This window comes from Alysiella sp., from assembly GCF_030525755.1.
Classification (GTDB): Bacteria; Pseudomonadota; Gammaproteobacteria; order Burkholderiales; family Neisseriaceae; genus Simonsiella.
The window spans coordinates 1-43,580 of sequence record NZ_JAUNEC010000008.1 but is presented as its reverse complement, the minus strand read 5'-3'; the positions used below and the strand labels follow the sequence as shown (position 1 = coordinate 43,580).

At 45.0% G+C, this 43,580-nt stretch carries 39 protein-coding genes, 6 tRNA genes, 1 other RNA gene and 1 pseudogene; 25 read left to right on the top strand and 22 right to left on the bottom strand.

What is annotated here, in order from left to right; all coding sequences use genetic code 11:
- Positions 1-410, top strand: a pseudogene (locus tag Q4B82_RS03160) (excinuclease ABC subunit UvrA); the annotation flags it as partial.
- A 424-nt stretch (positions 411-834) separates the two neighbouring features.
- On the opposite strand, the gene tadA reads toward Q4B82_RS03160, so the two are convergent.
- The 7 genes from tadA to Q4B82_RS03125 form a co-directional block, all read right to left on the bottom strand.
- Positions 835-1,548, bottom strand: a complete 714-nt coding sequence (gene tadA, locus Q4B82_RS03155) for a tRNA adenosine(34) deaminase TadA (RefSeq protein ID WP_303064981.1) — start codon at positions 1,546-1,548, stop codon at positions 835-837.
- A gap of 588 nt (positions 1,549-2,136) precedes the next feature.
- A tRNA-His gene (locus Q4B82_RS03150) sits at positions 2,137-2,213 on the bottom strand.
- Between the two features lie 17 nt (positions 2,214-2,230).
- Positions 2,231-2,307, bottom strand: a tRNA-Arg gene (locus tag Q4B82_RS03145).
- A 31-nt stretch (positions 2,308-2,338) separates the two neighbouring features.
- Positions 2,339-2,416, bottom strand: a tRNA-Pro gene (locus Q4B82_RS03140).
- 98 nt (positions 2,417-2,514) lie between these two features.
- On the bottom strand, positions 2,515-3,702 hold the full coding sequence (gene ispC / locus Q4B82_RS03135; RefSeq protein WP_303064980.1) for a 1-deoxy-D-xylulose-5-phosphate reductoisomerase: 1,188 nt from the start codon (positions 3,700-3,702) through the stop codon (positions 2,515-2,517).
- 270 nt (positions 3,703-3,972) lie between these two features.
- A complete protein-coding gene (gene pcnB / locus Q4B82_RS03130) occupies positions 3,973-5,289 on the bottom strand; it encodes a polynucleotide adenylyltransferase PcnB (protein WP_303064979.1) in 1,317 nt (438 codons plus the stop codon).
- A gap of 529 nt (positions 5,290-5,818) precedes the next feature.
- Positions 5,819-6,130 carry a hypothetical protein gene (locus Q4B82_RS03125; RefSeq protein ID WP_303064978.1) on the bottom strand — a complete coding sequence of 104 codons (312 nt, stop codon included), beginning with the start codon at positions 6,128-6,130 and terminating at the stop codon, positions 5,819-5,821.
- 376 nt (positions 6,131-6,506) lie between these two features.
- On the opposite strand from Q4B82_RS03125, the gene Q4B82_RS03120 reads away from it, so the two are divergent.
- A complete protein-coding gene (locus Q4B82_RS03120) occupies positions 6,507-6,986 on the top strand; it encodes a peptidylprolyl isomerase (protein ID WP_303064977.1) in 480 nt (159 codons plus the stop codon).
- A 657-nt stretch (positions 6,987-7,643) separates the two neighbouring features.
- Positions 7,644-8,981: an NADP-specific glutamate dehydrogenase gene (gene gdhA, locus Q4B82_RS03115; protein ID WP_303064976.1), complete on the top strand. Its 1,338-nt coding sequence runs from the start codon at positions 7,644-7,646 to the stop codon at positions 8,979-8,981.
- A 240-nt stretch (positions 8,982-9,221) separates the two neighbouring features.
- On the opposite strand, the gene ftsX is transcribed toward gdhA, so the two are convergent.
- On the bottom strand, positions 9,222-10,133 hold the full coding sequence (ftsX, locus tag Q4B82_RS03110; protein WP_303064975.1) for a permease-like cell division protein FtsX: 912 nt from the start codon (positions 10,131-10,133) through the stop codon (positions 9,222-9,224).
- Positions 10,130-10,783 (bottom strand): cell division ATP-binding protein FtsE, encoded by a 654-nt coding sequence (locus Q4B82_RS03105; RefSeq protein ID WP_303064982.1) that lies wholly within the window; start codon positions 10,781-10,783, stop codon positions 10,130-10,132. The genes ftsX and Q4B82_RS03105 overlap by 4 nt, the downstream gene beginning before the upstream one ends.
- A gap of 153 nt (positions 10,784-10,936) precedes the next feature.
- Between Q4B82_RS03105 and Q4B82_RS03100 the strand changes: the two genes are divergently transcribed.
- Positions 10,937-11,027, top strand: a tRNA-Ser gene (locus Q4B82_RS03100).
- Positions 11,028-11,692: 665 nt separating this feature from the next.
- A complete protein-coding gene (locus tag Q4B82_RS03095; protein ID WP_303064974.1) occupies positions 11,693-15,166 on the top strand; it encodes a PilC/PilY family type IV pilus protein in 3,474 nt (1,157 codons plus the stop codon).
- Between the two features lie 177 nt (positions 15,167-15,343).
- Here the strand turns inward: Q4B82_RS03095 and xerD are convergent, their stop codons facing one another.
- From xerD to Q4B82_RS03070, 5 genes are all read right to left on the bottom strand, one after another.
- Positions 15,344-16,219 (bottom strand): site-specific tyrosine recombinase XerD, encoded by an 876-nt coding sequence (gene xerD, locus Q4B82_RS03090; protein ID WP_303064973.1) that lies wholly within the window; start codon positions 16,217-16,219, stop codon positions 15,344-15,346.
- 266 nt (positions 16,220-16,485) lie between these two features.
- Positions 16,486-17,343 (bottom strand): RnfABCDGE type electron transport complex subunit B, encoded by an 858-nt coding sequence (locus Q4B82_RS03085; RefSeq protein ID WP_303064972.1) that lies wholly within the window; start codon positions 17,341-17,343, stop codon positions 16,486-16,488.
- Positions 17,340-18,371 carry a 4-hydroxythreonine-4-phosphate dehydrogenase PdxA gene (gene pdxA, locus Q4B82_RS03080; RefSeq protein WP_303064971.1) on the bottom strand — a complete coding sequence of 344 codons (1,032 nt, stop codon included), beginning with the start codon at positions 18,369-18,371 and terminating at the stop codon, positions 17,340-17,342. Before pdxA ends, Q4B82_RS03085 begins: the two co-directional genes overlap by 4 nt.
- Entirely contained in the window at positions 18,368-19,567 is a 1,200-nt protein-coding gene (locus Q4B82_RS03075; protein ID WP_303064970.1) for a YihY family inner membrane protein, read from the bottom strand. Before Q4B82_RS03075 ends, pdxA begins: the two co-directional genes overlap by 4 nt.
- A 12-nt stretch (positions 19,568-19,579) precedes the next feature.
- Complete coding sequence (locus Q4B82_RS03070; protein ID WP_303064969.1) at positions 19,580-20,533, bottom strand: LysR substrate-binding domain-containing protein; 954 nt, start codon at positions 20,531-20,533, stop codon at positions 19,580-19,582.
- Positions 20,534-20,876: 343 nt separating this feature from the next.
- Here Q4B82_RS03070 and Q4B82_RS03065 point away from each other — a divergent pair, with 343 nt between their 5' ends.
- The 8 genes from Q4B82_RS03065 to rnpB all read left to right on the top strand — a co-directional run bounded on the left by Q4B82_RS03065 (position 20,877) and on the right by rnpB (position 24,648).
- A complete protein-coding gene (locus tag Q4B82_RS03065) occupies positions 20,877-21,539 on the top strand; it encodes an OmpA family protein (protein ID WP_303064968.1) in 663 nt (220 codons plus the stop codon).
- 276 nt (positions 21,540-21,815) lie between these two features.
- Positions 21,816-22,082: a glutaredoxin 3 gene (gene grxC, locus Q4B82_RS03060; RefSeq protein WP_303064967.1), complete on the top strand. Its 267-nt coding sequence runs from the start codon at positions 21,816-21,818 to the stop codon at positions 22,080-22,082.
- 70 nt (positions 22,083-22,152) lie between these two features.
- Positions 22,153-22,605, top strand: a complete 453-nt coding sequence (secB, locus tag Q4B82_RS03055) for a protein-export chaperone SecB (protein WP_303064966.1) — start codon at positions 22,153-22,155, stop codon at positions 22,603-22,605.
- A gap of 110 nt (positions 22,606-22,715) precedes the next feature.
- Positions 22,716-23,366 (top strand): trimeric intracellular cation channel family protein, encoded by a 651-nt coding sequence (locus Q4B82_RS03050; protein WP_303064965.1) that lies wholly within the window; start codon positions 22,716-22,718, stop codon positions 23,364-23,366.
- Between the two features lie 134 nt (positions 23,367-23,500).
- The gene (locus tag Q4B82_RS03045; RefSeq protein ID WP_303064964.1) at positions 23,501-23,803 is read left to right on the top strand and encodes an integration host factor subunit alpha; all 303 of its coding nucleotides are present in this window, start codon (positions 23,501-23,503) and stop codon (positions 23,801-23,803) included.
- A complete protein-coding gene (locus tag Q4B82_RS03040; protein WP_303064963.1) occupies positions 23,787-24,110 on the top strand; it encodes a hypothetical protein in 324 nt (107 codons plus the stop codon). Before Q4B82_RS03045 ends, Q4B82_RS03040 begins: the two co-directional genes overlap by 17 nt.
- Positions 24,111-24,133: 23 nt before the next feature.
- Positions 24,134-24,210, top strand: a tRNA-Pro gene (locus Q4B82_RS03035).
- 82 nt (positions 24,211-24,292) lie between these two features.
- An RNA gene (gene rnpB, locus Q4B82_RS03030) (RNase P RNA component class A) lies at positions 24,293-24,648 on the top strand.
- Between the two features lie 30 nt (positions 24,649-24,678).
- On the opposite strand, the gene Q4B82_RS03025 is transcribed toward rnpB, so the two are convergent.
- Positions 24,679-24,813, bottom strand: a complete 135-nt coding sequence (locus tag Q4B82_RS03025; RefSeq protein WP_303064962.1) for a hypothetical protein — start codon at positions 24,811-24,813, stop codon at positions 24,679-24,681.
- A gap of 111 nt (positions 24,814-24,924) precedes the next feature.
- On the opposite strand from Q4B82_RS03025, the gene Q4B82_RS03020 reads away from it, so the two are divergent.
- From Q4B82_RS03020 to Q4B82_RS03010, 3 genes are all read left to right on the top strand, one after another.
- Complete coding sequence (locus Q4B82_RS03020; protein WP_303064961.1) at positions 24,925-25,137, top strand: hypothetical protein; 213 nt, start codon at positions 24,925-24,927, stop codon at positions 25,135-25,137.
- 129 nt (positions 25,138-25,266) lie between these two features.
- Entirely contained in the window at positions 25,267-26,673 is a 1,407-nt protein-coding gene (locus Q4B82_RS03015; RefSeq protein ID WP_303064960.1) for a leucyl aminopeptidase, read from the top strand.
- A gap of 141 nt (positions 26,674-26,814) precedes the next feature.
- Positions 26,815-26,890 (top strand) — tRNA-Thr (locus Q4B82_RS03010).
- A gap of 42 nt (positions 26,891-26,932) precedes the next feature.
- On the opposite strand, the gene Q4B82_RS03005 is transcribed toward Q4B82_RS03010, so the two are convergent.
- Together Q4B82_RS03005 and Q4B82_RS03000 are read right to left on the bottom strand one after the other, a co-directional pair.
- Positions 26,933-27,142: an endonuclease/exonuclease/phosphatase family protein gene (locus tag Q4B82_RS03005; RefSeq protein ID WP_303064959.1), complete on the bottom strand. Its 210-nt coding sequence runs from the start codon at positions 27,140-27,142 to the stop codon at positions 26,933-26,935.
- A gap of 49 nt (positions 27,143-27,191) precedes the next feature.
- Positions 27,192-27,518, bottom strand: a complete 327-nt coding sequence (locus Q4B82_RS03000; RefSeq protein WP_303064958.1) for an FKBP-type peptidyl-prolyl cis-trans isomerase — start codon at positions 27,516-27,518, stop codon at positions 27,192-27,194.
- A 116-nt stretch (positions 27,519-27,634) separates the two neighbouring features.
- Between Q4B82_RS03000 and Q4B82_RS02995 the strand changes: the two genes are divergently transcribed.
- On the top strand, positions 27,635-28,573 hold the full coding sequence (locus Q4B82_RS02995) for a D-2-hydroxyacid dehydrogenase (protein WP_303064957.1): 939 nt from the start codon (positions 27,635-27,637) through the stop codon (positions 28,571-28,573).
- A 212-nt stretch (positions 28,574-28,785) separates the two neighbouring features.
- Here the strand turns inward: Q4B82_RS02995 and Q4B82_RS02990 are convergent, their stop codons facing one another.
- The 3 genes from Q4B82_RS02990 to Q4B82_RS02980 form a co-directional block, all read right to left on the bottom strand.
- A complete protein-coding gene (locus Q4B82_RS02990) occupies positions 28,786-29,241 on the bottom strand; it encodes an ATP-binding protein (protein WP_303064956.1) in 456 nt (151 codons plus the stop codon).
- A 41-nt stretch (positions 29,242-29,282) separates the two neighbouring features.
- Complete coding sequence (gene nth / locus Q4B82_RS02985; RefSeq protein ID WP_303064955.1) at positions 29,283-29,918, bottom strand: endonuclease III; 636 nt, start codon at positions 29,916-29,918, stop codon at positions 29,283-29,285.
- 133 nt (positions 29,919-30,051) lie between these two features.
- Positions 30,052-30,807, bottom strand: coding sequence for a helix-turn-helix domain-containing protein (locus Q4B82_RS02980; RefSeq protein ID WP_303064954.1), 756 nt, complete (start codon positions 30,805-30,807; stop codon positions 30,052-30,054).
- Between the two features lie 185 nt (positions 30,808-30,992).
- Here Q4B82_RS02980 and Q4B82_RS02975 point away from each other — a divergent pair, with 185 nt between their 5' ends.
- The 5 genes from Q4B82_RS02975 to Q4B82_RS02955 all read left to right on the top strand — a co-directional run bounded on the left by Q4B82_RS02975 (position 30,993) and on the right by Q4B82_RS02955 (position 37,283).
- On the top strand, positions 30,993-31,943 hold the full coding sequence (locus Q4B82_RS02975; protein WP_303064953.1) for a proline racemase family protein: 951 nt from the start codon (positions 30,993-30,995) through the stop codon (positions 31,941-31,943).
- Positions 31,944-31,971: 28 nt separating this feature from the next.
- Positions 31,972-33,231, top strand: coding sequence for an FAD-binding oxidoreductase (locus Q4B82_RS02970; RefSeq protein ID WP_303064952.1), 1,260 nt, complete (start codon positions 31,972-31,974; stop codon positions 33,229-33,231).
- Positions 33,232-33,299: 68 nt separating this feature from the next.
- Positions 33,300-34,169 carry a 4-hydroxy-tetrahydrodipicolinate synthase gene (gene dapA, locus Q4B82_RS02965; protein ID WP_303064951.1) on the top strand — a complete coding sequence of 290 codons (870 nt, stop codon included), beginning with the start codon at positions 33,300-33,302 and terminating at the stop codon, positions 34,167-34,169.
- Positions 34,170-34,195: 26 nt separating this feature from the next.
- Complete coding sequence (locus Q4B82_RS02960) at positions 34,196-35,677, top strand: aldehyde dehydrogenase (protein ID WP_303064950.1); 1,482 nt, start codon at positions 34,196-34,198, stop codon at positions 35,675-35,677.
- Positions 35,678-35,852: 175 nt separating this feature from the next.
- Positions 35,853-37,283: an alanine/glycine:cation symporter family protein gene (locus tag Q4B82_RS02955; protein WP_368501326.1), complete on the top strand. Its 1,431-nt coding sequence runs from the start codon at positions 35,853-35,855 to the stop codon at positions 37,281-37,283.
- A 67-nt stretch (positions 37,284-37,350) separates the two neighbouring features.
- Here Q4B82_RS02955 and Q4B82_RS02950 read toward each other — a convergent pair whose 3' ends face one another.
- Both Q4B82_RS02950 and ffh read right to left on the bottom strand, forming a co-directional pair.
- Positions 37,351-38,529 carry a phosphoglycerate kinase gene (locus Q4B82_RS02950; RefSeq protein WP_303064948.1) on the bottom strand — a complete coding sequence of 393 codons (1,179 nt, stop codon included), beginning with the start codon at positions 38,527-38,529 and terminating at the stop codon, positions 37,351-37,353.
- Between the two features lie 57 nt (positions 38,530-38,586).
- A complete protein-coding gene (gene ffh / locus Q4B82_RS02945) occupies positions 38,587-39,954 on the bottom strand; it encodes a signal recognition particle protein (RefSeq protein ID WP_303064947.1) in 1,368 nt (455 codons plus the stop codon).
- Positions 39,955-40,298: 344 nt separating this feature from the next.
- Between ffh and tnaC the strand changes: the two genes are divergently transcribed.
- The 3 genes from tnaC to Q4B82_RS02935 all read left to right on the top strand — a co-directional run bounded on the left by tnaC (position 40,299) and on the right by Q4B82_RS02935 (position 43,442).
- Entirely contained in the window at positions 40,299-40,376 is a 78-nt protein-coding gene (tnaC, locus tag Q4B82_RS09495; RefSeq protein WP_368501325.1) for a tryptophanase leader peptide, read from the top strand.
- A 142-nt stretch (positions 40,377-40,518) separates the two neighbouring features.
- The gene (tnaA, locus tag Q4B82_RS02940) at positions 40,519-41,934 is read left to right on the top strand and encodes a tryptophanase (protein WP_303064946.1); all 1,416 of its coding nucleotides are present in this window, start codon (positions 40,519-40,521) and stop codon (positions 41,932-41,934) included.
- A gap of 287 nt (positions 41,935-42,221) precedes the next feature.
- Complete coding sequence (locus Q4B82_RS02935) at positions 42,222-43,442, top strand: aromatic amino acid transporter (protein ID WP_303064945.1); 1,221 nt, start codon at positions 42,222-42,224, stop codon at positions 43,440-43,442.
- Positions 43,443-43,580: the final 138 nt, after the last annotated feature.

The following is a 43,580-nucleotide window of genomic DNA, read 5'->3' as shown; positions in this document are numbered from 1 at the left end:
TATCGCGCAAATTGCAAACGCTGATGGACGTGGGTTTGGGCTACATTCGTTTGGGGCAATCCGCCACGACTTTGTCGGGTGGCGAGGCACAGCGCGTGAAATTGGCGTTGGAATTGTCCAAACGCGACACAGGGCGCACTTTGTATATTTTGGATGAACCGACCACAGGTTTGCATTTTGCCGACATCGCTTTATTGTTGGAAGTGATTCAACGATTGAAAGGCAAAGGCAATTCCATTGTGATTATTGAGCATAATTTAGATGTGATTAAAACGGCAGATTGGATTGTGGATTTGGGGCTGGAAGGTGGCGCTGGGGGCGGCACGATTTTGGTTTCAGGCAGCCCTGAACAGGTGGCGAAACACAAAACGAGTCATACGGCTAAATATTTGAAAATGGTTTTGAAATAAAAGACTTCAGCTGCCTGAAAGCAAGAGGCTTGGCTTGTAAAACCAACAAATCCCTTCTCTAAATCAAGGGTGGGTGTTTAAACTATCTACTTTCTCTTTATTAATCAATATGATTGGTGTAAAAAATCGTGGCAGTTGTACTGTGTTTTACACCAATCATTGATTTTCATCATCTTTATGATTAAACCCATGACCGACCTTGAATACGACTGGGATGAAGTGGAGACTGTTTTTTGGTAGTGCTTGACGCTGTTTCTTCTGGATAATGGGTGTTTTGGGAAGGAGTAGGATTTCAGTGTGATGGAAAGCTTGCACAAAAGAGTTACATCACCGAGACTTGATATCGAGCCAACGCCGAAGGTATAGAAAAGCCTGAAAATATATGGTTGTCTCATTGTCTGATTTTAATTTAAAACCCAATGCATCAACGTCTTGATTGGAAAAAGTCCTGCAAAATCTGCCTTGCTTCGTCCGCCAACACACCACCCAAAATTGCGGTGTGGGCGTTCATATTTTTCATCGTAAACACATTTAACACACTGCCTGCCGCGCCCATTTTCGGTTCATTTGCGGCAAAAATCACGCGCTGTACACGCGCTTGTAAGATTGCGCTGGCACACATCGCACACGGTTCCAGTGTGATGTACACATCGCAATCGTTCAGGCGGTAGTTTTGTAATACCTGACCCGCCTGCGCCAAAGCCAAAATTTCCGCGTGGTGGCTCACATTGTGCTGCGACACACACAAATTGTGGGCTTGTGCGATGATTGCTCCACCACGTACCACTACCGCACCAACAGGAATTTCCCCCAATCTAGCGGCTTGATGTGCTTGTTGCAAAGCGTGGCGCATGAAAAACGCCATTTCATCAGGTGGCGGAAACACCGCAACGGGGGGATAATTGCGTAATTTCGCCAACCAAAATGCGCGTTGTTCGGGCGACAAAGTATGTGGCGCAATGTTTTCTGCTATGCCTACCAGTTGCCAAAACGCACTTTGTGTAACACCATGAAGTGATTGTTTCAGTAACAAAAACGCGTGGCATGGATTGATTTGGCGCACATCATCGGCGTTGGCAATGCCTAAACTGGCCAAAGTTTGCGCAATTTTGGGGGCAAAAGGTGGTGTACTTAACATGATTTTCCTTGTTTTTCTCAAAACAGAGATTTATTAAACCCAGTTACATTATTATTTTGATAATTTTGAAAATATTGATGGTCGTTTTAACATGAATCAGACAAAGCAATGGTAATTGTTATGCAACGTGAATTTGGGATAATAAGTTTGAAAATGCCCTGAAAATAAATGGGTTTCATAGGCAAGGGGCTTGTACACACTATTTCTAGGCTGCCTGAAAATCAATCATTGGTACAGTAAGTGGTAGGCGGAAGCATTCATTATAAGATAAATTTATTTAAAACAAATGGTTATTTTGTTGTTCAGAGTTTGTGTATGACCTGCATATCACATGAAAATGCCGTATGATTTTATCGCTGTTCCAGCTTCTTATATGGGCTGTTGTTATGGTCGTTTCAAATACAAATCGTTACAGCAGTATCCCCTTATGTTCTGGGCGTATACGACACTTGTTGTTGATTTGTGTCCTATTTTAATTTGAAACAACCATATTGTCTTGTTTGATTTTAAATGATTGTATTTTAAATTGTATTGGAGATAAATGAAAAAACTGCATCGTTAAATGATAACGATGCAGTATTAAATGTGTGGGGTGGCAGATGGGGCTCGAACCCACGACCCTCGGAATCACAATCCGATGCTCTAACCAACTGAGCTACAGCCACCACAACAAGGAGAAAATTGGCACGCCCGACAGGAATCGAACCCGTAACCCCCGACTTAGAAGGTCGGTGCTCTATCCAGTTGAGCTACGGGCGCGTCTAAAAAAATCTGGCATGGAAAATTCAATTGGTCGGGGCGGTGGGATTCGAACTCACGACCCTCTGCTCCCAAAGCAGATGCGCTAACCGGGCTGCGCTACGCCCCGACTGAAAGATATAAACTATATGCGTTGTTGGTGTTTTTGTCAATCCGTTTTTGTCAATTATGGAGACAGTTTTATTTTTAATATTGATTTTATTGTGTTTATTTGTTTCTTAGGCTGCCTGAAAATACGTTGGCGGTTTGGCGTGTGGCATTATCCAAAGCCAACAGTTCATCAATAGTATGGCATGGACTACTTGAAATGTGTTGCGCCAAGCTGTGTTCCACCACGTGGGCGATGTCGGTAAAACGGATTGCGCCATCTAAAAATTGGGCAACGGCGATTTCATTGGCGGCATTTAAAATACAGGCTGCATTACCACCTACGCGTAGGACATCATAGGCGAGCTTTAAACAGGGAAAACGGGCAAAATCGGGTTGGGTAAATGTGAGTGCGGATAATTGTGTGAAGTCTAATGGGTTTACGCCTGATTGAATGCGTTCAGGCAGCCCCAAGCAGTAGGCAATGGGTGTTCGCATATCGGCTTGTCCCATTTGTGCCAGTACCGAGCCATCGTTGTAGCGCACCATGCTGTGTATCACGGATTGAGGGTGTATGATGACTTCCAGTTTTTCTGGCGGACAGTTAAATAGCCAATGTGCTTCAATGAGTTCCAAACCTTTGTTCATCATGGTTGCGGAATCTACCGAGATTTTGCGTCCCATATTCCAGTTGGGGTGTTTGATGGCTTGTGCAGGTGTGATGTGGGGCAGTTCGTGTAAATTGGTGTGTAAAAAAGGACCGCCTGATGCGGTTAAAATCAGGGATTGTATGCCGTGTGTGTTGAGGCTGCCTGAAAAATCGTGGGGCAAAACTTGGAAAATGGCGTTGTGTTCGCTGTCTATGGGCAAGATTTTTGCGCCATTTTTTTGTGCGGTTTGCATGAATAGGCTGCCTGAAACCACCAGTGTTTCTTTGTTGGCGAGGTAGATGGTTTTACCTGATTGCGCGGCGGCAAAAGCGGAGGGCAAACCTGCTGCACCGACAATCGCACACATTACGCCTGTTACTTCGCTGGCACAGGCTACGTCAATCAGGGCTTGTTTGCCATATAGAACTTGGGTTGGGCTACCTGAAAATTGTAACAGTTGTTGCAATTGGCGAGCGTGTTGTTCATCGGCAACAACGGCGTATTGAGGGCTGAAAGTGGCACATTGTTCGGCTAATTTTTGGACTTGGGTGTGTCCTGCTAATGCGAAAATACGGAAGTGGTCGGGGTGGCGAGCGACAACGTCCAGCGTGGAAATACCGATGCTGCCTGTACTGCCGAGTAGGGTTAGGGTTTGCATGATTGAGTGGGATTAAAAAGTAAAGCGAGGATTATAGCGCAAAGGTTTCAGGCAGCCTTATGGTGTGTGATGATTTTTAGAAACATATTTTGTGGATATTTATGGTCGCAGAATTGAAAAAATACTGTGGCATTGCCAACGCCTTTATGTACGAGATGTACATGGCTCTTGTTGTCGCCTTGTATTGCATTTTCACTTCTACGGCTGTGCACACTAAATGGGTGTGTACCTTGCAAAAATATTTTAGGCTGCCTGAAAATGTAAAGGGATTTATTCGCTGTGTGTTTTTTTCTTGCGTGGTTTGTGGCGGCGTTTTTTGTTGTTGGGTTTGGCGATAGCAGGGGCTTGTTCTGTCATGCTTTGACGTACGCTGTCGTTGGCGTATTGAAATTGTGTCCACCATTGGGCGCATTCTTGCACACTTTCATCGTGTTGAGCACGCAATAACAGGAAATCGTAGGCAGCACGAAATCGGGGATGGGTGAGTAAACGAAAGGGTCTGGCACCTCTGCGGTAAATGAATTGTGCTTGTAATGCCCAAATTTCGCGCATGGTGGCAGAAAAACGCTGTGGTACGCCCCAACCTTTTTCCAAGTCATTGCGTAAATGGGCTATGGCGGTGTTGATGGCGGCAGCAGGCGATTGTCCTTGTGTTTGTGCGTCTTGCCAACGGGTTTGCAATGGTGTCCATAAAAGTGCTGCCAAGATGAAGCCAACTGAAACGGATTTGTTTTCGCGCAAACGTTGGTCGGTTTGATGCAAGGCTTGTGCGCTGATATGTTGGTGTGGTGCATGTGCGGCGGTAAGCATGGCATTGAGCAGAGGGTGAATGTTGGCACTGATACCCAATGTGTGCAATTGTTTCAGGCAGCTTGTGGCATGACCAGAGAGTAGAATTTTCAATAATTCGTCAAATAAACGTGCCACAGGTTCTTGTTGCAACAGTTTGGCACAACAGGCTATCGGTGCAGCGGTCTGTGGCGCAATCGTGAAGCCGAGTTTGCCTGATAAACGTACAGCACGCAAAATGCGAACGGGGTCTTCTTGATAGCGTTCGGTTGGATTGCCAATTATGACCAACTGACGTGCTTGAATATCGGTAATACCATTGTGATAGTCAATGATTTCGCTGTTTTTTATGTCATAATACAATGTGTTACAAGTAAAATCACGGCGTAAGGCATCTTGGTCTATGTTGCCATAGGCATTGTCTTGCATGATGCGTCCATGCTGATTTTGGCGCACTTTGCCGCCACTGCGAAAGGTGCTGACTTCCACTGTTTCGCCACCCATCATCACATGCACAATTTGGAAACGGCGACCGATAATTCGACTGCGGCGGAAAAGTTGATGCACTTGTTCAGGTGTGGCATTGCTTGCGACATCAAAATCTTTTGGTTCAATGCCCAACAACATATCACGCACTGCACCGCCAACCAAATAGGCTTGAAAGCCTGCGCGATGCAGTTGGTTTAAAACTTCTTGTGCAGCGCGACTGGGAATGTGCAGTTGAATTGGGTGGCGCACGCATTCACCAGTTTGGGCAGGTTTGTGGGGCAGGATTTTTTCCAACCATTTTTTCAGCATGTTTTTCCTTTAAGTTAGGCTGCCTGAAAACCCGACTTTGCCCAATTTTCTGTTATCAAAAAACTCGGCAAAGGCGTTCAAGCAGAAAGTACAGTTATGTAAGAACCTGTATTCGTCAGATTGGTAGATGGGTTTTTATCGCAAAATAACGAAAATACAAAGAAATGGCTGCTATTGTGTTGTATCTGAATAATACACACTTTATTATAAGTCGTTTGAAATTAAAATACAGTACAGTATTACCCATTTCCTGATGTACGACTCGCCGACACCTTGTCCTAAATGTCGCAGAAGTGAAAATGCAATACCAATACAAGGCGGCAATGCCTACAGTGTACGAGAATGGCACATAAGAGTGTTGGCATATTGCAGTGCTTTTTCAATTTTGCGACTATAATTTATTTCAATTTGAAACGACCGTATTCTTATTTGCAATGATGAGGATACATCAATTAAAAATAATAGGGCTGAATACCTTGTATTCAGCCCCAAAGCTCATTCAGCCAACAGGCTGCCTGAAAGATGCCTCTTATTTAGACAAAGCAGATGCTGCGCTGGCAGCTACGTCTGATACTTTTTCAGCAGCAGAAGCCATGCCTGATTTCATGTCGGCAGCCACTTCTGATGCTGCTTCTTTGATTTCAGTAACCGTAGAAGCACCGTTTGCTTGTGCAGCAGAAGCCACAGATGCAGCCGCAGCGTCAATTTGTGCAGAAGCAGAAGCTGCAGAAGCTTGAACAGCAGAAGCCGCAGAAGCAACGGCTTGTTGGGTTTTGGTTTCGCCGCCGCAAGCTGCGACAAACAAAGATAACAGAGCGGCAACAGCCAATGATTTTTTCATGATTACAGTACCTTGTAATAAAACTAAATGATAGTTGTGATGTATGAATAAAATGATGTTATGGTATTCATTGAAGCATGGAAATGATGATTACTTCAATAAACATAGCCCCAATTTAGGGACAGCCAACTATTATGACTGAAATATAATTCCCTTGCAATGAGTGCATTTATTGTTAATCGTACTTTTATTTCAAAATAAAACAACATCATGATTCTTATTTGAAAAAAGTTCAATTATTTTGGATTTTGAACGGAATGGTGATGTTGTAAGTAAGGCTGTTCATGGTTCAAATAAGGACTTTTCGCGTTTCAGGCAGCCTGTGTTATACTGCATAATCCGAAATAAACCACAACTTAACATGAAAGGCAAAGCCATGAGCATTCAAAAAAATTCCGTTGTTACCTTGCATTATGAAATGTACGATGCCGACAACAATCTCATTGATAAAACCGTTGAACCAATTGCCTATTTGCATGGTGGTTACGATGGCATTTTCCCTTTGGTAGAAGAAGCATTGCATGGCAAGAATGTGGGCGATGTGGTGGACATAACCATGCAACCCGATGATGCGTTTGGTGAACAAGACCCTGAACTGGTGCGCGTTGAAGATGTGAAAGTGTTTCCTGTTGAAGTTGAACCAGGCATGATGTTTGAAGCAGATGACCCTGAACACGGTGGTGTAATCATTTATCGCGTAACTGAAGTGGCTGACGGTAAAGCGGTGGTTGATGGCAATCATCCTTTGGCAGGTATGAAAATCCGTTTTAAAGGCACGGTAAGCGAAGTGCGCGATGCGACTGCCGAAGAATTGGCACACGGTCATGTTCACGGCCCACATGGACATCATCATTAAGCCGTCAAGCAGCACATAGAAATAACGGTCAAATTATTTTCAGGCAGCCTATTATTAAACAGGCTGCCTGAAAACATTTTATTGCACAAAGCATTCAGAACCTGTATTCACAATTTCAATAGCTTGCTTTTATCGCCACTTCATGCGCCTACTGTGTTGGCTTTTTACGCCGATATGTTCAATATTGGCATGAAAATCCGCCTTGTGTTCTCAAGAATTTAAATAAAATCAATCTATTGAGATTATGAATACAGGTTCTCAAAATCACATCAAGACAATCTCTATTTTAGAAGCGGTATTCACCGTCTTGTATATTTAAGGCAAACTTGTGGGATAGGAAAAATTTCAAATTAGTTTTGTTGTGGGGTAGTGTTTATCCCCATTGTTACACAATGATGATGGTATGGTCGTTTTAAATAAGAATAATACAGACAGTTACTTTGTCTTGATTCTGATTTAAAACGACTATATTTTATTTAAAATCAGTTAAATATAAAAAAATACCATTTAAAAGAGACAAAATACTGTTCAAATGCTTGGAAAAAATATAGACTGCGTGTTGTGTAATCAAGCAACAAAATAAAATCATCGTTTTTATAATTTGAAACTAAATTACAATATTATCCAACTCGCTTTATCTTTTTAAGGAGCATTATGATGACCGACTTAAACCAAATTTTCCAAACCATCAAACAGCGCGATCCTAATCAAACTGTTTTTCATCAAGCAGTTGAGGAGGTTTTTGGTAGTTTGCAAACTTTTTTGGTTAAAAACACCAAATACGCACAACAAGGTTTATTGGAACGCATTGTTGAGCCTGAACGTGTAATTATGTTTCGTGTATCTTGGGTAGATGATAAAGGTCAAGTACAAGTGAACCGCGGTTATCGTGTGCAAATGTCCTCTGCCATTGGTCCATACAAAGGTGGTTTGCGTTTTCACCCCACTGTGGATTTGGGGGTGTTGAAATTCTTGGCGTTTGAACAAGTGTTTAAAAATGCTTTGACCACATTGCCTATGGGCGGTGGCAAAGGCGGTTCAGATTTTGACCCTAAAGGCAAATCTGATGCCGAAGTGATGCGCTTTTGCCAAGCATTCATGAGCGAATTGTACCGCCACATTGGTGCGGACACAGACGTTCCTGCTGGCGATATTGGCGTGGGCGGTCGCGAAATCGGTTTCTTGTTCGGTCAGTACAAAAAATTGTCCAACCAATTTACTTCTGTTTTAACAGGTAAAGGTTTGGTGTATGGCGGCAGCTTGATTCGTCCCGAAGCCACAGGTTATGGCACGGTTTATTTTGCCGAACACATGCTGAAAACCAAAGGCAAATCGTTTGCAGGACAACGCGTTGTCATTTCAGGCAGCGGCAATGTGGCGCAATATGCAGCTGAAAAAGCCATTCAGTTGGGTGCAAAAGTTTTGACTGTTTCCGATTCCAATGGCTTTGTTAAATTTGCCGATAGCGGTATGACCGAAGCGCAATTGGCAGCATTGATTGAATTGAAAGAAGTGCGCCGTGAGCGGTTGTCCGTTTATGCCAAAGAGCAAGGCATTGAATATTTTGCCGACCAAAAACCATGGGGCGTGCCTTGCGACATCGCCTTGCCTTGTGCCACTCAAAATGAATTGGACGGCAATGATGCGGCAACTTTGTTGAAAAACGGCTGTTTCTGTGTTGCCGAAGGTGCAAATATGCCATCAACTTTGGAAGCGGTGGAAGCTTTTGTGAAGGCGCAAATTCTGTATGCACCTGGCAAAGCGTCTAATGCTGGCGGTGTGGCAACTTCGGGCTTGGAAATGAGTCAAAATGCCATTCGCTTATCGTGGTCACGCGAAGAAGTGGACGCACGTTTGGCTGGCATCATGGAAAATATCCATGAAAACTGTGTGGCAAACGGCACAGAAAACGGCTTTACCAACTATGTAAATGGCGCAAACATTGCAGGCTTCAAAAAGGTGGCTGATGCGATGCTGGCGCAAGGTGTGGTGTAGTCATTTGATTGGTTTAATAAAAAGGCTGCCTGAAAACGTTTTAACGTTTTCAGGCAGCCTGACCTTTGCAAAGCCCGCTTTCAAACTGACGTAGGGGCGGATTTCATACCCGTTCCTTTTTCAATTTATTGATAAAAATGAGTGTTTCTGCAAGTAAACACGGAATATGAAATCTATCTCCGCAGCAATACTTATGAACAAAGGTTTTTAGTGTGTAAAAGGCTGCCTGAAAATGTTTGCTCAATGTTTGGCTCGGAAACTGAGCAAATGCTGTTGCGTGGCAATCCATGCCCCACCGATGCCCAGCAAACACACCACCACCAACACCAATCCCATTTCCCACGCATAAAAAGTACGCCATTGCAAAGTCAAACCATAAGGTTGAAAAATCTGATTCACCAAAGGTTGCGTGGCTTGCATTGCGTAGGACGACAGCATTAAACTGATGCCAGCCGATAATACACTCTGCCAAGCTGCCTGATACAAAAATGGACGGCGCACAAACGAAGATGGTGCGCCCAGAAGTTTGGTAATTTCAATTTCTTCCTTGTGGCTCAAAATTTGCAAACGAATGGTATTGTGTGCCACTAGTACAAACGCCACACCCAAAGTCATCGCCAAGAACCAAAAAACATGCTGAACAAACTGATTGAATTGCCACAAAGTTTGCATCCACTCACGGTCAATTTGCGTGCTTTCCACCATAGGATAAGCCGCTAAATCCGTTTCCAACTGTGCGATTGCCGCAGGTGCGCTGGCAACAGGCGTAACAATAAACGCATCAGGCAAAGGATTTTCGTCTAACATGGACACAATATCCTGCGAACCAATCGCCTCCTGCATTTCCGCCAAACCTTCGTCCTTGCCCATAAATTGCGCTTCTTTCACACGACCATCGGCAGACAACAATTTACGCACCGCTTCTGCTGCATTTGCATCAGCATTCAACTCCATATAAAGCGTGATTTGCGGTACTTCACTCAACTTATCCCACACCGATTTACTGCTCTGTACACCCAAATACAAAATCAAAGGCAAAGTCATCGCAATTGCCAACATCGTCAAAATCAACAAAGTGGCGACAGGCTGCCTGAAAAAATACACCGCAGCACGGCGACAGCTTTCCCAATGCAAAGAAAGATAATGCTTCATGATGCAAACCTACCTTGTTGTAAACGCAAAATCCGATGCCCATAATTCTGCATCAAAGTCTCATCGTGCGCCGAAATAATCACCGTTGTTCCCGCTTCGTGGAAAGTTTTAAACAACTCCATAATATCCAAAGCATTAGCGCGATCAAGATTTGCAGAAGGCTCGTCTGCCAGCAACACAATTGGCTGATGCACCACCGCCCGAGCAATACACAAACGCTGCTGTTCGCCGCCCGACAAACCGCGAGGGTCAGCCTTGTCCCTGCCACCCAAGCCCACTTTCTCCAAAGCCATCAATGCCCGTTTTTCCGCTGTTTTGCGGTCATAACCAATAATCCGTAAAGGCAACAGTACATTTTGCAACACATTGCGGTCGAATAAAATCTTATGGTCTTGAAACACAATCCCAATATTTTGACGAAAATAACACAGTTGCGACTCGCTCGCCTCATTCAAAGAATTGCGATTAATCAAAATTTTACCACTCGTAGGCTTCGTAATCCCAGCGATTAACTTCAACACCGTAGATTTCCCAGCGCCCGAATGCCCAGCAATAAAAATCAACTCCCCTTTCTCAATCACAAAGCTCACATTCTTCAAAGCCTGAAACCCACCAGGGTAAGTTTTGCCAACCGATTCAAAACGTATCATGATGTTATCCAAAAAATCAAAAACCGCGTGATTATACGCGATTTTCATATTAAAAACGCGTACAGGCTGCCTGAAAACCCATGCCCATTTTTTCAGGCAGCCAAACCCTTGCCCACGTTCTTCAACTGCTTTATAATCTGCATTCTTTTTCATAGAGAGGTGGATGAGTGGTTTAAGTCGCACGCCTGGAAAGCGTGTATGCGTGAATAGCGCATCGAGGGTTCGAATCCCTTCCTCTCTGCCAAATGCCATTAACCCGTCTTCAAACATTTTTGAAGACGGGTTAAGTTTTGTAATATGGTAACCCTCTTGAATACAGCCATTTTTTCAGTTCTATGACCATAAAGTGCCAATAAATCCGTTTTGCCCTGTAAGGGTAGAACACAATTGTAGGGTGGGCGTTGGTACCCACCACTTCCCCCATGCACAGGCGGGATAGAGGTCAGATTACAGGCTGCCTGAAATCATGATGGTGGGGGTGTAACACCCATTCTGCGCAAGTCATTTATTTTTATGATGTTTGTTGTTTTCTTATCCCAAATTCGCGTTACCCATTGAAACATGACATAAAAACAGCCGTTTTTTGTCAGTATTTCACAAGTTGCCTGAAAAGCCCCATGCTGATAAAAAGCAGAGTGTGGTATATTTGTAAGACAAAATCAAATCAAGTCATAAATTTTTGTAAAAAAGCACACAATGGATTGAGAATTGCTGTAAAAATCCCATAAACCATAAATATCATATTTTGCAGTTATACGGAGAATAGGGCGATTGGGGAGATGTTTCACGCACCAATTCAAGAACTCAAATTTGGGTGCGTGATAACAAAATATGAAGCACAAAAGAAAATGAAATATTGCAGTACCATTAATCAATATTAACAATGAATAAAAAGAAAAGGATACGGTTATGAATTTATCCCGTTCTGCTCAAAAAAACAGTTTGCGTGTGAAACCCAAAACCGTGGTTTTGCTCACGCTGGCATCTTTATCGGTTTTGTCGCAAGCGGCAATTAATCCCAACGGTCCCTTTGCCGATACCCCATTGCATTTGCAGTCCAAATCAGAGACCCAAAGCAGTGCTGGGGTTAAACCCAATGTGGTATTGCAAATTGACGATTCGGGTTCGATGGCAGGTTGGGTATCCAGCGCTGGTAAAAATCGAATGGAAGTTACCAAAAAAGCGTTACTAAATTTGGTACAAAATCCCGAATACAAAAATGCCGTAAACTGGAACATGATTACTTTGTGTAATACAGATGGCTCCTTAACCAATAAACCCAAGGTTTACAGCAACAACAACTCATGGCGTTTCGGTCTAGATGTGGATACCGATATTTTGCCCGCCATTAACTCTTTATATGCCCATTGTGGCACGCCTTCCACTGGGCGATATATGGACTCGGTGTATCTTTTGCGTGCCGCTTTGGATACACCCGGTACATACCGTTGCCAGAAAAGCTATGTGGTCATTTTTTCGGACGGTGAGCCTTACGACTATTTATATCAGATGCAAGGTAATGAGACAGCTGGCTTTCTCCCTCCTCAACAAGTGCTTCTTAACTATTCAGGCTCAATGGTTCCAAATCCTGCTTTTGCAAGCCAAACCCATGCAAGTCAATCTGAACCCTATCGGTTTAAGATGGTACCCGATGCCAATCGGCCAGGTGGTGCGGGTTTAAGCAATTATAGGGCAGCAAAACTACAATTTGTTCACCCATCTGGCCTTTGGAATTCAACTTTACGCAACTGGTACGATCACAACTTAATTTCAAATTTCTTGGCTGATTCAGTTTTTTACAATGACTTAAAAACAAGCGGTGTTGATGCGGCAGGTAAACGCTGGAACGGTGAAGACGATGACCCATCATTACCAGCCGACCACCCTAATCGCAAACAAGTCATTTCCACATTTGCAATCGGTTTTGGTTTGAATTCCGCATATTTGGCCAATGCTTCTACCGCAAACAACTATCAAGCATTTAACGCCAATGACGCAGCATCGTTAAATAATGCTTTTAGCAAGATTTTTGACCAAATTAATGCCGAAAACAAATCCGAACCGCCTTCATCTTTCTCCAGCATTTCGCCCACACTCTCTGGCGATGATGTGGATATCAAAGTGCCTGCTTTGGCGGCAGCCGTACGCTTGGACGTGAAATCAGGCAGCAGCGAAGTGCGTTTTTATGATGTGGTCAGAAGCGGTAAACAAACCAAAGTTTTGGATACCTATAAAACCCCTTTGTTTGCTTCGCGTAGAGTGATTGTGAACACAGGTGAAAACCAAAATCAGTGGTTAGACAGTTTTTCAGGCAGCCAAGCGAATAATGCGTTTTTTGGTATTCCCCATAACGGTCAGAACAATAATGAATGGAAAAACGCGATGATTCCTTGGATTATGCGCAATAAAGCGGATAATCACAGCGATTTAACCAGTGCCAGCAATGCTTTGAAATACCGTGTTCGTAGCACCAGCAACCCCAATGCCCGTGATATGGGCGATGTGATTGCTGCGCCCATTCATTCTTACGGTCCGCAGAAAAACGGTCGCCAGCAATTTTTCATTACGGCAGCGAACGATGGTTTGGTGTATTTGTTTGAAAGCAGCGCGAGCAAAACCAATCCGTATGAGCTGAAAGTGAACTACATGCCTGCGATGATGGAGCGTGAATCTGCTACGGATACCATGGCAAAACATTTTGCCGATATTGTATCGCCTGATTATGTGGTTAAACCCGAAGTGGCACCGCATCGTTATATGGTAAATGGTGGTATGGTAATTCGCACCACCGAGAAAAACCCACGCTTCCCTCAACGTCATTTCTTGGCAGGCAATATGGGGCAGGGTGGTCGCGGTACTTACGCGCTGAATTTGGGTGGTAAAGATACGAAACAGCAGCCTGTGGGTTTGGACGCAACAAATTGGTTGAGCAGCGTACCTTTGTTTGAAACGCAAAAAGGTGTTAATAATGTAATGGGCTACACGATTGGCGCACCGCAAATCGGTCGCTTGGCACAAAATCGCACTTTGGCTGCTGATTTTAAAATGAATGTAGATTTAACTGATGTGCGTTATGCTACATTCATTGGCAGTGGTACGCGCAAGGCAGATAAGGTAACACACCAATCAGGCGGTGAAGTGATTGATAACACTGAAGCGGCTTTGTATATTTACCATGCTTTGGGTGGTGAGAATGTGGGTGTGCCTGTGAAAAGTGGCGCACAGCCTGTTAATTCAATGAAAGCAGGGGAATTGATGAGCAAAATCCCTGTTCCCAATGCGGGAAACAATCGCGGTGGTTTGATGCAGCCAACTTTGGTGGACATGGATTTTGATGGTGCGATTGATATTGCTTATGCGGCTGATTATCGCGGTGGTTTGTATCGCTTTGATTTCCGTAAGGGTTATACGGTATCAGGTGGTGGTAGCGGTTTGCATACAGGTACATCGGGGGTATCGGTTAAGAAAATTTTCCAAGCGCAAAATAAACAGATTGTTACCAGCGCACCTGCGATTTATCGCCGTGCCGATAACAAATACGTTGTGATTTTTGGTACAGGCAGTGATTTGTATCAAAGTGATTTGGAAAACAAAGATGTGCAATCGGTTTACGGGATTTATGATGATTTGACCATTGAAAATCCTGCGGAAGTGCAGTTGTCGCAACTGTTGAAGCAAGACATGGGTGGTTCCGTTACACAAGGTACGGTGCAAACGCGTACTTTGAGCAATAAACCATTTGAAGAGAGTACACATAAAGGCTGGTATTTTGATTTGCCTGCGGGCGAACGCGTGGTAGTTAAACCTGATTTGTTATTGAAAACCGTGATTTTTACCACACGCAGCTATTCAGCTTCAAAAAGCGGTTCAGGCAGCAGCGGTTTACCAACAGGCAGCGTTGACCCTTGTATTGCCAGTAGCTCCACTTTGCAAAGTAAGGGTGAATCTTGGTTGATGCAGGTTAAATCTGACACAGGTGGCAATTTAACCAAAGATGATGTGGCAGAATATGCCTATATTGATTATTTGAATCAGAATACGGGTGCGGCTACGAAATACCGTCCTGATGTCATGTATGCGGGTTATAAATCCATTGGTGGTGGTATTTTGACTTATGTTTTGTCTTTGGGCGGCAACAATGCTGATGCGATTGGCAATGTAGGCAATGCCTATACCACAAGTGGCGATGCAGGTGGCACAGGTACCGACCCAGCCTTAACACCAGGCGGTAAGAAAGTGCGTCAATGTCTTTCAGGCAGCAACCACAGTATTTTCTTGTCGGACAGCGGTGCAAGTACAGGTGTAAACGATCCATTGTCTATTTATGGCAAGGCATGTGGTGGCGCATCATTAACCCGTTTGAGCTGGCGTGAAATTTTCTGATTTATAATCATATCAGTCTCAAATCAAAGGCTGCCTGAAAGGTTTCAGGCAGCCTTTTTGTGTATTGTATTTCTGTATTGACCGCTTTTTGTAGGGTGCGTACCACGCACCAGAATCATGGCAATTTCTTGAAACTGGGTGTGCGATACGCACAATACAAAGTATTCCAGCCCGATTTCAACGCGAACGTGGGTGAAACGCATCAACCACTTTTTTCAAACGTGCATCGGCAACATGGGTGTAAATCTGTGTGGTGGACAAATCCGAATGCCCCAATAGCATTTGCACCACGCGTAAATCTGCGCCATGATTGACCAAATGTGTGGCAAAAGCATGGCGCAAACCATGTGGGGACAAGCCTTGTATGCCCACCATTTGTGCGTATTTTGCCACAATTTGCCAAGCTAACTGGCGTGTCATACCCACGCGTTTTTGCGACACAAAAACCGCATCACAGCGCGCGCCTTTTAATAATTGTTCGCGTGCATCATGCAAATAGCGTTCCAGCCAATCCACAGCCACTTCGCCCATAGGCACAATTCGTTGTTTGCCTCCTTTGCCTATGGTATTGACCCTGTTGCGTTGCAAATCCACTTCGTGCAACTGTAAACCCACAGCTTCGCTGACACGCAAACCTGTGGCATACATCAGTTCCAGTAAAGCCTTATCGCGTAAACCATGTGGCGTATCAATATCGGGTGCAGCCAGCAGGGCTTCGGTTTGCGCTTCGGTAATTAAAGGTGGCAGAGTTTGAGCTTGCTTGCTGGTTTTGAGTTGGCGACAAGGGTTGTCTGTTCTCTGTTCGGTTTGTGCCAACCACAAATACAATTTCTTGACCGCCGCTAATGCGCGTGCTTGCGAGCGAGCTTGTTCGTCTGACACATAAATGACTTTGACCAAATCGTTTTCTTGCGCATTGAAAAAATCCAAATCCATTGCCGCCAAACGTGTTCCCACTTTTTCCAAATCGCGGCGGTATGCTGCCAAAGTGTTGTCGGCAAGGCGTTCTTGTAACCATAAATGGTCTATGAATTGTTCAATCAAATCGTGCATGGTTTAGGCTGTCTGAAATATTTTGTGTAGGGTGTGCGCCCTACAAAATGTGTTGAGTACGGTAAGATGAAATCAAATATCGTCATAGAATTGAAAAAGCAGCATGTTGTTGTCAACGACCTTATGTGTACTGCTGTATACGGCGGACGTTGTTGCCTTGTACTGTTTTTTACTTCGACAACCATAATTTTGAGCTGTTGTGCATGAATGTTTGACCTGCAAATGCCAAACGATTTTCAGGCAGCAGTCGTGTCAATGCGCCTTCATTATTTTGCAGCCAGTCTTGCCAGTTCTTTGGCTTCTTGTTCTTGCTTGTAACGGCGTAACCACTCAATTGCGGCGGCTTTTTCGCTTTCATTGCCGTATTGCGCTTGTTGTTGATAACGGCGGAATGTGGCACGGTTTTGTGCTTCTTTGATTTGGGTTTCACGGAAACTGTCGCGGTTGCTGGGTACGGCGCGTTCATTTTGTTGTGCTTGTGCGCGTGCTTTGGCTTGTGCGATAAGGGTGGCGGCATTGAGTGTTTGAGTGGGTGTGGCAATGTTTTTGTCTTTATCTGTTTTTTCGGTGGCAATACAGCGTTGTGTCGCCAGATGTTGAGCACGTTGTGCTGCCAGTGTGTCGAGACGATGTGTATGGTTTTGATAACGTTGCAAAGCGTGTTCGGCAGCAGCAAAGCGTTCAGATTGGGTGTTTTGCGCCAGATAACGTGCGCGTGGTAAATGTTCATCGGCAACAGGTTGCATATGAATGCAATCCACAGGGCAGGGGGCAACACATAAACCGCAACCTGTGCATTCATCGGCAATCACGGTGTGCATCAGTTTAGATGCACCCATAATTGCGTCAACAGGACAGGCGCGAATGCAGGCAGTACAGCCAATGCACACGGCTTCATCAATCCAAGCCAGCGCGTTTTGGTGACTTTGTGCGGGTGCGATTTCAGGCAGCCTTAATGCCTTTGCCAAATCGCGGATAACGTTTACACCGCCTGGCGCACATAAATTGATGTCGGCTTGACCTTGTGCCATCGCTTCAGCATAAGGCAGGCAGCCTGAAAAACCGCAGTCGCGGCATTGGGTTTGGGGTAGGAATTGGTTGAGTTGTTGGGCGGTTGGGTTCATGATGTTGATTTGTTTCGGGCAGCCTTGTTGTTGATCGACTGGGATTGTGCTTGTACCATCTCCCAAGCGGTTTGCACGGCGGTTTTCAGGCTGCCTGAATCGGCACGCCCTGTGCCTGCTAAATTGAATGCTGTGCCGTGATCGACTGATGTTCGGATAAAGGGTAAGCCCAGCGTGATGTTGACACCACCGCCAAAGCTGGCGTATTTGAGTATGGGTAGACCTTGGTCATGATAAGTAGCGAGTACAGCATCGGCATCTTGTAACATAAAGGGTTGAAATAGGGTGTCGGCAGGCAGGGGGTCGCTGATGTTGATGCCTTGTGCGCGTAAATTGGCAGAGGCTGGTTGCATAATGTCCAGTTCTTCGCGTCCAAGATAGCCGTTTTCGCCTGCGTGTGGATTCAGTCCTGCTAATAAGATGCGTGGTTGTGTGATGCCAAATTTGTGTTGTAAATCGTGGTGCAGAATTTGGGCAACGTTGTGTATCAATTCTGTTGTGATGGCTTTTGGCACATCGCGTAAGGGTAAGTGTGTGGTTAAGAGTGCCACACGTATACCGCCTCCTGCCAGCATCATAACCACTTGTGTCGTACCCGATTGTTCCGCCAAGTATTCGGTGTGTCCGCTGAAAAAGGGCAGACTGCCTGAATCGTTGATGAGTCCTTTGTGAACGGGAGCGGTAACCATGGCGGCAAATGTACCGTTTTGAATACCATGATGAGCGGTGTCCAATAATTCAAGCACATAAGCGGAATTGGTAGGGTTGCCTTGTCCTGCTTGGGCAGGTACACGTAAAGGTATGTGCCACACTTGTAGCGTGTTTTTTTCGGGTAAACAGGCTGCCTGAAAAGGTTGAATGTTGATGCTTTTGTTCAGCATTTGTGCACGTTGGCGTAAGAGTGTGATGTCGCCCAAAATCACGGGACGATAGGGCAGAGTGTGTGTTTGGGCAAGGTCAAGGCAGATGTCAGGACCGATGCCTGCGGGTTCGCCTGATGTGATGGCAAGTAGGGGGAGGGTGTTCATGAATGAGGGTGTTGATTAAGATGGTTATATAAATCCGCTAAACTGATGTTTAAATGTTGGATTTGTGGGTGTAATTTGGGCGGTAAGGTGTCGCCTGTTTGGTAAACCAGTTGCGTAAACAGTGTATTCAAATGTATGGATTCGGGCGCGGTTTTGAGCAACCAGCCTTTTTTACCGCGTTCTATGTAGTTGTAATCAGTCAAATCGTTGAGTAAATCGGCAAGTTGGTCGTAGCCCATCGCATGATGCTGTCTGAACGTGTGTTCGTGAACGGTTGTGCCTTGTTTATGTGCGGTATTTAAGCACAATAACAGCGCAATCGCATCATCAAAACGCAAACGGTTGCGTTCAGGCTGCCTGAATGCCGCACCACGCCAATAGGATAAACTGGCGGTAATGAGTGCACCTGTTAAAACAATCATCCACAAGATTTGTAGCCAAATTAAAAACACGGGAATGGCGGCAAATGCACCGTAAATCAGCTGATAACTGTTAAAATTGCGAATGTAAATCCCGAAGCCCCATTTGGCGGTTTCCAAGAAAATGGCGGTTATCAGTGCACCCAGTAAGGCGTGTTTCATGGAAACATGGCAATTTGGCACAAAGCGAAACAGAACAAAAAACACACCAATATCAAAACACAGTTGTCCTACAAGTTTCAGGCTGCCTGAAAAATGGGACAGTTGATTGAGTGTTTCCAAGCGCATGAAATACGCCGACAAACTGATGCTGAACCCCAATACTAAAGGTCCCAAGGTCAGCAACAACCAATAAGCAGGCAGCCTAACCCAAAATGAACATTGTTTCTGCACACGCCAGATGCGATTAAAGGTTTCGTCTATGGTTTGTACCAACATCAAAGACGTTACCACCATCATGATGATGCCAATGGAAGTGAGCCTGCCTGCTGCAGTTTTGAATTCGTCCAAATAATCAGCCACCACCGATGCGCCACTTGGCACAATATTGTTACGCACAAAATCCATGAATGCGCTGGTTACGTCGCCAAACACGGGGAACGCAGTAATCATCACCAGCATCACAGTCAGCAAAGGCACTAAAGCCAATAATGTGGTAAAAGTCAGGCTGCCTGCAACTTGTGGAACACCAACTTCCATAAAACGTTTGTAAATAAAAAGAACAAAACCAAAGGCAGGCTGGTGTTGTAAATGGCGCAAATATCGGGAAAACATCATGATAACTGCTGTCTAAATGGAAAAATCATCAGCCACAGGCGCATACAATAACTGCTCTACCCTTTGCGGTGTTAAATCAGGAGCCAAATGCCCAATGAAACCAGTCAGACAAGCACGCATCAAGGTATCGGTACGCAAAGCAATATGGCAATGTGAGGCTTCAAACAAATGTCGCACGTCCAAAATTTGCAATGAATCACAATGTGTTTGCGTTGCCACCGAGTCCAACAAAGCCACACCCAAGCCCAAACGTACATAATCTTTCAGTAATTCCGCATCAGTAGATGCAAATGTCAGATGCGGTATTGGCAAATTTGCTTTGGTAAAAGCTCGCGCAGCTGCTGTGCCTGCCTGAAAAACCGTACTGTCTGCCAATAAAGGCAAATCCGCGATGTCTTGCAAACGCAAATCTTGAGGCGAAGTTAAACCTGTTAAAGCGTGGTTTGGTTGCATCAATAAAGCATAGTGCCACGCACCACAGGGTAAACGGCGCAATACCTGCTTGTCATCAGGCAAATCCTGTCCCACAGCTAAATCTGCTTCGCCATTGCACACCATCTCAGTAATCTCCGTAGATGAACCCAATTTAATGTTGAGTATCACATCGGGATAGGCTGCCTGAAAAAAAGCCACCGTTTCAGGCAGCCTGTAACGCGCAAAAGAATGTGTGCTGGCAACCGTTAAAAAACCATCTTGCGTTCCCGCAAACTCGCTGCCCATGTTTTTGATTTTCTGCACATCACGCAAAATTTGTGCCGCTGTTTCCAAAACCGCTTCCCCAGCCTGCGTTACCGCCACAATCCGCTTGCCACTGCGAATAAAAATGGGTACACCCAATTCTTCTTCCAACATACGGATTTGCTTGGAAACACCAGGTTGAGAAGTAAACAAAGCATCAGCCGCTTCAGAGACGTTTAAATTACGGCGGTAAACCTCCACCGCATAGCGCAACTGCTGTAATTTCATGATGATTTATTTAAATTCAAAGTGTGGCTAATTTAACACAGCAAGCGACAGAAAGCAAAAATGCCAGCGGTAATAAACTGTTGTTTTTCTGCAACTCAATTTAGGGTATTTGCTTGTTTGGACGTAAAAATACATGACAAAGAACAACAACTTGGGCATGATGTCAATAGACAGTACGCGCGCTTGTTGGGCTGTCTATTGACAGTAGGGACACAATTTATTTATAGTGAGAAACTGTTAAATTTAGGTTTGCCCCGCGCTTTGCCGATAAGCTGCCTGAATCTCACGCATGGTGGGACACACAATCCGCCAATAAATCATTTTCTTGATGAGGGAACAATAAATGACTAAACAACTGAAAGTAAGCGCACTGATTGCCGCCCTGTTGGCTTCTGCTGGTGCAATGGCTCATGACAAACCTGGTTACACTATTAGCCAAGGTTCAGGTGAAGTAGTTCGCAATAACTATGGTGAATGTTGGCAAAACGCATTCTTGAACAAAGAAGCCAACGGTTTGGTTGAATGTGGTGATAAACAAGCAGAACAAGCTGTACAACCACAATATGAAACCGTTCGCGTTAGTGACAAGAAAACATTGAGTTCTGATTTCTTGTTTGGCTTTGATAAAGAAACTTTGCGTCCAGAAGCCATTGAAAAACTGAATGGTGTGGTAGCTGAATTGGCTGGAGCAGAAGTTGAAGCCGTTCGTGTGGAAGGTCATACCGACTTCATGGGTAGCGAAGCCTATAACCAAGCGCTGTCAGAGCGTCGTGCTAATGCTGTTGCACAATACCTGATTGGTCAAGGTGTGCCAGCACACAAAGTATCTACTGTGGGCTTGGGCGAAACACAAGCACGCATGACTGAATCTTGCCGAGCAGATGTTGCAAAATTGCCTCGTGCTAAAAAACGTGCAGCTCAAATCGCTTGTATTGAACCTGATCGTCGCGTAGATATTCAAATTCAGAAATTGATTACTCGCGAAGTTCAACAACGCGTGAACTGATATTTCCCCTAAATTTTATTTGGGTTTAATCAAAAAAAACCAGATTTGATATGTTCAAATCTGGTTTTTTTAAATAAATAAGTATTTTGCATCAATATATCGATATAGTCGTGAAAGTGAAAAAGCAGTACAAGGCGACAATGTCCGCAGTGTACCAAATCGTATATAAGGGCGTTGGCAACGCTGTACTGGTTTAAATTGAATTCATCATAAATTTGACAAAATAATAAAAAACAGATAAAACAGCACATTCTAATCAATTATCATCATCAAAGAATGAACCAAGTTACGATGTATACAGGACCTTATTGTCCTTATTGCACAATGGCAAAACAATTTCTCAAACAACTTGGCGTGCATGAAATCAAAGAAATTCGTGTGGACAGTGCCCCAGATGTTTATGCACAAATGCAACAATTAAGTGGTCAGCGCAGTGTACCGCAAATTTTTATTGGCAAAACACACGTTGGTGGCTTTACCGATATGTACGCCTTACATCAAAAAGGCGAATTGATGCCTTTACTGCAAACTGAAACAATTTAAATTTTTTCGTTCTGCCTGCGGATTTTATTTTCAGGCAGCTTTTATTGAACTTTGAAAGAAAGTAAATCTCATGAGCGAACAAGAACAAACTGTACAAGAACAACCTATTTTCAGTATTGAAAAATTGTATGTAAAAAACCTGTCTTTGGAAGTGCCACATGCGCCACAAATCTTCTTGGAACAAGAAACGCCGGAAGTGGATATGCGAATCAGTACCGATGGTCAGCAAATTGAAGAAGGTTTTTACGAATGCAGCGTAACCGTAACCGTTACAGCCAAACTCAGCGACAATCGTGTGGTATTTTTAAACGAAGTATCCCAAGCAGGCATTTTCCGTTTGAGTGGCATTCCAGAAGATGACATTAAATTACTATTGGGTGTTGCATGTCCCAATATTTTGTTCCCATATGCCCGTGAGGTGGTTTCCACAACTGTAACTCGTGCAGGTTTCCCACCTGTATTGTTGGCTCCCATCAATTTTGAAGCCATGTACAACCAAGCACAGGAACAAGCCGTTCAATAAATTGCTAACAAACAAAAGCATGATTAACCTTTGTTTCAGCTTTGAAACAAAAGTAACCATTTTCAGGCAGCTATGAAATATAGGCTGCCTGAAAAACATTGGGTACAAAAATGTCTGATTTTCATACCACCTTGCCAACCGCAGACAGCATTGTTTACACGCTGGACATGGTTGGCATCATCGCTTGTACTGTAGCTGCTAGTGTTTTAGCCAAGCGACTGCAGTTTGATGCTTTTGGCGCACTCATGATTTCCTTTATTGGCAGCGTAGGTGGTGGGACTTTACGCGATGTGTTGCTCAATCGCCATCCAATTTTTTGGTTGCATGACCATAACTATCTTTATACCATCTGTATTGTGTCATTTTTGGTACAAATTTTTTATCATTATATTGAAAAATTGGACAGAGCCATGCGTTGGTTTGATGCATTGGGTTTGGCAGCATTTACTGTCATTGGTATAGAGGCGGCGTTGGCACGCAATATGGGTGCACCGATTGTCATACTCATGGGCGTGTTTACGGCCGTTATTGGTGGTGTCTTGCGCGACATCGTTTGTCGCCAAATTCCTTTAGTTTTACAAAAAGAAATTTACATTACCGCTTCCATTATTGGCAGCACCTATTATTTATTGCTCTCGCATACTGACATCAGCGCATGGTTTCGCAGTATTACCACCATTTTGCTCATTTTTGTCATCAGAATGCTTGCCATTTACCGCCAATGGAATTTACCCAATATTACCTTACCAAAACGGCATTAAATGACATAAAACCCCTTTTCAGGCAGCCTAAGCCACCGAAATAACACAAAATCACATTTTTTCTTAAATATTCGCTTGATTTTAAAACAACAATTAGCGATAATCCGCGCCTAACCAAAACAGAGGTAAAATAAATGACCCTAACTAAAGCAGAATTGGCTGATATTTTGGTTGAAAAAGTCAGCAGCATCAGCAAAAACGAAGCAAAAGAAATCGTGGAACTGTTCTTTGAAGAAATTCGCACCACATTGGAACGTGGCGAAGAAATCAAAATTTCAGGTTTTGGTAACTTCCAGTTGCGCGATAAGCCACAGCGTCCCGGACGTAACCCAAAAACAGGAGAAGAAGTCCCCATTACTGCCCGCCGAGTGGTAACGTTCCACGCCAGCCAAAAACTCAAAGGCATGGTAGAGCATTATTATGATAAGCAACGCTGATTTGCCAGTCATACCTGCCAAGCGTTATTTTACACTTGCCGAAGCAGGTAATTTAGCAGGTTTAGATGTGGCACAAATTACCGAATGGCAGCAGCAAGAAGGCATGATTTTAGGAAAAGGTGCCAATACACTTACGCGTTTAGATGTCATCAAATTGCGCCAGTTGCGACACAGCATCAGTGACTATTTTGCCAAAGATGCTTTAGATGCAGACGGTATGCCGGTAATTAGTGCTGATGAAATGCGATTGGCATTGGAAAATATGTTGGCAGACATTGAAAAAAATCTTGCTCAAAGCAGTGAATAAACATATAATCCACTTTTTCATGTCGGAGTGTGGCGCAGCCTGGTAGCGCACTTGCATGGGGTGCAAGGGGTCGAAGGTTCGAATCCTTTCACTCCGACCACAATATTCCAACCAGCCGTTAAGTAAAACGGCTGGTTTTGTTTTTATCTGTCGTTTCAGCGATTGGTGTATAATTATTATTGCAGGTAAGACAGACAGTCGCCGCGTGGCAACACGGGGAGGAAAGTCCGGGCTACACAGAGCAAGATGCCAGCTAACGGCTGGGCGCGGTAACGCGACGGAAAGTGAAACAGAAAGCCAAACCGCCGATGACTGCCTGAAAAGGCAGAACAGGTAAGGGTGAAAAGGTGTGGTAAGAGCGCACCGTGCGCTTGGTAACAAGTTGCAGCAGGTCAAACCCCATTTGTAGCAAGACCAAACAGAACACATTGACGCTGCTCGCCGAGTGTTCGGGTAGGTTGCTTGAACCACTTGGTAACGGGTGGTCTAGATGAATGACTGTCCACGACAGAACCCGGCTTATCGTTTTGCCTGTAATTCTTGATTTTTGGGGTATCATAGATTGCTTTCAGGCAGCCAAATGGCTGCCTGAAATTTGATGATAAACTCTATTTTCTAAAAATTGTAATCTTTTCAGTTCATGATTTTTCAGGCAGCGTGGAGATGTTTTTTCAGGCTGCCTGAATTTTATGTCCAAAATCATGTTAATCAATATCAAAAATATTCATTAAAATCAATATTATATTAGGAATGCAGGCAGGTTAGAAAATGAATTGGTATATGAACGGTACAGGCAGCATAACCGTGCGTGTGAATGGCGAACATTGATTTTGATGAAACCATCACATTCACAAACGGCAAAACCGTCCGCAACAAAAAACGTTGGCGTTTTCAGGCAGCCAACTTTATTTTGACCGTTTTCGCAATGGCGATTATGAGCAAATATTTGAATTTAAATATGAAAATTGGAAATTTGTGTTGCAAAAACATTATTGGTGTGCGTCTGATGATTATGCTGCCAAATTAGTGTTTGTTAATTAAATTATTGTTTTTACAATTTTATTCACAGTGACAAGAAAAATGAATGTTTGCGCTACGAATATGTGGCACAATAAAGTTTTCCCGAAACATTCTGTTTTCTTTTTGGAGTTGTTCCATGAATTTCACTTTATCAAAAAATCCCACACAAAAATCACAACTGTTTGTTTGCACAGAATTGAATCAGCTCAACGATGAACACGCACAAATCGTGTTTGGCGAATTGGGCGAAAAAGACAGCTTTGCCAGTGCCAATTTGATTGTTTCAGGCAGCCTGAAAAACATTGCCGTGTTGCGTTTTGCCGATTTGAAAACCGAAACCTTGCAAAAAGCCGCCAAAGAAGCCGCCGCATGGTTGGCAAAACAAGAAAGCGCGTCTGTGCAAATTCAACCATTTTGCCATGTGGACAGCCCCCGTGTGGTGGAAACGCTGGTGGCGGCAGTGGGCGAAGCCACTTATCGCTTTGACCGTTTCAAAAAAGAAGCCAATCCAGCCAAATTGCAAGCCATTGAATTTGTGCATGAAAAGCACGAAAATGAAATTCAGGCAGCCTTAATTCAAGCGCAGGCTTTGTTGGCAGGCGTGAATTTGTGCAAAGACTTGGGCAACACCGCCCCCAATGTTTGCACGCCCACTTATTTAGCCGAAACCGCCGCCGCCGAAGCCCAAGCCCTTGGCGCAGAAGCCAAAATTTTGGGCAAAGATTACATTCAAGCCCATATGCCCTCTTTTTGGGGCGTGGCAAAAGGCAGCGTGCAAGAACCCAAATTATTGGAATTGAAATACTTTGGCGCAGCAGACCAATCAGCCGAACCCATTGTGTTGGTGGGCAAAGGTTTGACCTTTGACAGTGGCGGCATTTCGCTCAAACCAGGTGAGGCGATGGACGAGATGAAATACGATATGTGCGGTGCAGCAACCGTGATTGGCACATTCATCGCGGCGGTTAAAGCCAAGCTGCCCATCAACTTGGTGGTGGTGGTTGCCACTTGCGAAAATATGCCAGACGCAGCCGCCGCCAAACCAGGCGACATCGTTAAAGCCATGAACGGCACCACCATTGAAAACCTGAACACAGACGCAGAAGGGCGTTTGGTGTTGTGCGATGCGCTCACTTATGTGGAACAAAATTTCAAACCCAAAGCTGTGATTGATGTGGCAACTTTAACGGGCGCGTGCATCATTGCGCTGGGTCATGTGGCAAGCGGTTTGATGGCAAACAATCAAGAACTTGCCGAAGCATTGTTGCAGGCAGCCCGCGACAGCAACGACAAAGCATGGCAAATGCCCTTGTTCCCCGAATACAAAGAGCAACTGAAATCCAATTTTGCCGATTTGCAAAACATTGGCGGTCGTCCTGCTGGCACGATTACGGCTGGCACGTTCTTGGCGCATTTTGCCGAAAACATGACTTGGGCGCATTTGGACATTGCTGGCACAGCATGGAAATCGGGTGCGGCAAAAGGGGCAACAGGTCGCCCAGTACCTTTGTTGGTGCAATATTTGCGCAATCAAACCCCATAATTGTGGATACAACTTGCATTTCAGGCAGCCTGAAATCATAAAAATAAAAAATATTATTCAATAATTTACTTTATTTTTGCATTTTTAAGTTGTCAAATGTTTGACAAAATACATCAGTAAGTGCATAATATGCACTTCTTTGCCGGTGTAGCTCAGTTGGTAGAGCACCTGACTTGTAATCAGGGGGTCGCGAGTTCGATTCCTGCCGCCGGCACCAAGTTTTAAGAGACCACTTGAAAAAGTGGTCTTTTCTTTTCTATCAAATTTCCAGAACAACTGGCAAGTGGTCAGATGATGGGAATTGCAGTATTGTACTGTTGTCCATTAGCTTACCTTTGACAAAAATGTGGTCTAAACTTTGTGATGGTCGCCAACTGGGATAAGTGACACCTTCACTTAATCGGGGGTAGCTGTTTTCTTGTAATGCTGCCAGTTGTATGGATTCAGGTGGACAGTTGAAATCGCCCATTAAACATACAAATGGCTGCCTGAAACCGTTCAGGCAGCCTTATCTGGACTTATTCGTACACTTTTAATAACTCTACTTCAAAAATCAAAGTAGCATTGGGTGGAATGATACCGCCTGCACCATGTGCGCCGTAGCCCATTTCAGATGGAATGGTCAGTTTGCGTTTACCGCCTTCTCGCATACCATCGAAGCCTTCGTCCCAGCCTTTAATCACTTGACCCACGCCCAAAGTAATGGTTAAAGGTTGGTGGCGGTCAAAACTGGAATCAAATTTTGTACCATCTTCCAGCCAACCTGTGTAATGCACGGTAATGTCTTTGCCTTTTTGGGCAACTTTGCCGTTGCCGATTTGTAAATCTTCCATTTTCAAAGTCATGGTTTTACTCCATTATTTTCCAGTTTAACAAGCCACAAGCGTACCATAAAATTGGTTTTCAGGCAGCCTGTGCTACAATTGTTTTGCCATTTGGTCAAATCAAACAAGGAAAAAACATGAACATCGTCTTTCTTGACCGCGATACCTTACCCACGCGGGCTTTTAACTTCAATTTTCCACATCATTACACAGAATATGGCGTAACTGCACCCGAAGAAACCGCCGAGCGCATCGCCCAAGCCGACATCATTTTGACCAATAAAGTGGTCATTGGCGAAGCCGAATTAGCCGCCGCGCCACAGCTCAAAATGATTGCCGTGTGCGCCACGGGTTACAACAATATTGATTTACCTGCTGCCAAAGCGCGTGGCGTAACCGTGTGTAATGTGCGTGCTTATGGCAACGACAGTGTGGCAGAACACGCTTTGATGCTTTTGCTTGCGTTGATGCGTGGTTTGCCTGCGTATATGCGTGATGTGGCAGGTGGTTTCTGGCAAAAATCGCCACATTTTGCCCACTTTTCTGCCCCTTTGCGTACTTTAAATGGCAAAACTTTGGCGATTTTTGGGCGTGGTAATGTGGGGCAAACTTTTGGACGCTATGCCGAAGCTTTGGGTATGAAGGTTATTTGGGGCGAGCATAAATACGCCACAACCGTACGCGAAGGTTATACGGCGTTTCAGGCAGCTTTACAACAAGCCGATGTGGTGTCCTTAAACTGCCCTTTAAACGCGCAAACGCACCATATGATAGGCGAAGCTGAATTGCAAATGATGAAGCCACAGGCAATACTGATTAATGTGGGACGTGGTGGTTTGGCTGATGAACAAGCTGTGTTTGCTGCGCTTAAATACGGACAGTTGGGTGGTGCAGGTTTTGATGTGCTGACGCAAGAACCGCCACGCGAAGGCAATCCTTTATTAAGTCGCTTACCCAATTTGATTGTTACGCCACACATCGCATGGGCAGGCGACAATGCGCTGGAACGCATGACTGAAATCTTGGAAGACAACATCAATTTATTTGTTGCAGGTACGCCACAGAATGTGTTGTGATGCCAGATATGCACAAAAGGCTGCCTGAAAAAACGTTTGTGTTTTTCAGGCAGCCTGTATCAATGAAAATGAATCGTATGGCATACGGTCGCATAAGTGAAAAAACAATACAAGGCGAGACAACGAGAGCCGTGTACGCTTAAACATAAGGGCGTTGGCAATGCCGTAGCGTTTTTCAGTTTTACGACTTATCTTAAATTTTGAACCCAATTTTAAGGCAAATGAATTTCACCCAAAACAGGATTGGCATCAAGCCTTGTGCGACTTCGAGCCACATCTTCGGGCGCAACGCCATGCACATTCGGAAAATCATGATGTAAACGGTAAATTTCAACCATGAAACCGTGTAAACGTGCCCGTTCAATTTGCGCGTAACAGGTTTTGCTTTTTTGATTGGGATTGGCATTGATGACCAACATCGCTCGTTCGGGGTGGTGTAAACCGCGTTCAAAAGCCTGGTTTTGGCGCAACACATTATCCCGATGTGCTTGGGTAAATTGCTCAAAATCAAAATGATAAATGCCATGTTCATTGATGAGGGCTTCATCATTGTCAATTAAAACCACTTCACCATCGGGATAGATGCGCTGAAATTCCGCCATTTTTTCACGCGCAAAAGTGGATTTGCCCGAACCCTCATGTCCGCGCAACAGAATAAATTTTTGCATGATTAAGATGGATATGAAAATATTTTAGGCGACCTGCAAGTTCAAATTGTTGTTTTCGCGCCGTATTCACATAAATCATTGATGATACAGCGTTGGCATTGTGGTTTCTGTGCTTTGCAAGTGTAGCGACCGTGCAAAATCAACCAATGGTGTGCGTCCATCAAAAACTTTTTGGGCACAAACTTCATCAAATTGTCTTCCACTTCGCGCACATCTTTGCCAACCGCAATTTTGGTGCGATTGGATACGCGAAAAATGTGTGTGTCCACTGCCATTACAGGCTGCCTGAAAGCCGTATTCAACACCACATTCGCCGTTTTGCGCCCTACACCAGGCAATTTTTCCAATGCCTCGCGCGTTTGTGGTACTTCGCCACCGTGTTCCGCCAGTAAAATTTGACAGGTTTCAACAATGTGTTTGGACTTGGTTTTGTACAAACCAATGGTTTTGGTGTAGCCCATGATGCCCTCTAAACCCAAGTCCAGTAAGGCTTGCGGCGTATTGGCAACGGGAAACAACTTGGCTGTGGCTTTGTTCACACCCACATCGGTGGCTTGGGCGGAGAGCAAAACAGCAATCAGTAATTCAAATGGGCTGCTGTAATTTAATTCGGTAGTGGGATTGGGATTGGCATCGTGTAAACGCTGAAAAATTTCGTGGCGGATTTTTTGATTCATGTTTTTGTGATGATGTTTGTGGCGAAATGAGAACTTAACCAAACAGGCAAATGGTTAATTCTAAATTGAAGTAAGCTGAATTTCAAATGTGTGAATGCAATTTTGATAATGTTATGGGCTGTTAAAATGCTTTTCAGGCTGCCTTTTTATTGCGATATGCCGATGGCGACACTCCCGTCAATTGCTTAAATTGCCGCGTAAATGCGCTGTGGTCGGTGTAGCCACATTTGATTGCTATATTCACAATTGGCTCTTGCGTATTTTGCAATAAATCCAAAGCCCATTCCAAACGCATTTTTTGTACCATTTGCATGGGCGAAATGTGCAAAACTTCTTTAAATAGTCTTTCCAACTGCGACACACTGCAATTGGCATGATGTGCCAATTCAGCCACTGTCATCTTTTGTTCTAAATGCGATTTGATGTAGGCGACCGCCATTGCCAATCGTTTGTGGCGGCGTAAACGCTCGCTGTTATCTTTGTCTATGTCTATGGATACGCCTGCCATGGCAATCACTTCGCCCTGTTGATTGTAGAGCGGGATTTTTTGCGTGATGCACCAACCTTGTTTGCCCGATAAATAATTGTGTAATTCCAATTTATTTTTGATGATGCTGCCTGAAAGCACGCTCAAATCTTGGGCGGTGTATTCGCTGCCTTGATTGTTTGTGAATACTTTTTCGGCTTTTAAACCAATCAGTTGATTTTTATCGTGCAAAGCCAAACGGCTCAACAAAGTTTGATTGACCCACACATATTCTGCTTGCTGATTTTTGATGAAAAACACCACATTGTGCATGCTATCCAACAGTGGTGCGAGCGCGTGCATGTGGGCGATAAGCTGGGGCAAATCGTCTATACCCGTAAAAACAGAAGTGAGATTGTGCATAATTCATACTTTTTTATGACAAAAACATCAAATTATAGTACAAAAAATTTGTGCCGATTATGCAGAATTCGGCATTTTTTTATGCCCAAACGGCAAGCATGGCACAAACAGAATGGGTAAGATGATTTGTGTGATTTTCAGGCAGCCTGAAAAATTCAATCAATTTAAGTATCAAGGAAAAACAAATGTCTGCTCCCACCATTATCCGCATTATTGATTCGCACACAGGTGGCGAACCCACCCGCATGGTTTACGATGGTTTTCCCGTTTTACAAGGCGACACGGTTGCTGAACAACTGCATGATTTCAAACAAAATCATGACCATTTGCGCCGTGCTGTTATTTTAGAACCGCGTGGTCATGATGTGATGGTGGGTGCTTTGCTGTGTCGCCCTGCCGACCCAAAGGCTTTGACAGGTGTGATTTTTTTCAATAACGAAGGTTATTTGGGCATGTGTGGACACGGCAGCATTGGCGTAGTGGCATCGTTGGCATACCAAAACAAAATCGGCACAGGCGAACATTTTTTGGAAACGCCAGTTGGCACGATTAAAGCGGTTTTGCATGAAGATGGCAGCGTGGAAATTGTGAACGTACCTTCTTATCGTTATCGTCAAGCGGTTGAAGTGGAAGTTGAGGGTTTGGGCAAAATCAAGGGCGATATTGCTTGGGGCGGCAACTGGTTTTTCTTGGTCAGCGAACACGGGCAAACGCTTTCAGGCAGCCATGTTGCCCATTTGACCGATGTGTGTTTGCGGATTAAAGCCGCTTTGGTGCAAAACAACATCACGGGCGAAAACGGTGCAGAAATTGACCACATTGAACTGTTTGCCAACAGTGAATGTGCTGATAGCAAAAATTTTGTCCTTTGCCCTGGTGGGGAATACGACCGCTCACCCTGCGGCACAGGCACGAGTGCAAAAGTGGCGTGTTTGGCAGCCGATGGCGTGTTGCAAGCTGGGCAAATTTGGCGACAAGAAAGCATCATCGGCAGCGTATTTGAAGCATCGTATCAAACCCACCCCACGCTGCCTGAAAATGTGATTCCCACTTTGCGCGGTTCGGCACACGTTTGCGCCCAAAGCGATTTGATTTTAAACCCGAATGACCCATTCTGTTTTGGTATTGCAAAATGATGTTCAGGCAGCTTGAAAGGTGAATTTGATGAAACAAAATGCAGATGTGTGTGTGGTCGGTGGCGGGATTATTGGCTTGTGCAGCGCATTGCGTTTGCAATCGGAAGGCGTGTCGGTTTTGTTGGTGGATGCGGCAACCATAGGCTCTGGCGCATCATTTGGCAATGCGGGGCATTTGGCAGTGGAACAGGTTTTTCCAGTTGCCGAAGCTGCTGTTTTAAAACACATTCCACAAATGCTGCTTGACCCTTTGGGTGCGCTGCGGATTGACTGGCGTTATCTGCCCAAATTGATGCCTTGGGCGTGGCAATTGCTGAACAATATGCGTCCATCGCGTTTTGCTGCCATACACGCAGCCTTGAAAAACATCAACAGCATCAGCTTACTCGCGTGGCAACAATTTGCCGAAAAATGGGATTTACAGGATTTTGTGCGTGTGGAAGGTTCATTGCTGTGTTGTGAAACCGAGCAAGGCGTGGCGCATTTACAAGCACACGGCAAAAAATTGGCAGAAATGGGCATTTCCACCGAATGGCTGCCTGAAAACGCATTGCGTGAACGTGAACCGCATTTGGCACACACACAAAAAGGCGCGTTGTTGTTTCCGAATACAGGGCATATTGTGGATTTGCCTGCGGTGATGAACACAATTCGCCAACATTTTTGTGAATTGGGTGGTGAAGTCCAAGAAAATTGCCGTGTTTGGGACATTCAACATCGTGAAAATGGCGTGATTTTGCAAACCGAACAAGGTCAAATTCATGCGCAAAATGTTTTGCTGGCAACAGGCGCGTTTTCCAAACAATGGGTGGCACAAAGCACAGGCGTGAATGTGCCTTTGGATACGGAACGCGGTTATCATTTAATGTTACCCAATGAAATCAATAAATTGTCTATTCCCGTTACCAGTTTGGAGCGGCGTTTCATCATGACACCGATGAATGGCGGTTTGCGTTTGGCTGGCACGGTGGAATACGCAGGTTTGCACGCACCACCGAATATGAATCGCGCACGAAATTTATTGCATTTGGCGCAATCCATGTTCACCAATCCTTTAAATTCACACAACAACAGCGAATGGATGGGTTTTCGCCCCACCACAGCCGATTCTTTGCCTGTCATTGATAAAGTTGGGCGTGTGTTGTTGAACTTTGGACACCAGCATTTGGGTTTAACGCAAGCCGTTGCCAGTGCAAATATTTTGGCTGACCACTATTTTGGTAGGCAGCCTGAAATTTCACCTGAACCATATCGTTTGGCGCGTTTTGGTACGCCCAAATTGCCATAAAACATTTTTCAGGCAGCCTGAAAACATCATTTTTCCCTTTTTCACTCATCATCAAAGGATTGAATATCATGAACTTAAAAGGCATTTTTGTTCCCATCGTTACCCCTTTTACCGCAGACAACCGCATTGACATCGTCAAACTGAAACAGTTAGCCGAACAATTCATTCAAAAAGGCGTGGCAGGCATTGTGGCTTGTGGCACAACGGGCGAATCTTATACATTCAGCCCCGAAGAACGCACCCAAGTTCTGACCGCCATTGCCGAAGTGGGCAAAGGCAAAACCACCTTGATTGCAGGCATCAACAGCTTATCCACCGACCACAGCATCGCTTTGGCGCACGAAGCGAAAAGTTTGGGTTATGACGGCTTGATGCTCGCACCCAATGCGTACAGTTTACCCAGTCAAGACGGCATCATCGCGCATTTTGAAACGGTGGCATCTGCCGTACAAATGCCGATTGTGATGTACAACTTCCCTGCTCGCGTGGGCGTGAACATGGAGTTTGAAACCGTACAACATTTGTCGCAAAACCCATACATTGTGGGCATTAAAGAAAGCAGTGGCAATTTCAGTCAGGCTTTGCGTTTGTTACAAGCCGATTTACCTGATTTTGAAGTGGTGTGCGGTTGTGATGACCAGCCTGTTGATTTCTTTTTTTGGGGTTGTCAAAGCTGGATTGCGGGCGCGGCAAATGTGTTTCCAGAAGAACAAGTTGCCCTGTTTCAGGCAGCCCAAAATCAAAATTGGGACGAAGCCAAACGCATTATGACCGCCATGTATCCCGCTTTGCATTCTATGGAATCGGGCGATTACAACCAAAAAGCCAAAGCAGGCTGCCTGAAAGGAACTTTTGATGCAGGCAAGGTTCGCATTCCCTTAATCAATTTGAATGAAAACGACAAAGCCGATTTTGTGAAATTGGTCAAACAAGTTTAAACCCCCAATCATCAAGGACAGACATCATGAGCATCAAAAATAAAGACGATATTTTCGCAGCCGCCCGTTCAGGCAGCCTGTTTGCAGGACATTGGATTGTGGGCGACAGCAGCAGCGACACTTTACCCAACACCACGCCCATTGACGGCAGCGTGATTGGCAAAATTGCCGATGGCAACAGCAATGATGTGGACACCGCAGTTCGTGCAGCGCGCGCCTGTTTTATGCAAGGTGAATGGCGTTTGCAACCGCCAGCCGAACGCAAGCGCATCATGCAAAAATGGGCAAGTTTGATGCAAGAACACATTGAAGAACTTGCCGCTTTGGATTGCATTGATGCAGGTAAACCCATACGCGAATGTCTGAATACCGATATGCCTGCCACCATTGACACTTTCCATTGGTATGCCGAAACCGTCGATAAAGTGTTTGGCAAAACCGCCCCAGCAGGTGCAGATGTGTTGTCGTGGATAGTGCAAGAACCCATTGGCGTGGTGGCAGCCGTGTTGCCGTGGAATTTCCCAGCACAGATGTTTGCGTGGAAAGTTGCCCCCGCTTTGATTGCAGGCAACAGCGTCATTGTGAAACCTGCCGAATTGACTTCGCTGTCTGCCTATCGCCTGATTGAATTGGCGTATGAAGCGGGTGTGCCAAAAGCCGCTTTGCAAATGGTGTGCGGACGTGGCGAAACAGTGGGCGCAGCAATCGGTTTGCACCCCGATATTGACATGGTTTCGTTCACAGGTTCAACCGAAGTGGGGCGTTTGTTTTTGAAATATTCAGCCCAAAGCAATTTGAAAGAAATCGTGTTGGAATTGGGCGGTAAAAGTCCACAAATCGTGTTTGAAGACGCGGTTTTAGACGACAACGCCATCAACAGCATTTTGGCAGCCGCATTTTGGAATATGGGCGAAAATTGCAGTTGCGGTTCACGTTTGTTGGTACACAGCAGCCTGAAAGCCGAATTGCTGCAAAAACTCAAAACAGGTTTGGCAGATTGGCAAATGGGCGACCCACGCGATGAAAACGTGTCCATTGGTCCAATGGTGGAACAGGCGCATTTTGACAAAGTACAAGCCCACATCGCAGCAGCACGTCAAGCAGGCGCGGTGCAAATCAACGAAACACAGAATAACGCGGTTTCAGGCAGCCTGTATGTTGCACCTGTGATTTTTGATGGTGTTACGGCTGACATGACATTATTCCAAGAGGAAGTGTTCGGTCCTGTATTGGCAGTCAGCACGTTTGACAGCGAAGAAGAAGCCATTTCACTTGCCAACAACAGCCAATACGGTTTAGCCGCATCGTTTTACACACAAAATTTGAAACGCGCTTTGCGTGTAGCAGCCCAAATTCAGGCTGGCACGGTGTCCATCAACGGCTTTTCCGAAGGCGACATCACCACCCCATTTGGCGGCTACAAACAATCGGGCTTTGGCGGACGCGACAAAGGTTTGGAAGCCCTGTCGCAATATTGCCAAACCAAAACCGTGTGGGTCGTGGGCTAAATTCAGTGAAACGATAAGATGTTTTCAGGCAGCCTGAATGGGCAAATACCTAAAATGTAGGGTGTGTATCACGCACCAAATCATTCAAATCACTTGATAATTGCACCCTACATGAATTTTATCGTGTACTTTCAGGCAGCCTGAAACCCCAAATCACAACACATCAGGAAACGCAATCATGGAAAAACTCATCAATACATTGGTTGATTATATTTGGAGCGATGCACTGGTTTATTTGGCGTTGGCGGTGGGCATTTATTTTACGATTGCCACGCGTGGCGTACAGTTTCGTTATATTGGCGAGATGGTGCGCTTGTTGTTTGATAAACCGCAATCGCAACAAGGGGTCAGTTCATTTTCCGCCTTTTGCATGGCGTTGTCGGGACGCGTGGGCGTGGGCAATATTGCAGGTGTGGCAACCGCCATTGCATCAGGCGGGCCGGGCGCGGTTTTTTGGATGATTGTCATGGGCTTGCTCGGAGGTGCAAGCGCATTTGTGGAATCCACATTGGCACAAATCTACAAAGAAGAAACCGATGGACAATATCGCGGAGGCTCGCCTTATTACATTGAAAAAGGCTTAAAACTGAAAACCTTTGCCATGATTGTGGCGGCAGTAACAGGTTTGTCTTACGGTGTACTTGTGCCAGGTGTACAAGTGAACACGATTGCCGCATCATTTGAAGGTGCATTTGGCTTTACACCCATGATTACAACGGCTTTTGTGGTTGTGCCTTTGGCGTTCATCATTTTGGGTGGCATCAAACGCATCGCCCGTGTTGCCGATAAAATCGTACCCTTCATGGCTGTGGCATATTTGTTGATGATGGTCATTGTATTGGCAGTAAATTTGACTGTGCTGCCTGAAATGTTTGCCCTGATTATCCGCAGTGCGTTTGGCATGGACGCAATATTTGGTGGCATGGTAGGAACAGCCGTTTCTTGGGGCGTGCGCCGTGCGGTGTTTTCCAATGTGGCAGGTGCAGGCGAAGCGACATTCAGCTCGGCAGCCGCATCGGTGTCGCACCCAGCCAAACAAGGTTTGGTACAAGCGTTTTCGGTGTATGTGGACACGGTTTTGGTTTGCACAGCAACCGCTTTAATGATTTTGTCCACAGGTTCATACAATGTACGCGGCACAGACGGCACCATGTTGGTGGAAAACTTGGCAGGTGTGGCAGCAGGCACAGCATTTACACAAAACGCGGTTTCCAGCGTGTTTTCGGGATTTGGTCCAGCGTTTGTGGCAATTGCGGTATTCTTGTTTGCGTTTACCTGCTTATTGGCATACTACTACATTGCCGAAACCACGCTGGTTTATTTAGATAAAAAGCAGCGTTATCCCCAATTAACAACTGCATTGAAACTGGTGTTTTTGGTGGTGTGTGCGTTTGGGGGATTGCAATCGGCAGGCATGATGTGGGCATTGGGCGACATTGGTTTTGGCAGCATGTGTTATTTGAATTTCATTGCCATAGTTTTGTTGAGTAAACCCGCTTTCAAAGCTCTGAAAGACTACGATGAACAGAAAAAACGCGGCATAGACCCCGTGTTTGATGCCCAAGTGGCTGGTGTGGAAAATGCACCGTTTTGGCAAAAGAAATAAGCGCGTTTGATGAAATTCAGGCAGCCTGAAATCACATTCAGGCTGCCTGAAATTTTTTTACTTCAAATTACTTGGCAAATTTTTCCAAAGCAACCACGGCTGGCAATGCCTTGCCCTCCAAAAACTCCAAGAACGCGCCACCGCCTGTGGAAATGTAGCCAATTTGCTCGGTAATGCCAAATTTCGCAATCGCCGCCAAAGTGTCGCCACCGCCCGCAATCGAGAAACCTGCACTTTCCGCCACCGCGTGTGAAACGGTTTCTGTGCCACTTGCAAATTGGGCAAATTCAAACACGCCCACAGGTCCATTCCACACGATTGTGCCTGCGTTTTTGATGATTTCGGCAAGCTGTTGTGCGGATTGTGCGCCAATGTCCAAAATCATGTCGTCTGCGGCAACGTCTTCAATGGCTTTGTGTTCGGCTGGGGCGGTTTCGGCAAATTCTTTTGCCGTTACCACATCAACGGGCAAAGGCACAACACCGCCTTTTGCCGCCATTTTGGCGATGATTTTTTTCGCTTCGTCCACCAAATCGGGTTCAGCCAGCGATTTGCCAATCGGCTTGCCCTGCGCCAACAAGAACGTATTGGCAATGCCACCACCCACGATGAGTTGGTCAACTTTATCCGCCAAACTTTCCAAAATCGTCAATTTGGTGGACACTTTGCTGCCTGCCACAATCGCCACCATGGGGCGAGCGGGATTTTTCAAGGCTTTGCCCAGCGCGTCCAATTCAGCCGCCATCAAAATCCCTGCCACCGACACAGGCGCAAATTGCGCCACCGCTTCGGTAGAGGCTTGGGCGCGATGAGCCGTGCCAAACGCATCGTTCACAAACACATCGCACAAGCTGGCATAGGCTTTGCCCAATTCGGGGTCATTTTTGCCTTCGCCTTTGTTGATGCGGACGTTTTGCAACAAAGCCACTTCGCCCGTTTTCAGGCTGGGTGGGTTGTCGCGCCAATCGTTCAACACTTTGATTTCTTTGCCCAACAATCCGCCCAAATGCGCGGCAACGGGGGCAACATCGTCTTCGGGGTGAAATTCGCCTTCGGTGGGACGACCCAAATGCGTCATCACAATCACGGCTGCGCCCTTGTCCAGCGCGTACTGAATGGAGGGCAAAGACGCACGAATGCGCGTGTCATCGCTGATTTTGCCGTCTTTAAAAGGCACGTTCAAATCGGCGCGGATTAACACGGTTTTGCCTTGCAAATCTTGGTCGGTCAATTTCAAAAAGCTCATGGGTTTTGTCCTTGTTTTGGTTTGAGAAAATGCGGTTTCAGGCAGCCTGAAAATCAATTATCGCATATTCGGGAAAATGCCCTTCATGCCCTTTGCCATACGCATCAATTTTTGCATGTTTTTGCCGCTAAACATTTTCATCATTTGTTGCGATTGTTCAAATTGTTTCAGCATTTTGTTCACTTCTTGAACTGTGGTGCCAGCACCTGCCGCAATGCGTTTTTTGCGACTGGCTTTGATGATGCTGGGGTTGGCACGTTCTTTTGGGGTCATGGAATTGATGATGGCTTCAACGTGTGCCATCGCTTTTTCTGCTGTGCCTTCGGGGATTTGTTTGGAAATCTGCCCCAATTCCCCTGGCATTTTGGAGAGCAAATTCTCAAAACCGCCCATATTGCGCATTTGTTGAATTTGCGCTTTAAAGTCATTCAAATCAAAGTCTTTGCCGCGATGCAATTTTTGCGCCATTTCTTTGGCAATTTCTTCGTCAATGCCTTTTTGCACATCTTCAATCAAAGTCATCACATCGCCCATGCCCAAAATGCGGCTGGCAATGCGTTCGGGGTGAAACGGCTCCAAACCATTGATTTTTTCGCCCACGCCAATGAATTTAATCGGTTTACCCGTGATTTGGCGCACCGACAATGCCGCACCACCACGCGCATCGCCGTCCATTTTGGTCAAAATCACGCCCGTTAAAGGCAGGGCTTCGTTAAAGGCTTGGGCGGTGTTTACCGCGTCTTGACCCAACATCGCGTCCACCACAAACAGGGTTTCAATCGGCTTGATGGCGGCATGAATGGCTTTGATTTCATTCATCATTTCTTCATCTATTGCCAAGCGACCTGCCGTGTCCACCATCAAAATATCGTAAAAATGTTTTTTGGCATAATCTTGCGCCGCCAACGCAATTTCAACGGGTTTTTGCGATACATCGGACGGGAAAAAGTCCACTTGCACTTGTTCTGCCAGCAATTTCAACTGTTCAATCGCGGCAGGGCGGTACACGTCTGCCGATACGAGCAGGATTTTCTTTTTCTTGTCTTGGTCTTTGATGAATTTGGACAATTTGCCCACGGTGGTGGTTTTACCTGCACCTTGCAGACCTGCCATCAAAATGGTGGCTGGCGGCGCGGCTGCCAAATTTAATTGGCTGTTTTCTTTGCCCATCAGTTCAATCAGGGCTTCGTTCACAATGCCGAAAAAGGCTTGGTCGGGCGTGAGCGTGTCGGCAAATTCTTTGCCCAAAGCGCGTTCTTTGACTTGATTGACAAAGTCTTTCACAATCGGCAAAGCCACGTCTGCTTCCAGCAATGCCAAACGCACTTCGCGCAGGGCTTCTTTGATGTTGTCTTCGCTTAATTTGGATTGTCCGCGTATGTCTTTGAATACTTTTGAGAAACGTTTGGTTAAATTGTCTAACATATTTTATTCCTTGAAATCATCTTTTTCAGGCTGCCTGAAAGACTGAATGTTTAGAGTGCGTATCACACACCGATATCTAAGCCTTATTTCAACAATTTGGTGCGTGATGTGCATCAACAAGATATAAAAAAATGACAGTAAAATTGTGTTTTCAGGCAGTCTGTCGGTCAAATTAAATGCGTGGTATTTTAACACAGAGCAATAAAGGCTGCCTGAAAGGTATCATGTGAATTTGGGTAAGTCATTATTTGTATTGATATGGGTCTTAAATAATTGTTAATGATATTGGATAGTATTTAGAATTTCAGTCAAGTTTTTTTAACTGCTTTCACGGGAGGACGGTTATGCCACATTTTGACTGCTGCCATTGCTGTCTGCAATGGTTTACCATAGACCCGAGAATGTCTTTCTTTTTTCCATAAAAACCTTTGTGCTTGCCAAAGTCAAAGTCTGTATTCAAGCTGATGAATATGGATTTTTAATCGTATCTGCCTGTTGGTGGCATACGATTGGTTTTTCTTGCTTTTAAATTATATAATTTATTGAGAAAAAAGGAATTTTATTATGGAAAATTTCAAACATTTCCCTGAACCTTTTCGCATTCGCGTGATTGAACCTGTTAAACGCACCACACGTGCGTATCGTGAAGAAGCCATTTTGAAAGCAGGCATGAACCCCTTTTTGTTGGACAGCGAAGACGTGTTCATTGATTTGCTGACTGACAGTGGCACAGGCGCGATTACCCAAAACATGCAAGCCGCCATGTTGCGCGGCGATGAAGCGTACAGCGGCAGCCGCAGTTATCATGCTTTGTGCGATGCGGTGCGTGATATATTTGCCTATGAATACACCATTCCCACGCATCAAGGGCGCGGCGCGGAACAAATCTACATTCCCGTTTTGATTGCCAAGCGCGAACGCGAAAAAGGTTTAGACCGCAGCAAAATGGTGGCTTTGTCCAATTATTTCTTTGACACGACACAGGGGCATACCCAAATCAATGGTTGTACCGTTCGCAATGTCTATACGGAACAAGCATTTGATACTTCGGTGCAAGCCGATTTCAAAGGCAATTTTGATTTAGACAAATTGGAAGCCGCCATTTTGGAAGTGGGGGCACAAAATGTGCCATACATTGTTTGTACGATTACGTGCAATTCGGCTGGTGGTCAGCCTGTTTCCTTGGCAAACATGAAAGCCATGTACGCCATCGCGCAAAAATATGATATTCCTGTGATTATGGATTCGGCACGTTTTGCGGAAAATGCTTATTTTATTCAACAGCGTGAAGTAGGCTGCCTGAACCGCAGCGTTGCCGACATCACGCGCGAATGCTATCAATATGCCGATATTTTGGCGATGTCTGCCAAAAAAGATGCGATGGTGCCAATGGGCGGCTTGCTGTGTTTCAAAAACGAAAAATGGCTTGATGTGTACAATGAATGCCGTACGCTGTGTGTGGTGCAAGAAGGTTTCCCCACTTATGGCGGTTTGGAAGGCGGTGCAATGGAACGCTTGGCGGTCGGTTTGTATGATGGTATGCGCGAAGATTGGTTGGCATACCGCATTGCCCAAGTACGTTATTTGACCGAGGGTTTGGAAAGCATCGGCATCGTTTGCCAACAACCAGGGGGACATGCGGCATTTGTGGACGCAGGTAAATTGTTGCCTCATATTCCAGTAGACCAATTCCCAGCCCATGCTTTGTCGTGCGAATTGTATAAAGTGGGTGGCATTCGTGCGGTGGAAATTGGTTCATTGTTATTGGGACGCGACCCAAAAACAGGTTTGCAATTGCCTTGTCCTGCGGAATTGTTGCGTTTAACCATTCCACGTGCCACCTACACGCAAACCCATATGGACTTCATTATTGAAGCCTTTGGCGAAGTGAAGAAACATGCCGACAGCATTAAAGGTTTAACTTTTATTTATGAACCGCCTGTATTGCGTCATTTTACGGCACGTTTAAAAACGGTATAATTGAACCTAAATTTAGGATAAAATGGCAATCATTTGTTTATTTTATGATTTTTTTGACGTTTTATCCTGAAAATATGTTTCTTTCAATCAAGACTTCCAGGCAGCCTTGTATATTCGCATTCCAAGTTAAGGGTAAGTTGTAACAGTATCTTTGTCATCAAGGCATCATCTCTTGGTACACGACAATTTGTTATTTCTTATTCTTTTCCCCTTCAGGGAGAGGGCAGATTTTAGGCTGCCTGAAAGCCCATTTTCCCAAACGCATTGACATAAAAGGTGAAAAAATCATGGAAAATCAAAAACAACCGTCTGTTTTAGGTGGAGCGTGCATCATCGCGGGTGTATGCGTGGGTGCAGGTATGTTGGCATTGCCCAGCGCGGGTTCGGGTGCATGGACAATTTGGAGCAGTTTGGTCTTGATTTTGACGATGATTGTGATGACTTTATCGGGTTGGCTGTTGTTGGAAGTGTACAAAAATTACGATTTACGCGCTTCATTTAGCACTGTAACCCGTGAGATTTTGGGCAATGGAGTCAATATCATCAACAATTTGGCGGTGTATTTTGTGGGAGGGATTTTGTTGTATGCCTACATCACCACATTGGGTGGCATTTTCAGTGCAATGTTTGGCGTATCCAGTCAGTTTGCTTCCTTGGTAAGTTGTGTGCTGTTTGGTGGATTTGTGTGGCATTCCACACGTGCGGTAGACAGAATTTCAGTATTGTTGATTGTGTTGATGGTGGTGACTTTTGTGTTCAGCATTTTTGGTTTGACGGCAAACATCAATCTTGCCATGTTGTTTGACAGCCAAAACACCAACGCCAGCTACACGCCTTATGTGATGATGTTGATTCCTGTAGCATTAACTTCGTTTGGTTATCATCATTCGGTAACGTCTATGCGCGCGTATTATGGCAATGAAAAAACCGCTGCCAAAGTGATTGTGTACGGTATGTTGATGGCTTTGGGGATTTATTTGTTGTGGATTTGGAGTATTTTTGGTAATTTGCCGCGCAACAATTTTGCGCCTGTGATTGCAAAAGATGGCGATGTTCATGTTTTGTTACAAACTTTGGGTGGTGTATTGGCTTCTGAAAGTGTACAAAAAGCGATTGATTCTTTTGCCTTGGCGGCGGTGTTGTCTTCATTTATTGGCGTGGGATTGGGTTTGTTTGATTTTCTTGCGGATTTTTTGAAATTGAAAGATGACCGTCTAGGTCGCAGCAAAACGTGGTTGTGTACTTTTTTGCCGCCATTGGTTTTGTCTTTGATTGCACCATTTGGTTTTGTGCAAGCGATTGGTTACGCAGGTGCGGTGGCAACCATTTGGACGTGTATTGTGCCTGCTTTGCTGGTATATATTGTCCGCCGAAAAAATCCGCAACAACAAGGCTTTAAAGTTGGCGGTGGCGTGTTTGTGATTGGATTGGTGTTGTGTTTTGGTGTATTGACTGCCGTGTTTCACTTTATGAATATGGCGGGCATGTTGCCTGTATTTAAGGGCTGATGGTATACCAATTCAATTCATTAAATAATTGAGATAAGTTGAAAAACAGAAACCCAATCTATTCAAAGATTGGGTTTCTGTTTAATTTGGCTCCCCGAGCTGGGCTCGAACCAGCGACCTGCGGATTAACAGTCCGTA

Coding starts and splice junctions, on each gene's coding strand:
- tadA (WP_303064981.1), bottom strand. CDS start 1,548: ATGTTAAGTACACCACCTTTTGCCCCCAAAATTGCGCAAACTTTGGCC.
- ispC (WP_303064980.1), bottom strand. CDS start 3,702: ATGCAAACCCTAACCCTACTCGGCAGTACAGGCAGCATCGGTATTTCC.
- pcnB (WP_303064979.1), bottom strand. CDS start 5,289: ATGCTGAAAAAATGGTTGGAAAAAATCCTGCCCCACAAACCTGCCCAA.
- Q4B82_RS03125 (WP_303064978.1), bottom strand. CDS start 6,130: ATGAAAAAATCATTGGCTGTTGCCGCTCTGTTATCTTTGTTTGTCGCA.
- Q4B82_RS03120 (WP_303064977.1), top strand. CDS start 6,507: ATGAGCATTCAAAAAAATTCCGTTGTTACCTTGCATTATGAAATGTAC.
- gdhA (WP_303064976.1), top strand. CDS start 7,644: ATGACCGACTTAAACCAAATTTTCCAAACCATCAAACAGCGCGATCCT.
- ftsX (WP_303064975.1), bottom strand. CDS start 10,133: ATGAAGCATTATCTTTCTTTGCATTGGGAAAGCTGTCGCCGTGCTGCG.
- Q4B82_RS03105 (WP_303064982.1), bottom strand. CDS start 10,783: ATGATACGTTTTGAATCGGTTGGCAAAACTTACCCTGGTGGGTTTCAG.
- Q4B82_RS03095 (WP_303064974.1), top strand. CDS start 11,693: ATGAATTTATCCCGTTCTGCTCAAAAAAACAGTTTGCGTGTGAAACCC.
- xerD (WP_303064973.1), bottom strand. CDS start 16,219: ATGCACGATTTGATTGAACAATTCATAGACCATTTATGGTTACAAGAA.
- Q4B82_RS03085 (WP_303064972.1), bottom strand. CDS start 17,343: ATGAACCCAACCGCCCAACAACTCAACCAATTCCTACCCCAAACCCAA.
- pdxA (WP_303064971.1), bottom strand. CDS start 18,371: ATGAACACCCTCCCCCTACTTGCCATCACATCAGGCGAACCCGCAGGC.
- Q4B82_RS03075 (WP_303064970.1), bottom strand. CDS start 19,567: ATGATGTTTTCCCGATATTTGCGCCATTTACAACACCAGCCTGCCTTT.
- Q4B82_RS03070 (WP_303064969.1), bottom strand. CDS start 20,533: ATGAAATTACAGCAGTTGCGCTATGCGGTGGAGGTTTACCGCCGTAAT.
- Q4B82_RS03065 (WP_303064968.1), top strand. CDS start 20,877: ATGACTAAACAACTGAAAGTAAGCGCACTGATTGCCGCCCTGTTGGCT.
- grxC (WP_303064967.1), top strand. CDS start 21,816: ATGAACCAAGTTACGATGTATACAGGACCTTATTGTCCTTATTGCACA.
- secB (WP_303064966.1), top strand. CDS start 22,153: ATGAGCGAACAAGAACAAACTGTACAAGAACAACCTATTTTCAGTATT.
- Q4B82_RS03050 (WP_303064965.1), top strand. CDS start 22,716: ATGTCTGATTTTCATACCACCTTGCCAACCGCAGACAGCATTGTTTAC.
- Q4B82_RS03045 (WP_303064964.1), top strand. CDS start 23,501: ATGACCCTAACTAAAGCAGAATTGGCTGATATTTTGGTTGAAAAAGTC.
- Q4B82_RS03040 (WP_303064963.1), top strand. CDS start 23,787: ATGATAAGCAACGCTGATTTGCCAGTCATACCTGCCAAGCGTTATTTT.
- Q4B82_RS03025 (WP_303064962.1), bottom strand. CDS start 24,813: ATGATTTTGGACATAAAATTCAGGCAGCCTGAAAAAACATCTCCACGC.
- Q4B82_RS03020 (WP_303064961.1), top strand. CDS start 24,925: ATGGCGAACATTGATTTTGATGAAACCATCACATTCACAAACGGCAAA.
- Q4B82_RS03015 (WP_303064960.1), top strand. CDS start 25,267: ATGAATTTCACTTTATCAAAAAATCCCACACAAAAATCACAACTGTTT.
- Q4B82_RS03005 (WP_303064959.1), bottom strand. CDS start 27,142: ATGGGCGATTTCAACTGTCCACCTGAATCCATACAACTGGCAGCATTA.
- Q4B82_RS03000 (WP_303064958.1), bottom strand. CDS start 27,518: ATGACTTTGAAAATGGAAGATTTACAAATCGGCAACGGCAAAGTTGCC.
- Q4B82_RS02995 (WP_303064957.1), top strand. CDS start 27,635: ATGAACATCGTCTTTCTTGACCGCGATACCTTACCCACGCGGGCTTTT.
- Q4B82_RS02990 (WP_303064956.1), bottom strand. CDS start 29,241: ATGCAAAAATTTATTCTGTTGCGCGGACATGAGGGTTCGGGCAAATCC.
- nth (WP_303064955.1), bottom strand. CDS start 29,918: ATGAATCAAAAAATCCGCCACGAAATTTTTCAGCGTTTACACGATGCC.
- Q4B82_RS02980 (WP_303064954.1), bottom strand. CDS start 30,807: ATGCACAATCTCACTTCTGTTTTTACGGGTATAGACGATTTGCCCCAG.
- Q4B82_RS02975 (WP_303064953.1), top strand. CDS start 30,993: ATGTCTGCTCCCACCATTATCCGCATTATTGATTCGCACACAGGTGGC.
- Q4B82_RS02970 (WP_303064952.1), top strand. CDS start 31,972: ATGAAACAAAATGCAGATGTGTGTGTGGTCGGTGGCGGGATTATTGGC.
- dapA (WP_303064951.1), top strand. CDS start 33,300: ATGAACTTAAAAGGCATTTTTGTTCCCATCGTTACCCCTTTTACCGCA.
- Q4B82_RS02960 (WP_303064950.1), top strand. CDS start 34,196: ATGAGCATCAAAAATAAAGACGATATTTTCGCAGCCGCCCGTTCAGGC.
- Q4B82_RS02950 (WP_303064948.1), bottom strand. CDS start 38,529: ATGAGCTTTTTGAAATTGACCGACCAAGATTTGCAAGGCAAAACCGTG.
- ffh (WP_303064947.1), bottom strand. CDS start 39,954: ATGTTAGACAATTTAACCAAACGTTTCTCAAAAGTATTCAAAGACATA.
- tnaC (WP_368501325.1), top strand. CDS start 40,299: ATGCCACATTTTGACTGCTGCCATTGCTGTCTGCAATGGTTTACCATA.
- tnaA (WP_303064946.1), top strand. CDS start 40,519: ATGGAAAATTTCAAACATTTCCCTGAACCTTTTCGCATTCGCGTGATT.
- Q4B82_RS02935 (WP_303064945.1), top strand. CDS start 42,222: ATGGAAAATCAAAAACAACCGTCTGTTTTAGGTGGAGCGTGCATCATC.